Source organism: Nitrobacter sp. 62-23 (genome assembly GCF_001897285.1).
Lineage (GTDB): Bacteria > Pseudomonadota > Alphaproteobacteria > Rhizobiales > Xanthobacteraceae > Nitrobacter.
In genome coordinates, this window is the sequence record NZ_MKSM01000100.1 from 1 (window position 1) to 57,671 (window position 57,671).

Below are 57,671 nucleotides of genomic sequence, written 5' to 3' on the forward strand. Positions count from 1 at the left end.
CCCGCGGCTCTGATCAATTCATTGGCGGAACGGATTTGACGACAGCGCGCCACCGGCCGCCAGTCCTGAACAAGAATGTCAAATCCAAAGCTTCACCAGCAATTTAACAGCGATTCCTCGATTCCGGCATTCGCAGAAATGCCTGCGGAAACAGGTGCAATGCCAGAATCGAACCGCTAGTCCTGCGGCAGATTGAGCCGGATATGAAGCTCGCGCAACTGCTTTGGCGTCACCTCGGACGGTGCACCCATCAGCAGGTCTTCGGCCCGCTGGTTCATCGGAAACAGCGAGATTTCACGCAGGTTGGTGGTGCCGCAGAGCAGCATGACAATGCGATCGACCCCGGCGGCCATGCCGCCATGCGGCGGCGCGCCGTATTGAAACGCACGGTAAATGCCGCCGAACCGCTCGACCACCTCGGCTTCACCGTAGCCTGCGATCTCGAACGCCTTCACCATCGCTTCCGGCCGATGGTTGCGAATGCCGCCGGAAGCGATCTCGTAGCCGTTACAGGTGATGTCGTACTGGAAAGCGTTGATGGTCAGCGGGTCCTGATTGTTCAGCGCCTCCAGCCCGCCCTGTGGCATCGAGAACGGGTTGTGGGAGAAGTCGACCTTCTTCTCCTCTTCGTTGTACTCGTACATCGGAAAGTCGACGACCCAGGCGAGTTCGAACCTGTCCTTATCGATCAGGTTCAGTTCCTCCCCGAGCTTGGTGCGCGCGAGCCCCGCGAACTTCCAGAATTTCGCCGGGTCGCCGGCGACGAAGAACGCGGCATCCCCGGCTTTGAGTCCGAGTTGAGCACGGATGGCCTCGGTGCGCTCGGGCCCAATATTGTTGGCCAACGGGCCTGCCCCCGCGATCGAGCGGTCGTCCGCGATTATTCCGGGATTCCTAGCCTGCCATTCTTCAAGAGCTTTGATGGCCTCAATGATCTTGCCTTGCTTACGCAATTCTTCAACTTTATCGCGAATTAACTTCTGATCCGCGTTGTTGAGGTCCAGTACGCCTTCAACATCCAGCGGAAACATGATGTAGCCGAGTCCCGGCTGGCCCTCGCCCTGCGCCCATGAATTCATGCGGTCACAGAACGCCCGGCTTCCGCCGCCCGGCCCCGGTATCGCCCAGACCTGATTCTTCGAATTCTCCAGCATCCGGGCGAACACCTTGAAGCCAGAGCCGCGGAAGTGCTCGGACACGTCCTGCATGAGAAGCGGATTGCGCAGGTCCGGCTTGTCGCTGCCGTATTTACGGATCGCCTCGGCAAACGGAATCCGCGGCCAGTTCCGGGTCACCGGCTTGCCCTTGGCGAACTCCTCAAACACGCCGGTAATGACCGGCTCAACCGCAGCAAAAACATCGTCCTGTTCGACGAAGCTCATTTCAAGGTCGAGCTGGTAGAACTCCCCCGGCAGGCGGTCGGCGCGCGGGTCCTCGTCGCGGAAGCACGGCGCGATCTGGAAGTAGCGGTCGAAGCCGGACATCATCAAAAGCTGCTTGTACTGCTGCGGAGCCTGCGGCAGCGCGTAGAACTTGCCGGGATGGATGCGGCTCGGCACCAGGAAATCGCGCGCGCCCTCCGGTGACGATGCCGTCAGGATCGGGGTCTGGAACTCGAAGAACCCCTGCTCCTTCATGCGCCTGCGCATCGAATCAACGATGGCGCCGCGGGTCATGATGTTCTGGTGCAGTTTCTCGCGACGAAGGTCGAGGAAGCGGTACTTAAGCCTTATATCTTCTGGATATTCCTGCTCGCCGAATACCGGCAGCGGCAGCTCGCCGGCCGGGCCCAGCACCTCGATCTCGGTGACATAGACCTCAACGTCACCGGTCGGCAGTTCCGGATTCTCGGTGCCGGCCGGGCGGCGGCGCGCCTTGCCGTCGATCCGGACCACCCATTCCGAGCGCAGCTTCTCGGCCTGGGCGAAGGCAGGCGAATCCGGATCGGCCACGCACTGGGTCAGCCCGTAATGGTCGCGCAGGTCGATGAATAACACACCGCCATGGTCGCGAATGCGGTGACACCAGCCGGACAGGCGAACCGTCTGGTCGATGTGGCTGTCGCGGAGCGCGCCGCAGGTATGGGACCGATAGCGATGCATGGAAATCCTGCAAGAATTGCGTCAGAGGCGGGAATCAGAGGCCCAGCCGGATGGAGAGCGTCAGCGGTTTACCCGAGCGGGGGAAGCGCGGCAACCGAATGACGGAACCTGCGACGGCGGCTCGGGATGTCGTTCTTGACCGGAAAAGTTGGAGAAAAACAAGATCGTGCCTGCCGAATGCGGGGCGACAAGGGCAAAAAGACGGGTTATGGAGCGCTCATGGACCTCATCACGACCAGCGCGGGACTGGCATCCGTCTGCGCTCGACTCGCCAGCCACCCTGTCATCACGGTCGATACGGAATTCCTCCGCGAGACCACCTACTATCCGTTGCTTTGCGTGCTCCAGATGGCGAGCCCCGACGAGGCCGTGGTGGTCGACGCGCTTGCCGAGGGAATCGACCTGAAGCCCTTTTTCGAGCTGATGTCGAACGAGCGCGTCCTGAAGGTGTTTCACGCCGCCCGTCAGGACGTCGAAATCGTCTGGCACCAGGCCGGCATCATCCCCCAACCGGTCTTCGACACGCAGGTGGCGGCCATGGTGCTCGGCTATGGCGATTCCATCGCTTATGACGCCCTGGTCGAGCGCGTCACCGGGCATCGGCCGGACAAGACCCATCGCTTCACCGACTGGTCGCGCAGGCCGCTGACCAGGGACCAGCTCGAATACGCGGTGGCGGACGTCACCCATCTCCGTGACGTCTTCGCCGCCCTCGATGCCGACCTCAAGAAGCGAGGCCGCAGCGACTGGGTCAGCGAGGAGATGGAGGTTCTGACCTCGCCGAAAACCTACGACTTCCAGCCCGAGCGCGCATGGGAGCGCCTGAAGACCCGCATTCGCAAGCCCAAGGATCTCGCCGTGCTAATGGAAGTCGCAGCCTGGCGCGAACAGGAAGCCCAGAGCCGGAACGTTCCGCGATCGCGGGTGCTGAAAGACGACGCCGTCGGCGATATCGCAACCCATGCGCCTGCCAGCGCGGAACGGCTGGCCGCACTGCGCTCGCTGCCGAAAGGCTTTGAAAAATCGCAGTGGGGCGCCGACATCGTTGCGGCTGTCCAGCGCGGTCTCGCCCGAGACCCGCGCACGCTCCCGAAGATGGAGAAGCCGCGCAACAACTCCAACGGCGCCGCCACCGTTGAACTCCTCAAGGTTCTCCTTCGGATGACATCCGAGCGCCACGCCGTCGCCAGCAAGGTGATCGCCACCGTGGACGATCTGGAGCGGATCGCGGCGGACGACGAGGCCGATGTCGGCGCGCTGCACGGCTGGCGGCGCGAGCTGTTCGGCGAAGCCGCGCTCGCGCTGAAGCATGGCAAGCTGGCGTTGGCGATCGAAAAGGGGCGCGTGGTGCGCGTGGAGCGGGGCTGAGGTCCCTCTGTCAGATTTGCCGGATGCTCGCGAAATCAAAATGCGAGTTCGGCGGATTTTCTCCGATCCGAATCATATGATCATTCACAAAACGATAGGGCGGCACCGGAAGATTGTACGGCGCCGGCACGCCGCTGAACACGCGCCCTGCAAGATCGTATTTCGAACCGTGACAGGGACAGAAGTAGCCGCCGAGCCAGTCGGTCGCCGGCTCGCTCGCACTTGGATCCGGATAGTAGAGCGGAATGCATCCGAGATGGGTGCAGATACCGACGAATACGCCGTAATTCGGATTAGCCGAGCGGTGCCAATTTTGGGCGTATGTCGGCTGCTGCATCTCGTCGGACTGGGGATCGGCCAGCCGCTCGATCAGCTTCGGACTCTGAAGCGTCTTGAGCGCCGCGGCAGGACGGTTGACCACGAAGATCGGATGATCGCGCCAGCGGACAATCACCTGTTGGCCGGGCTGCATCTTGCTGAGATCGAGTTCGACCGGACCACCGGCTGCGAGCGTCGCCTTGTCCGGCTCCAACTGCGCCACCATCGGTACGATCGTCGCTGCAACTCCAACGGTGCCCATGGCGGCGGTAGCGATATAGAGGAAATCGCGGCGGCTCGGACGAGCGCCTGAAGGTTCTGTTATGCGCACGTAGGGAGAGCTTTCGGTCATGGCTTGCTCCACGAAATACTGGAGCCCCCATGCCGGATAATGCCCCGATGACAGGGCACGCCGGCATCACGATAACCGGCACGATGCGATTTCGAACAACCGCCGCGGTTCACAATGATGGGATCGAGAAAAACGAGCGGGACTCAACGGAGCACGATCGAACCCGAGCGGCCGACAAGGCGCGCCAGTTGCTTGAACCGGCCACCGACGCGATCGGCGACCAGATCGACCAGCCGGTGTTCGAACACAAGTTTCAGCTTGCGACCGCTGCTTCTGAAATGCGTCGCGGGCAACACGCCGGGCCTCGCCGCCGATACCAGATACGCGACACGAAAGGCCGTGCCGAGAATGCGCGCCCTCTCGTCCAGGGCCGGTGTTAGCAGATCGCGCACCATCGGGGGCGGTCGGTTTGCCTCATTCAGGCCGGCATAGCGGTAATACACGGCCAGCGCGACGAAAGTACGCCCCTGATGATCGATGTCGGCGAAATTGCCGTTCATGATCAGATTGAGCGTCTGCTCGCCGCGATAATCCGGATGGATACGCCAGCCGATGTCCGAGAGCAGGCAGGCGGCGTGGCGCAGCCGGCGATCGTCCTCGGTCTCGCGCAGTTTCACGATCCGGACCAGCCGATCGGTCCATCCGATCAGTTCGTCGGCATGAGGCGCCGAGCGCGACATCAGGCCGTTCAAAGTTTGCGCAGCGCAGATCAATCCATCCCCGGACCGCTCGGCGGCGGGCAGCATTGAATAAAGCAGGCCCTCGCGCACGCCGTAGGTTGAAAACGTGACCGTCTTCGGCTTCGCGATCCGGATGATATATTCCAGCACGAGAGCGGCATACGTCAGCAGCGGCTGCCGCGCATCCGCGACCGCCTCGATATCCGCGAGCGTATGCGACGCTGCGAGACGGCGCAGCCGCCGGACGAAATCAAGCGCATCGGCCGCGGGAATGGAATAACCGTGCATGACGCGAAGCGGGTAGCCGCTCTGGATGATGTGAATCCGCGCCAGCGCCCGCCACGTTCCACCGACGGCGTAGAAGGTGCGGCCCTCGCCGGACTTGAGCGGCGCCACGGCGGAAAGTTCTTCTTTCACGATGCGCTCGGCGCTCTTCAACGACGTCTTCGATGCGTCCTGCAATGCAAGACTGCCAAGGGGCAGCGTGACACCACGGTGAACGCGATGGCCGCGCACGTCAGTCAATTCCAGCGAGCCGCCGCCGAGATCCCCGACGATCCCGTTCGGCTTGTGAACGCTGGAAACCACGCCCAGCGCCGCCAGATGCGCCTCCCGCGATCCCGACAGGACTTCGACCGGCACGCGGCAGATGCGTTCCGCCCTGGCGATGAAATCCGCGCCATTCGTGGCGTCGCGGCAGGCGGCGGTTGCGATGGCGTAAACGCGGCTCACCTTCATCACCTTGCATAGCGCGTGAAAGCGCCGCAGCGATGTCAGCGCCTTCTTGATCGCATCGGGCGCGAGAAGGCCGGTGGATTGCACCTCGCGGCCAAGACCGCACAACGCCTTCTCGTTGAAGATCGAGACGAGGCTGCGCTCCAACGCTTCATAAACGACGAGGCGAACGGAGTTGGAGCCGATATCGATAACGGCGACGCTGGAGTCCGGCTTGCGCCGATGCGTCCGCACATGCTCCTTACGGAGGCGGCTGCCGCTCTGCGCGACGCGTGAGACGACGCGGCGAGGACTCCTTGAACGACTTTCCACGGCCGGACAGACTCGGATTCGTCATGAAATAGTTGTGCAGGTTGAAAGGCTCCTCACCCTTCGCAGCCTTCATACGCGTTGACGATCCATCCGGCAATAACTGCCAGCTCTGTTCGGTATCCTTCAGGTTCGCGACCATGATCTGCTCGAGAACCTGCTGATGCACCGTCGCATTTTGCAACGGGCACAGGATTTCGACGCGCCGGTCGAGGTTGCGCGGCATCATGTCGGCGGACGAGATATACACAGCCGCTTTCGGTCCGGGCATGGTTTGTCCCATGCCGAAGCAGTAGATCCGGCCATGCTCCAGAAACCTTCCGATCACGGACTTGACGCGAATGTTTTCCGACAAGCCGGGAACTCCGGGCCGGAGACAGCAAATGCCACGCACGACCAGCTCGACCGAAACGCCAGCCTGCGATGCTTCATATAGCGCATCGATGATGTCGGGATCGACCAGCGCATTCATCTTCATCCATATCGCCGCCGGCTTGCCGTGGCGCGCAAAACTGGTTTCGCCGCGAATGTGATCGAGAATGCGGTTGCGCAAGGTCAGCGGCGACACCGCCATCTTCTCGATGTCGCTCGGCTCGGCGTAGCCGGTGATGTAATTGAAGACACGGGCGGCGTCGCGGCCGATGGCCGGGTCCGACGTGAAGTACGACAAGTCGGTGTAGATGCGCGCCGTCAACGGGTGGTAGTTGCCGGTCCCGGTGTGAACGTAGGTCGTGAGACCTCCGCCCTCCCGTCGTACCACCATCGACAGCTTGGCGTGCGTCTTCAGTTCGATAAAGCCGTAAACCACCTGCACGCCGGCGCGTTCGAGATCCCGCGCCCAGCGGATGTTGGCTTCTTCATCAAACCGCGCCTTGAGTTCGACGAGCGCCGTAACCGACTTGCCCGCCTCCGCCGCCTCCGCCAAGGCCCGCACGATCGGCGAGTTGTTTGAAGTGCGATAGAGCGTCTGCTTGATCGCGACGACGTCGGGATCGCGCGCGGCCTGCTGCAGGAACTGCACCACGACGTCGAACGATTCATAGGGATGATGAACGATCAGGTCCTTCTGCCGGATCGCGGCGAACACATCGCCGCCGTGATCACGCACGCGCTCGGGATGGCGTGGCACATAGGGCACGAATTCGAGGTCGGGACGGTCGAGCCGTGTCAGTTGCGACAGCTCGTTCATGGCCAGGACGCCATCCACCAGCAACACTTCGTCGTCCGTGGCCGACAGCGCCCGCTGCACGAATGCACGCAGCTCGGCCGGCATCGCCGCTTCGATTTCAAGGCGGATGACGGAGCCGCGACGGCGACGTTTCAAGGCGGTTTCGAACAGGCGAACCAGATCTTCCGCCTCTTCCTCGATCTCCAGTTCGGAGTCCCGGATGATGCGGAACGCGCCCTGCCCCTTGACGGTGTAGCCGGGGAACAGCCGGTTGATGAACAGGCTGGTGGCGCCTTCAAGCGTGATCAGCCTGACGGGGTCGTCCTTGGCCGCCGGCGGCAGCCGCAGAAACCTGTCGATCTTGCCGGGCATGCGGATCAGCGCATTCATCGGCTTGCCGTCAGAGGTGCGCGCGAGCTGTAGCGCGATGGTGAAGCCGAGACTCGGAATGAACGGAAACGGGTGCGCCGGATCGATGGCGAGCGGCGTCAGCAAGGGAAAGATATTATGGAGGAAGTGATCCGCGATCCACGCCCGTTCGGCCTTGGTGACGTCCTTGCCGTCGATCAGGACAATGCCAACTTCGGTCAGCACATTGCGCAGGTCGCGCCAGATCGCCTGTTGGTCGTTTGCGAGATTGGAGACGGTCTGGTTGATGAGCGCCAGTTGTTCCGACGGCGTCAACCCGTCCGGACTGCGTTCCGTGATGCCTTCCCGCACCTGCGCCTTGATGCCGGCGACGCGGACCATAAAGAACTCGTCAAGGTTATTGGCGGAAATCGACAGGAAGCGAACGCGCTCGAGCGCGGGATGGCCGGGATTGACCGACTCCTCAAGCACCCGGCGATTGAAATGCAGCCAGGACAGCTCCCGATTGATGAACCGCTCCGGACTGGTCCGGATCGCGGAGCCCTGCTCCGGTTCTAATTTTTTACCTTCAACAACAATAGCTTGAACGGAATCCATGGGAGTATTGGGTCCATATCTCGTCGCGTCGCTGGCCGGCGGCGCAAACAGCAGCGAACCATGGGTCAGCTCGATGACGTTTCAATGACATTGACGTTCCGGAGGGCCGGCGCGTCAAGATCGGCCGAAGGAGATTGCGCGGCCGGACCTCCGCTTCTCAGTCCCGCCCGCGCAGCAATTCGGCGGCGAGCGCGCGCGTCACCGGCCGGCCCTGCCGCAATGATTCCGCATCGAGCTGGTCGACGGCGTGACGGACCGCGGCGAACGACCGCTCGGTCCGCGTGGCGATGAAGTTGACGACGGTCTCGTCGATGTTCATCTGGCGGTCGGCGCAGAACTTCACGATCAGCGCCCGAAGCAAGTGATCGTCGGGCGGCAGCAGCGTGACCGCGGGCACGGCGCGAAGCCGAGACCGCAGGTCACGCAACCCGATCTCGATTGCGGGCGGAGGCAGCCGCGCCGTCAACAGGACGAAGGCGCCGTCCTCGCGGGCGAGATTCATCAGGTGAAACAGCGCCGGCTCGTCGAAGGCAGGCGGGTTGATATCCTCGACGACGAGCGCGCCCGTCGTAAGCGTCCCCGGAACCGCCGCCGCGTTCAGGCCGTGCGCGGTTATCGAGCGAGCGCCCGCCCGCTCCGCCCAGATCGCAGCGAGGTGGCTCTTGCCGCACCCTTCGGGGCCGGCAAGCAGCATGATCCGGTTCGGCCACTCCGGCCAGCTCTCAACCAGCGACAGCGCCGCCGCGTTCGCCGATCCTTCAAGAAAATCGTCCCGCGAAAGGCTTTCAGCGTGAGGCAGCGCGAATGCGAGCTGACGGGGTCGGGGACGGCCTGCCACGCATCTCCTCCATGCCAGATCCAACGCACCATCGAGCGATTTTCATTTCTGCTCGATGGTACTCATGTGGCGTCCCCACTCCACGAGATAGAGGGAGACCGAAACCAGGGTCAAGATCGCAATGGCGGTCATCAGAACGCCCTCATAGGGCGAGGAATCGAACCCGAACCCCAGCGCGGCAAGCACCAGCGCGGCGAACGCGACCTGTGCTCCCGTGTTGAGCTTGGAGACCATCAGCGGCTTCATGGGTATCGGCTTGTTGAACAGCCAGGACACGATCACGGCGCCGACGATCATGATATCGCGCGAAACGACAAGGATCACGAGCCAGCGGGGAACGGCGCCCAGGATGCCGAGTGTCACGAAGATCGAGACCAGCAGCGCCTTATCGGCCAGAGGATCCAGGAGTGCGCCCAGTTCGCTCGCCATGTTGAAGCGCTTGGCGAGGAATCCGTCCACCGCATCGCTCACACCGGCGACTACAAAGATCGCGAAAGCGATTTCCATCTGATTGGAGGCGATAGCCCAGATAATGATCGGCACCAGCAGGATACGACCGAGTGTAATAATATTCGGAATACTCACGCGACGCTTCCCGCCCTCCGGCCCGTTTTTCGCGCCAACCGGCGCGGGATTGAGGATTCCGCGGCCCGGAACAGCCTCTTGTCTACATAGTATATTCCTTGCGGGCTTTGCGAGCCATTGCGCAGGTCCGAAATCCCACGTAACCAGCCGGAAAGTTCTGGACGCAATCGCATGACCGACCGCAAAAACGGCCTGACCTATGCCGCAGCAGGCGTCGATATCGATGCCGGCAACCGGCTGGTCGACCTCATCAAGCCGATGGTGCGCGCGACCGCTCGCGCGGGCGCGGACGCTGAAATCGGCGGCTTCGGCGGACTGTTCGATCTCAAGGCGGCCGGATTCACGGACCCGATTCTGGTCGCCGCCAATGACGGCGTGGGAACGAAGGTCAAGCTTGCGATTGAAACCGGGGTACACGACACCATCGGAATCGATCTCGTCGCCATGTCCGTCAACGATCTCGTCGTGCAAGGCGCAGAGCCCCTGTTCTTCCTCGACTATTTTGCCTGTGGCAAACTCGACCCGGAGGCTGCGGCCGCGGTGGTGGCCGGCATCGCGGAGGGGTGCCGAGAGGCCGGTTGCGCGCTGATCGGCGGTGAGACGGCGGAAATGCCGGGCCTCTACAACGACGGAGACTACGATCTGGCGGGCTTCGCGGTCGGTGCGGCTGAACGTGGCACCCTGCTGCCGCGCCCCGATATCGCCGCCGGCGACGCCGTGATCGGCCTCGCGTCGTCCGGCCTGCATTCCAACGGATATTCGCTGGTCCGGAAAATTCTGGAGATTTCGGGCCTCGGTCTCGCGGCTCCCGCGCCGTTTGCGCCGGTCACGACGCTCGGCGGTGCTTTGCTCACGCCGACCCGGCTCTACGTCAAATCCTGCCTGCGCGCGATCCGCGAAACCGGTGCGGTAAAGGGACTTGCCCACATCACCGGCGGCGGCTTTACCGACAACATCCCCCGCGTATTGCCCAAGCATCTCGGCGTGCGCATCGACCTCGCCCAGATGACGGTGCTACCGGTCTTCAAATGGCTGGCGCAACAGGGCGGCATCGCCGAGCTTGAGCTGCTGCGAACCTTCAATTGTGGCGTCGGAATGATCGCGATCGTGCGGCGCGAGGCGGTCGACGAGGTCGCGGACGTGCTGACGCAGGCCGGCGAACGCGTCGCACTGCTCGGTGAGGTGACCGTTGCCAGCGACGACAGCCGCGTCGCTTACGACAACCACCTCGATCTTGTGATCTGAGACCATCCGGCAGGATGAAAGCATGAAACGCCGTGTCGCAATCCTGATTTCCGGGCGCGGGTCAAACATGACCGCGCTGGTGGAGGCCGCGAAAGCCAAGGACTTTCCGGCTGAGATCGCCCTCGTTATTTCCAACAAGACCTCAGCAGAGGGCCTCGCCAGAGCGCAGGCGGCCGCCATTCCAACGCTCGTCATTGAGAGCAAACCGTTCGGCCAGGACCGCGCGGCGTTCGAAGCCAAACTGCAATCGGTGCTGGACGACAACCGCATCGATCTCATTTGTCTCGGTGGTTTCATGCGGCTGTTCACGGCCGATTTCGTCCGGCGTTGGCAGGAACGAATGCTCAATATCCATCCGTCGCTGCTTCCGTCATTTCGCGGCCTCGATCCTCACGGCCAGGCGCTGCGCGCCGGCGTGAAGATTTCCGGCGCGACTGTCCACTTCGTCATTCCGGAGACCGACGCCGGTCCCATTATCATCCAGGGCGCGGTCGCGATACGCGACGACGATACGGTGGAGATGCTGGCCGCGCGCGTACTGGAGATCGAGCACCGCATCTACCCGGATGCGCTACGGCTTGTCGCAAGCGGCGGCACGCGACTGGAGGGCGACATCTGCAAGACGTCGGCCAACGCCAGTCCGGACGACAGCCTGATCTCGCCGTCGGTAATTTGACCGGGTTCGGTCCGGAAAAGGACGAGTCCCCGGGTCGCGCGTTGGAGGCACGCCGCAGCGACCTGCCCCAGCCGCGGTAATGGAATTATGAGACCTTCAGATTTTCAGCCGAGGTCTTGCCGCGATTTTCGACCAGATCGTATTCGATCACCTGATCCTCATTGAGGGTGCTGAGACCAGCCCGCTCCACGGCTGAGATGTGAACGAAGACGTCCTTGTCGCCGGTCGTCGGCTTGATGAATCCGTACCCCTTGGTCGGGTTGAACCATTTGACAGTGCCCTTCTGCATCGTCTGCCTCCCCTGTCTAGGCATAAAAAAGACGCGGCCGCGCATCGCGCACCACGCTACAAACGGCCCCCTCCTGATCTCTGCTGAACCTTCGAATTCGCGAAACGCACAGACGAACGGACCAAGATCCGATTGCACCCGGATTGCAACACGAAAATTACCTCTTAGCAAGTCACCACCGATGATCATAAAACTAGCCGAGGCAGTGATTTCGAAACGGGGCGACCGCACCTGGCTCAGGATACGGCGCGTCAACGGCTCATCGGGGTACGACACGGCGGAGGCATCTGCCTCGCTTTGCCGGGCGGCATCCGGCTATCCACATGCTTGGTCGGCGGGTGAAATGCGCGCGAAGCTCTAGGACATGCCCCGGAAAAGTGGGGACCGGTTCGCGTGAAGAAAACGCGTCAAATCAAAATCATCGAGCCCCGCTTCTGATTCCATCAGAAGCGGAAAGGCTCTAGAAATGCTCGGCGGAGACATGCATCCGCCTACGCCAGAGCGAGCCTGCGATCAGCACGATGATCGCTCCCAATACGGCACAAACAATCTCCGCTCCGGCGCCGCCATCAACGGCAAATTGCGGCGCAAGGCCGAACCGTGCCAGCATCGCATCCAGAAACGCACCGGCGCCGGCGTCGAACAGCGTGTGCAGTCGCGGCGCGACCGCCGGATCGGTCGCGATAACGTCTCCCGCAATCCAACCCAGCAAAGCCGCTCCGGCCCACACCAGAAAAGGCAGGCGATTGAGCAACAGCATGATCAGCGCGGCGCCAGCCACGATCAGCGGCACGCTGATCGCCAGTCCGATGATCAACAGCGGCAAGCTGCCATTCGCGGCCGCCGCAACCGCGATCACATTGTCGAGACTCATCACGATGTCCGCGACGACCACGACCTGAACGGCGGCCCACAGATGCCCGGCCGCCGCAACCCCCTCCTCGTCCTCCTTCTCCGGCACCAGCAACTTGGCGGCAATCACGAGCAGCGCGATGCCCCCCGCCAGCTTGAGGTAGGGCAATTCCATCAGGGTTGCGACAATCCCCGTAAAGACAATGCGGAGAATGACTGCGGCGGCGGCTCCGAGAACCATGCCCCAAAGCCGCTGCGGCGGCGCCAGCCCACGACAGGCAAGCGCAATGACCAGCGCGTTGTCGCCGGACAACAGCACGTTGATCCAGATGATCTTGCCGACGGCAAGCCAGAACGCCGAATGATGCGACTCGCTTCGAAATTCGGCGAAGACCGATGTGATCGTCGCCAGATCGAAGATGTGCAGCAGTGAATCCAATGGCGCCCTTTACCTCACTGTCTAGCCGACGATCTCATTGCTTGAGAAAAACTGGGCGATTTCGACCGCAGCGGTTTCGGTCGCGTCCGATCCGTGAACGGAATTTTCGCCGACCGACTTCGCATGAAGCTTGCGGATCGTGCCGTCGGCGGCCTTGGACGGATCGGTCGCCCCCATGATCTCGCGATACTTGAGGACGGCATTGTCCCCTTCCAGTACCTGCACGACGACGGGAGCGGAAATCATGAAATCGACCAACTCTCCGAAAAAAGGGCGCGCCTTGTGCACGGCATAGAACGTCTCGGCCTGCTCGCGGGTCATGCGGATGCGCTTCTGGGCCACGATCCGCAGGCCTGCCTTTTCGATCAGGGCGTTGATCGCACCGGTCAGGTTTCGCGCGGTTGCATCCGGTTTGAGAATGGAAAAGGTGCGTTCAGTCGCCATGTCGAGATCCTTGATTGAGCGGCCGTGGGAATTGCGGCGCTTATATCGGCGCGCATCATTGACGGCAAGCGCGCTCGGCACGCCAACGCCAGGTCGGCAATGCAGAGAAACAACCTGCGGGATCGCACTCCATTGAATCCGGTGATTTCGGCGGGCAACGCGTTTTTCCCAGCGCATGCGATGGCGAAGCTGCTATAAGCCCTCGACCTTGCTATTACGACGAACGAACAGGCCTCGATAGATGAGTGGATTCAAGGAACCGAGCTTCGCCGACCGCCAAAAGGCTGCGCTTGAGGCCCGGAAAAATATTCTCGACAAGTTTCGCGCCAAGCCCGGTCCTGACGATCCCGCCGTCAAGCAAAGGCAGGCTGAACGCGAAGCCCATGCGGCTGCCCGCGAGACGGCGCGGCAGGCCCGCGAGGCCGAGAAGGCGGCGCGAAAAGTCCGCGAGGCGGAGGCCGCTGCGGCCGCCGCCGCACAGATCGCTCTGGAGAAGGAAGAAGCCGCAGCCGCCCAGGCCGCGCTCGAAGCCGAGCGCAAGGCGGCGCGCGATGCCCGCTATGCCGCCAGAAAAGGACGAAAGAAGTAGCCGGCGAGACGTCGGACGTTTGCACCATTTCTTTGCCGGATGCAGATGCGAAGAAGCGCCTGAGGCGAACCGGCCGGATGCGGCGTCTCGTCACGAACAGGGCTTGCCAAAAGTCGCCAAGACGGAAATCCGGTCAGCGAAATATATCAAGCGGCCGGCTCGATCTCGGCGAGTTCGACGCCCTCCTGCACGATGTCGCCGACCTTGCACCTGATCGCTTTCAGTATCCCCGGGTAGGGCGCGCGCAGCGTCTGCTCCATCTTCATCACCTCAAGCGTGAGAATGGGGGCGCCCTTCTCCAGCACCGCGCCTTCCACCGCGAGCAACGCGACCACGATGCCGGGCAGCGGCGCAATGATGCGGTCCTCATTGGTTTGCTCCTCGTCGTCACCGCCGAAGGGATCGACCCAGCGCAATTCGAACCGGCCGTTGCGCGTCCGCACATACACGTCGCGGCCATCGACGACAGAGACGACGCGGCTGCGCATTCCATCGAGCGAGAGCGTCAGATCTCCCGTCTCGTCCGGCTCAAACCCGAATGCAAGGTTCGTGTCTCCGACGCGCAATTGCGACGGCCCGTTGCCGTAGACAAGCGTGACTTCGTGCTCGCTCTGCCCGTGACGAAACATGAATTTCCGCTGACGGCGACCAACCGGCATCCAGCCCGCGGTTCGCCAGGGTGACGCCGCATCCTTCCGAGACGCTTCGCTTTCCGCCTGCATGATGCCAGCAACCGCGGCGGCAAGTTCGATCTCGCCCGGCGCGGGCGGCATTACAGCCAACTCTTTAAGATGTCGTTCGATAAATCCGGTATCGATCATGTTGGCGCGCACCTCGGGGTGCGTCACCAGCGCGGACAGGAACGGAATGTTGGTGACGACACCGCGGACGTCGATCCCATCCAGGGCGCGCGCGAGCCGGCCGATCGCAGCATCGCGGGTTTCCGCCCAGGCGATCACCTTGGCAAGCATGGCGTCGTAGTGTGGCGACACCGTATCACCTTTGCGGTAGCCGGAATCGATGCGCAAGCCGTCGATCTCCGGCGGCGTGCGCCAGGTGGTGATGCGGCCGACCGATGGCATGAAGTTCTTGTTCGGATTCTCGGCGTAGACGCGCGCCTCGATGGCATGGCCCTTCATGACGATCTGGTCCTGCGTTCGCGGCAGGTTTTCGCCAGACGCGACGCGGAGCTGCCATTCGACCAGGTCGATGCCGGTGATGAATTCGGTCACGGGATGCTCGACCTGCAAGCGCGTGTTCATCTCGATGAAGAACACCTCCTTGCCGTCGGACACGAACTCGACCGTGCCGACGCCGACATAGTTCACCGCGCCGGCCGCCTTGCGCGCCGCTTCGTATAGCTTCTCGCGCTGCGCCGCGTTCAGGGTTGGCGAAGGCGCTTCCTCGATCACCTTCTGGTGCCGTCGCTGCAAGGTGCATTCGCGCTCGAACAGCGACAGCAGATTGCCGTGCGCATCCCCGATCACCTGCACCTCGATGTGGCGCGGATTCTCGACGTACTTCTCGATCAGCATCCGCTCGTCGCCGAACGCCGCTTGCGCCTCGCGCCGCGCGCTGACGATCGCCGGCGCGAATTCCGTCGCCGATTGTACGATCCGCATGCCGCGGCCGCCGCCGCCGGCGGATGCCTTCACCAGAACCGGATAGCCGATGCGGTCCGCCGCGCCTTGCAGCGTGGCATCGTCCTGCGCCTCGCCGTGATAACCGGGCACCAGCGGCACCCCCGCCTTCTCCATCAACGCCTTGGCACCCGACTTCGAGCCCATGGCGGTCATCATCGCGGCGGTCGGGCCGACGAATACGATATCCGCATCGGCACAGGCTTGCGCGAAGGCAGCATTTTCCGACAAGAATCCATAGCCGGGATGAATGCCTTCCGCGCCGGTCCGGCGGGCAGCGGCGATCACCTTGCCGATATTGAGATAGCTGTCGCGGGCAGGCGCAGGTCCAAGCAGCACAGCCTCGTCGGCCATGGCGACATGCAGCGCCTCGCGGTCGGCCTCGGAATAAACGGCGACCGTGCGCAGCCCCATGGCGCGGGCGGAACGGATGACGCGGCAGGCGATCTCGCCGCGATTGGCGATCAGGAGCGTGTTGAAGCGGCGATAGCTTGGGCTATGCGCCATCGTCACATCCTGAACAGGCCGAACGTCGTCGGCTCAACGACTGCGTTCGCGGCCGCCGACAATCCGAGCGCCAGCACCAGACGCGTATCCACCGGGTCGATCACGCCGTCGTCCCACAGCCGCGCGGTGGCGTAATAGGGATTGCCCTGGCTTTCGTATTGCGCGCGGATCGGCGCCTGGAATTCACGCTCCTCCTCGTCCGACCACGTGCCGCCTTTGGCTTCGATATTCTCCCGCCGTAGCGTGCTGAGAACGATGGAGGCCTGCTCGCCGCCCATCACGGAAATCCGCGCGTTCGGCCACATCCACAGAAATCGCGGCGAGAACGCCCGGCCGCACATGCCGTAATTGCCCGCGCCATAAGAGCCGCCGATCACCACGGTGAATTTCGGCACGGCGGCGGTCGCGACCGCCGTGACAAGTTTGGCGCCGTCGCGCGCGATGCCGCCGGCTTCGTATTTCTTGCCGACCATGAAACCGGTGATGTTCTGGAGGAACACCAGCGGAATGTCGCGCTGACAGCACAGTTCGATGAAGTGCGTACCCTTCAGCGAGCTTTCGCTGAACAGAATGCCATTGTTGGCGACGATGCCGACCGGATAGCCCCAGATGTGAGCGAAGCCGCACACCAGCGTCTGGCCATAGAGTTTCTTGAACTCGTCGAATTCAGATCCGTCGACAATGCGCGCGATGATGTCGCGCACGTCGAACGGTTTGCGGCCGTCCGCCGGCACCACGCCGTAAATTTCCTCTCTCGCAAACAGCGGCTCTCGCGGTTCGCGCATGTTGAGCGGCGCGCGATGCGGCGGCTTCAAGGTCGAGACGATGCGGCGCGCGATCCCGATCGCATGGGCATCGTTCTGTGCATAGTGATCGGTGACGCCGGACTGCCGCGAATGCACGTCCGCGCCGCCGAGTTCTTCCGCTGTGACGACCTCGCCGGTCGCGGCCTTCACCAGCGGCGGCCCGCCGAGAAAGATCGTGCCTTGATCACGGACGATGATGCTCTCGTCCGACATCGCCGGCACATAGGCTCCGCCCGCGGTGCAGGACCCCATCACGATGGCAATCTGCGCAATGCCCTGCGCCGACATGTTGGCCTGGTTGTAGAAGATGCGGCCGAAATGGCGCTCGTCGGGAAAGATCTCGTCCTGCTGCGGCAGGAAAGCGCCGCCGGAATCCACCATGTAGATGCAGGGCAGATTGTTCTGCCGCGCGATATCCTGCGCCCGCAGATGCTTCTTCACGGTCATCGGATAATAGGTGCCGCCCTTGATGGTGGCATCGTTGGCGACGATCACGCATTCGCGGCCCGAGACGCGGCCGACGCCGGTGATGATGCTCGCCGAATGCACATCGCCGCCGTACATGCCATTCGCCGCCAACGGCGACAGTTCGAGAAACGCGGTGCCGGGATCGAGCAGCCGATCGACGCGGTCGCGGGCCAGCATCTTGCCGCGCGAGGCATGGCGGGCGCGTGCCGCCTCGCCGCCTCCGCCCGCGGCGACCGCGAGCTTGTCGCGCAACTCCGCGACGAGAGCCTTCATCGCATCGACGTTGCGCGCAAAATCGGACGACGTGGGATCGATACCGGAACGAAGCGCCATGGCGGCCCAGGATGGTGGCAGGCGTTGAAGCTCTCGCCTGGAGCATGTTTCTTTTAGACGGAATCAGCAACCCGTCGTGCCCGGCTTTATGACGGGCGTCCACGTCTTTGGAATTTCAACGAAAAAATATGGATGGCCGGGACCATAGGCGAGCGAGGCGAAGCCGTTCTTCAAACGGCTATGGCCGAGCAGCAACGACGCCGTTCCTCCAGCGGCCATGCCGGGCCATCCATGCCCGGCCATGGCGATTATAGGCGACGCGACCCGCGCTAATGCGTCCAGGGCTCGATGCGGCGAAATGCGAAATTATCGGCGTAGGCGGCCTTTCTTTCCGCCTTCGGCTTTGGCACGATCACCTGATAGGGAATGCCCTCGCGCTCGCAATAGGCGATGGCGTCCTCCTTTGTATCGAAGCGAAGCGTAATTTGCTGCTTCATGTCGCCGGAGCTGGTCCAGCCCATCAGGGGCTCGATAACCCGCGCCTGCTCAGGCTCATAGTCGAGCTGCCATTCCCTGGTCTGGGCGACCCCCGATTGCATCGCGTTTTTGGCGGGCTTGAAGATACGTGCTGTCATGAATCGCTGCAACCTGCTGCCGTGCTCTCCGGTAAAGGCCGGCGGACACTCTCTCAAGTATATTCATTATGCAGCGGCGTGACAATCTCGTCCTTCGCGGGGCGCGACAGGACAGCGCATCCCGGCGGTCCCCAGGACTGCCTGATCGCGGGAGGCCGTCCAACGAGCGGCTTCCGTTTTCATGGCAATCGAAAAAGCCTGCGCATGAGGCGTTTCCGAGCCGAACACGCCCTCGCCCTGATGGCGGGCGATAGTCACTTGAAAACGCCACGGATCAGAATCGTGGTTCTGATTTCAGCAGGACCGAAAGACTCTGGCGGGGCTAACGTTTCGAACTAGTGGTCCGTTTCTAACATTTGCATCCCCGTGCGGCGGGCGTTCTTGCAAATGTTAGAAATGGAGGACCACTAGCAAATATAAGTTTCTAGTAGCGCTTTGGATTTGACCTTCGCTTCTCGCATTCGCTGTAAAACGGTCGCGAATGTCAAATCCACTCTGCTAGTGCGTCATGCCGACGTGAACTTCGGTGCCAAGCGCGTTTTCCGCGACCCCGAGGGTTTCGCAGATCGCCTTCAGGCGCGCGGGCTTCGGAAACTGAATGCCGCGCATGTAGAGCGAGATGTCGCAGCGACGGAAATCATGAGCGCCACGGTAGCGCTTCGATGCTTCCCGGGCGAATTGCGCTTCCGTCCAATGTTTATCAGCAACAAGTTTCGCAAGGCGCTTCCCGAACTCAACTCGATTTGCATCAGACATCATTTTTTCTCTTCCTGACTTCCCCATATCGCACGCACCCGCGATCGGACCATGGAGGCACGTCCGAGAAGCAGATCCGCGACGCAGCTCGCCGAAACACCGGCGGGTTTTCTTCCGTCAAGGGGAGATGTATCTCTTACTATACATCGCTTCGTTTACTTCTACCGTTAGCGGTGGAGCACCCCTGCGTATCTTGCATAGCGACTTCCGCGCAGGGCGCGCATAGCGTTATCGAAGAGCTTAATCGCCCGCTGATCGTCGGTATCGTGTAAAAACCCCGCCGGACAGACGGGTTTTCTTCTTATGATCGGCGAAAAGTTTTATACGGCCACGCATTACAGCATTGCTGCCCTGTGCTGCGAGCTTGGCTCGCGGCCAGCGCGGCTGTCCTACTCGACAGGATTGCGGGGCCTTTGTTCGGACAGATACGCCGTTTGGGGACGACGACGACCCGGGGCGATATCGGGGCGTTCAGACAATCCGAAAAATCAGGGCGATCGATTCGAGCGCACGCCCCTGGTGGCGACGAACGTGCAATGTTCTCAGCGCAGCCTCTTACGCTAGCCGATAAACTCGGTGCCCTCGCCCGCCAGAAGTTCTTTCAGCTGGCTGCGCATCAGTTCCGCCCTGTCATATCGCAGGGCCGCGACGGTGACCTTGTCGACCGATACAACGATCTGGTTGCCCGCGTTCACGCATGAAATCCGGCTGTACATATCGTCCACGCCCGCAAGCGCGTTCTCCAGCGCGGCCTCCAATCTCTCAATTTCGACCCGGCCCAATGTGAGCGGGGATCCGCCGTCGATCGTCAGATCGACCGCCGCGGCGCTATCTCCTCCGGGTCGAGCAACAAGCGTCCAACTGCTCATTGCGCCGTCCTCTCCGGCCAAATCTCAACGTGTTCGTCCAATGCGGACATCGACCTCGCCCTCTCCGGATTCCACCAGCGCCTCGGGAGCCCGGGGTCGGCCGGAGTCATCCACCTGACTTAGCGTCTTCATGGTCGCAATTGATGAACAATGTCGAACCACAAGTTCGGCTCAGCCTCGGCGATCGTTTAATCCTCCCGCGCTTCGTTGTCGACCGCCATCAGCCGACGCGAACGATCACATGATAACGTTAAGGCAAAGGCGCCGATTATCACAAAATGCCGTGGAGATACTTGCTATATCGTTCTTTATCTTCGGATTGAACTATTGTCCGGCTCTCCCGACGTAGAAATGTGAAAAGTAACTTCACACTGGGTGCGATTTATCATTTCAAGCGCCACAGCTTCATACTTGTAATTTAATGGAATTTGAGGAGGTTTCCATGAACAAGACTCCCTTGGCTATTTTATTCGCGTTCGCGATCGGCGTGATTGCAAGCCCGGCCGGGGCGGCCCCCGTGGGGGAAGTGATAGCAGCGTGCGATAACATGCATAACGCGGGACAAACCTGTAACTATGGAATAAAGGGAAACGCTCTGGTCGGCTGCACCACCTCGACCGTGTTTGTTTGCCCGGCTGATGGTAGCCGGCAGTGCACGGGCTCCAAAAATACAAGCGGCAAGTGCAACGAAAACGGCACGGCTGCACGCCGGATTCCCAGCGCAAAAACGCGAAACCTGAGGGGAGAAGACCTTCTGCAGAACATGCGGATGCGATAGCTGCGGGGTTCACGTCCAGCCTGCTATCGCCGCACGTCTGCGGCGATAGCAGGAGATGATATCGGCTCCACGGGGGGTCTCCCAGGCTCGATCCGGGGCCACTATCTTGCGCAACCAACGCTCGTCGGCATGTTTCCGCCCCCCTGCTCCCGGCCGCAACCGTGAACTCCGATATTCCCTTTCCGCCTTCCGCGATCTAGAGTTCCGCAAGAGGATCGCGCCGTGCGCTTTCACGGCAGGCCGATCTTTCATTCGCTGTTGGAGGCACGATAACCATGCCCCTATTGATGTTTGGCGCGATCATTGGCTGCGGCCTGCTCTTTTATGCGAGCTATCGCTACGTGCGATCACACCCGCCGCGCAAAGAGGAAGAGGCGCCCAAAGAGATCGCGAGAGACGACTGATCGACCGCGCAGAGTATCCCGGTCGAAAAAACCATGCGCTTCAGACCGGGCGAAAGCGATAATCTACGGACTCCATTTGAAGGTTTTCGGCAGACGAAACAGACCTGGTTTGCAGGGTTCATAGACCAGAACATTCAGTATTCATTCGTCAGGCTCCGCGCCGCACGGATCCGCCCGCTGCCGACCACAGCACTGTTCGACGCCGCCCCTGCAAAGACAAAAAACCGCCCATTTGAGTCTGGATACATGCGCCGGGATGCGTATGGGGCGACGGATGCGTCAGCTTGCGGACTCGCGGCCGTGCCGTCCCCATCTCAATTGGGGAGATAGCGGGTGAGCGAAAGCGATCAGACCGACGTTATCGAGGCAGTTGTGGCTCCCGGCGACGCGCCGGACGTTTCCGATGAGCGGGATGCCGGCGAGGCACATGAACCGGAAACAACAGACCAGCCCGAACTTGAGGTGGCGGAGGACATGCCGCCAGAGTCGCCCATCGCGGCCGACCTTTCCGCGGCCGATCCTTCATCCGATGTCGCTCAGGACGACGCTTACACGAAGTTCGGGCCCGGCCCGCTCGTCGCCGTCCGCTTCAAGTGGACGGCGCGCCGCCACGACAACGGTGACTATTTCGTACACGAAACGATCGGAGAAAGCTCTTACCCGCTCGTCACGGGGCCAATGACCCGAGAAGCCGCAATCGAGTTTGTCGACGACCGCGAGCGCGACGCCCGCCGGCGGTTCGAAGAACTGCGCAGCGAGATGGCCGGCGGAGAAATCGGCCGGCGCGCCGACGAGTAACCCGTCCCCCAGCCACACCTGACTGACGCAATAACCACTCTCCGAATGGGAGGCTTTTCGTCGCCATCGGGAATGCGCGCCTCCTTTGGACGGCGCGGGGTCATGACTCGGTCGCAGGAGTGATGTGGGTCACATTCCGGAGAACCCGGCGCGGATAGGGTCGGCCTCGACAATCCGAACCGGACTGGAGGTCCCATGAAAAAGCTCGCCATCGCCGCCGCGTTGCTGCTCACCGCCTCGACCGCTCAGGCGGGTCAAAACTATTCATTCGAGATCGGCGGCCGCACCGTGCGAATCCACGCGCCGCGCGGCTGCGATTCCCCCTCGTGCATCTCGATCTCGATTCCGGGCTTTTACGACTCCGGGCGCAGGGATTTTGTCGACGACGCCTCCGACGTCCGGGATACGGCCCGATCAGGCGCGCCGGCGACCCCTGCCCGCGCCGCGCCGGCCACGCCTTCCGCAACCGCTACCCCGGCGGCTGCTCCCGCTGTCGCAACGCCAGCGCCCATGCAACAGGCCGCGACGCCGACCGCAGCTCCTGCTTCGACCGGCGCCATTATGCCGACAGCCAAGCCCGACACGACGATGTCACCAACCCGAGAGCCGGCCAACACCAGCGTCGTCGCCACCGCCGCGCCAGTCGCGGAGCCGGTTCAGCCGCCCCTCCCCCCGGCCGCCGAACCGGTCGGACCGCTCGGCGTATGGCTGACCGAGAAAAAGGAAGGGCAGGTCCGGATTGAAGAGTGCGGGACAAACCTCTGTGGATATTCGGTGGATTCCCACACCGGCCGGAACAAGGAAAAGGTTTTGATCAACATGAAGCCCACCGGCTCCAGGTGGAGCGGAAAGATCTACGATCCGAAAAGCGGCAGCACCTATAGCTCCACCTTGGCGATGAAGGGCAAGGACGGCCTGCGGGTCCAGGGCTGCGCATTCGGCGGAATGTTCTGCGGCGGTCAGACCTGGACGCGGTTGAATTGATCGGTCAGGCAATAAAGTCATCGACGATGAGAGCCCTGCCCGCGTTGGCAAGGCTCTTTTCTTTTCGTCAGCCGCCAATTTTGCCCGCGTATTGCGCGTCGGTGACGTGTTCCATCCAGGTGGCGGCGCTTCCGTCGAGGGCCTCATGCACGGCGATGTGGGTCATGGCGGCGTTCGGCGCCGCTCCGTGCCAATGCTTTTCTCCCGGCGGAATCCATACGGTATCGCCGACACGGATCTCGCGGATCGGCTCACCCTCGGTTTGCACCAGCCCGACACCCGATACGACGTACAGGGTTTGGCCGAGCGGATGCGTATGCCATGCGGTGCGCGCGCCGGGATCGAACGCGACGCTTACAGCCATGACGCGCGAGGGCGCATTCGCGGCAGCGATGATTGGCTCGACCATGACCGTGCCTGAAAAATACTCCTTGGGCCCCGGTTTCGCCGGTCGCGAGCCTGCCTGATGGATATCCATTTTGACCTCCTGAGTTGCCGCATGAGCTACGACGGCGCACCGCATTCGTTCCTGCCGCGAGGAGCCTCGCACGTTTCCGCCGATTACAACATCCTGTGAGCTTGCCATCAATAATTCATTGGAATTGCGTACGCTATTCCTGCGATGTCACCCTGGACTAAACCATTGATCGGTCATGACCGCGCCCTTGTCCCCGCCACGTCTTTTGCCAAGCGGCGATGCCGCCATCACGGTGGAATTCGGCCGCAATATCGACGATGTGGCGAACCGTCGCGTGCTCGCGCTCGATCGCGCGCTTGCGGATGCGCCGATCGAGGGTGTCACGGAAGCCGTGCCGACCTACCGGTCGTTGCTCGTCCACTACGATCCGGTTCGGATCGGTTTCGATGAACTCGGCGAACGCCTGACGACGCTTGCCCGGTTGCCTGTGCCGCCGGCAACCGGAAGCCGCCGATGGCGTATCCCAGTTGCCTACGGCGGCGAACACGGCATCGATCTCGAAGACGTCGCCAGGACGTTGAACACCACGCCGAACGACATCGTCGCGCGTCATATCGCCGGCGACTATCGTGTCGCCATGATCGGATTCACGCCGGGCTTTTCCTATCTCAGCGGCCTTGACGATTCACTCCAAATGCCACGGAGGCAGAACCCGCGCCTGCTCACACCCGCCGGCTCAATTTCGATCGGCGGTCTTCAGACCGGCATCCAGTGTCTTGCCGGCCCCAGCGGCTGGCATCTGATCGGCCGGACCGCCGTGCGCACTTACCAGCTTCACCGCGATCCGGTTTTTCTGCTCGAACCCGGAGACGCCGTTACGTTTTATGCGATAGACGGCAGGCAGTTCGTTGAACAGGATCGCGCCGCCGCGCGCGGCGAGTTCGTCGCTGAACTGGTGACGCCATGAGCAAGCTCCTCGTCACCGCCGTTGGGCCTGCGACATCGGTACAGGACGGCGGGCGCTACGGCGCACAGCGCTATGGCCTGACGCCGGGCGGCGCGATGGATCGTCTCGCTCTGGCTGTGGCCAATTGCCTCGTCGGCAATCCGCTCTTTGCGGCTGTGATCGAAGTCGGGCCGCTCAGTGCCGGTTTTGTTGCCCGCGAAGGCAAGGTGCGCGTTGCGCTGTCCGGCGCAGAAAGACACGTCGAGGTCGCGGGCCATCCGCTGCCGTTCAATCAATCCTGCACGCTCAATGACGGCGACACCCTGACGCTCGCCGCCGCGCGCGGCGGCACCTTCAGCTATCTCGCCATAGAGGGCGGAGTAAAGGGCGAGCCGACGTTCGGCAGCCTCGCAGTCAATGCGCGTGCGGGCCTCGGCTCTCCCTTTCCGCGGCCGTTGCAGGTGGGCGATGCTCTCGATGTCGATGCGGCAAAACCAGCCGCCGAGCGGCGGGTCCAGCTTCCCGCTCTCTCCGGCGATCCGATCCGTGTGGTGATGGGGCCGCAGGACAACGAATTCGGAGAGGCGAAGGGTCTGTTTCTCGAAAGCGAGTGGAAGGTTTCAGCAACGAGCGATCGCATGGGCTATCGCCTTGAAGGTCCGGCCATCACGCATCTGCACGGCTACAACATCGTTTCCGACGGCACCGTGAATGGCAGCATTCAGGTTCCCGGCAACGGACAGCCGATCGTGCTGATGCCGGATCGCGGCACCAGCGGCGGCTATCCGAAAATCGCGACCGTCATCTCGGCCGATCTCGGCCGCCTCGCGCAAATCCCCGTCGGCCGCGGCTTCCGCTTCCGGGCAGTCACTGTTGCGGAGGCGCAGGCCGAAGCGCGCGCGATGGCGGAGTTCCTGCGAACACTGCCGGACCGGGTGCGCGAGGTGCGAGATCCCGACATCACCGACGCGCTGCAGAACGCCAATATCGCAGGCTCCGCGGTGAATGCACTCGACAGCGAAACGTGACAAGCTGGGCCACCCGCTAAAGTGCAGCAATGCGCTCTTTCCATCGGAACAGAAAACTCATGACGATCGACCTCAACTGTGATCTCGGCGAAGGCTTCGGCGTCTGGCCGATGGGGAACGATGCCGCAATGCTCGAGCTTGCGACGTCCGTCAACGTCGCCTGCGGGTTTCACGCCGGAGACGCAGACACGATGAAGAAGACGGTCGATCTCGCCAAGGCGCGCGGCGTCAGCATCGGCGCGCATCCGGGGTATCGTGACCTGCACGGCTTCGGGCGGCGGCCCATCGTCGGCCTCACGTCGTCGGAAATCGAGAACCTCGTCGCCTACCAGATCGGCGCATTGCAGGCGATCGCGACCATGGCCGGGCACCGGGTCACGCATGTGAAGGCGCACGGCGCGCTTTCCAACGTCGCCTGCGAGGACGACATGACCGCGCGCGCGATCGCCTCGGCGATCAGGGCGGTCGACCCCGATCTCGTCTTCATGGTGCTCGCGAATTCCCGCCTCGTTGCCGCTGGCGAAGCCTTCGGCCTGCCAATGGTGCATGAGGTCTTCGCCGATCGCGCTTACGAGGATGACGGATCGCTGGTGCCGCGGAGCAAGCCCGGCGCCGTCCTTCACGACGCCGAAGCCGTCGCCGAACGCGCCGTGAAAATGATTCAGTCCGGAGAGGTGATCTCGATCAGCGGCAAGGCGATCAGGATGCGGATGGATACCGTCTGCATCCACGGCGACACGCCGGGCGCGGTCGATATCGCGCGGGTTCTGTGCAAGGCGCTCAGGGACAATGACATCGCGATTGCGCCGTTCAAGACGGCGAAATAACCCGCTTCGACTAGAACGGGTGGATCGACAGCGAACCAAATACAACGGCGGCAATCAGCGCCAGCGAGCCATATAACGCAAAGGTCTGGACGCGCACCATCATGCGTTCGGTCACGCTGCGAGCGCTCACGTTAACGCGAATCTCGTCCGATGGTTGGTACATCTTCGGTCTCCGGCCCAATACGCGCTACAATGAACGACGCCTCCCGCCGGCTGCAAGATCGGTGAGGAAATAACGATGGGATTGCTCAAAACCGCTGATTTCCGGACGGAAATTCTCTCACAAGCGCTCCTGCGAAAAATTCTGTTCGCGATATTTCGCCCGGCAACAGCTACTGCGGCTTGAGGATCGCGGCTCCCGTCGTCAGCCGGCCTTCGAGGTCGGCATGCGCTTTCGCTGCGTCTTTCAAGGCGTAGGCGCGGTTGATCGGAACGTGGAGCGTTCCGTTGATGACGGCGGCGAACAGCGTATCGGCGCCTTCAAGCAACTCTCTGCGCGTCGCCACATAGTCGTTCAGTTTCGGCCGCGTCGCGAACAGCGACCCGTGATTGTTGAGTTCGGTCAGCGCGAACGGCGGCACCGGCCCGGAGGCGTTGCCGAAGCTGACGAACAGGCCGCGCGGCCGCAGGCAGGACAGCGAGCCTGGAAACGTGGTCTTGCCGACGCCGTCATAGACCACGTCGCATAACTCGTTGCGGCTGATCTGCTTCACGCGCGCGACGAAATCCTCTTCCTTGTAAAGGATGACGTGATCGCAGCCGTTGGCCCGCGCGAGATCCGCCTTGGCTTGCGATCCGACCGTGCCGATGACGTTCGCGCCGAGCGCCTTCGCCCACTGACACGCCAGCAGACCGATCCCGCCGGCTGCCGCGTGGATCAGCACGCGATGACCGTGCTCGACCTTGAAGGTCTTGTGCAGGAGATACCACACCGTCAGGCCCTTGAGCATGAGCACCGCGCCCTGCTCGTAGGTGATGTGGTCCGGCAGCTTCACCAGCCTGTCGGCCGGAATGTTTCGCTCGGTCGCGTAACCGCCGAGATTGAAATAGTAAGCGACGCGGTCGCCGGGATGGAAGTCGGTGACACCAGGCCCGACCGCCACGACTTCACCGGCGGCCTCGTTGCCGACGACGAACGGTTTGGCCGGCGCCTTGTAGAGGCCGGTGCGATAATAGACGTCGATGAAGTTCAGCCCGACGGCATGTTGCAGGATGCGAACTTCGCCCTGCCCCGGCGCGGCGACATCCACGGTCTCGTAAACCAGCGCCTCGGGACCGCCCACATGATGAACGCGCACCGCCTTGGCCATCGCTCCTCTCCTGCCGCCCCTGCGCTATGGAGAGCGAAAGGCATTGAGCCTGCGTTGTCAACACAACCGCTGAAAAAACTCAGCGGCCAGCCCTGGAGCGGTTGCGCCTGGCGAGCACGTTGAACAGTTCGACCGCCGCCGAGAACGCCATCGCAAAGTAGATATAAGCGCGCGGGATATGGAAATGGAATCCGTCTGCGACGAGCGCGACCCCGATCAGAACAAGAAACGTCAGAGCCAGCATCTTGGTCGTCGGATGCTCGGCGACGAACCGCGCTACCGGTCCCGACGATACATACATGACGAAACATGCGATGATGACGGCGGCGATCATGATCTCGAGATCCTTGGCCATGCCGATCGCCGTGATGATGGAATCGAGCGAAAATACCAGATCGATGACGATGATCTGCACGATGATCCAGAAAAACGCGCTCGATTTCGAAACTTTCCCTTCCTCCGGTTCGCGCGCTTCAACCTCGCCGTGAATCTCGTGCGTCGCCTTGGCGATCAGGAACAGGCCGCCGCCGATCAGGATCACGTCGCGCCAGGAAAACGCGAATTCCTTCACCGTGAAAACCGGCGTTGTCAGGCCGATCAGCCAGACCAGAATGCTCAGCAGAAGGATGCGGAAAATCAGCGCCAGCGCCAGTCCGATCTGGCGCGCCCGCTTCGCTTGCGGTGGCGGGATACGCGACACGATCACCGACAGGAAAATGACGTTGTCGATGCCCAGCACGATCTCAAGGACCGTCAGCGTCAACAGCGCGGCCCATGCTTCCGGGCTGGTCAGCAGTTCGATCATCGGTTTTCTGGCCTCAGGACACGGATCACGGCATCGCCGCAGACAACGTAAAGCGCAATGGCGCAGAGCACGGCGGTGACCGGCGTCGCCACATTGAAATTCTTCGCGATGGTCATGATCGCCAGCACAGTCCATACGGCGATCAGCGACAGATTGAGACCGCGCAACCGCTTCACCCGCACAGGGTGCAACACCTTGACGGGCACGAATGTCAAAACGATGAGCGATGCGATGGCCAGCGTTGATATCACCGGGGATGGATGCAGCAGGAACAGGTAGAATGCGGCTGCATTCCACAGCGCCGGAAAGCCGCGAAAGTGATTGTCATCCGTCTTCATCCGGCGGTCGGCGAAATAAAGCGCACCGCTGATGACGATACCCACGCCCAGCAACGGCGCTGCGATCGGCAGCAGCAGCCCGCTCGCAACAACGGCATAGGCGGGAACGAACACGTAGGTCACAAAATCGACCACGAGGTCCAGCACCTCGCCCGACCAGTTCGGCTGCGCGGCCTCGACGTTCAGCCGCCGCGCGATCGGTCCGTCCAGGCCATCGATCACGAGCGCGAGACCAAGCCAGGCGAACATCGCCGCCCAGTGCTCCCGCACCGCCTCAAGCAGCGCCAACAGCGCGATGCCGCTGCCCGCCGCCGTAAAAACATGAACGCAGAACGCAGCGGCTCGCGACGTTCGGGGTCCGGGTGGCGGGTCCTGCCGGCTCGACTGGCTCATTGGCCATCTTGCTATCAGGAATCGTACCGGTTTGCATAACGATCGTTGCGGCGTTACGCCGCTCAAACGAGCGGGAACATGATCAGTCGCTGACAATGTTCGCCGGCGGGCTTGAAAATGCGGCTGCGAATGTTGATTGTCTGCATATGAACGAGAGTGCGAAACCGGGTACTATTTACGACGTCGCCGTGGTCGGCGGCGGGCCCGCCGGCCTGGCGGCGGCGATCGCGCTATCCGATGCCGGCGCCCGCACGGTGCTGGTCGCCCGCCACATCGCCTACGGGGATAACCGGACAACTGCGCTGCTTGGCGGCTCCGTCGATCTGCTGCGGCAGCTTGACGTATGGCCCCGCTGCGAGGCCGATGCGGCGGCTCTCCGCGTCATGCGGCTCGTCGACGATACCGGACGCCTTATCCGTGCTCCCGAGGTGCGGTTTTCATCCGACGAAATCGGACTTGATGCCTTCGGCTACAATATCGAAAACCGCGCGCTGATGGCCGCCATGGAAGCGCGAGCCGCGGAAGCCGGCAACCTCACGCGGATCGACGGCGAGGCGGAGCATGTGGCGCCGGGCGATGCCGCGGTCACCATCACGACGCGGCAGGGAGAGACATTGACCGCCCATCTCGTCGTCGGAGCCGACGGACGTCAGTCGCTTTGCCGCGAAGCCGCCGGCATCAACGTGACGCGCCGCGCGCTCGATCAGGCTGCATTGACGTTCAATGTGGCCCATGCCCGGCCGCACAAAAATACCTCGACCGAATTTCACACGCCGCACGGCCCCTGCGTTTTTGTGCCGTTGCCGGGAGACCGCTCCAGCGTCGTATGGGTCGCCTCCCCGCAGGAGGCCGCACGCCTCAAGGGGCTCAGCGACGACGACCTGGCCGAAACCGCCGAAAGGCAATTACATTCGATCCTGGGACGGCTCCGCGTCGAACCGGGCCGGAATCTGTTTCCGCTCGCGATCGAGCGGCCGGCGCGCTTTGCAAGCAACCGCGTCGTGCTGGTCGGCGAAGCCGCCCATGTTCTGCCGCCGATCGGCGCGCAAGGCCTGAACATGGGCCTGCGCGATGCTGCTGACATCGCGGACGTTGTCCGCGGCGCTCTCGCATCGGGCGAGGATCCCGGCTCACCTCGCACCCTCGCGCGTTTCGAAACGGCGCGGCGCAGCGACGTGCTGAGTCGGACATGGGCGATCGACTTCGCCAACCGGTCGCTGCTGAGCGAGTTCCTGCCAATTCAGACCGCGCGCGCGCTCGGACTGCACCTGATCAGCGGGATTGGCCCGCTCCGGCGTCTTGCCATGCGCGAGGGCCTCGCCCCGTCATGGCGGAAACCTCCCCACACGGAAACGCGATCCAGCCGGTCTTGAACCGCGGCCGATCGTCCCGGAGGATTGGCGACCCGGCGCGGTCCGGTCCGCTGACCCGAACCGAGGCTTGATTGATCAGCTTGCCTCTAGCTTCGGCCGCAATCCTGGTCTATTCGACGAGAATGGGAAAAGCGCGCACCGCCAGGTTCCAGATCGGCCAGATTGTTCGCCACCGGATTTTTTCGTTCCGCGGCGTGATTTTCGACATCGATCCGGTCTTTAACAATACCGAGGAATGGTGGCTCTCGATCCCGGAAAATGTCCGGCCGCACAAGGACCAGCCGTTCTACCATCTGCTCGCCGAAAACGCGGATTCCGAATACGTGGCTTACGTGTCCGAGGAGAACCTTGTGCCTGACGACTCCGGTGAGCCAATCCGGCATTCGCAGGTGGCCGAGATTTTCATCAAGGACAAATCCGGCGGCTATCGCCCGCGTAACCCGTCGCTCAACTGAAGCTATAGCGTTTTCAAGCGAAGTGGCTACCGGTTCGCGTCAAGAAAACGCGTCAAATCAAAAACACGGAGCTCCGCTTCCATCAGACGCGGAAGGGCTCTAAGCTTTTCATCCGTTACGGATCGACAAAAAAGGCGCTCCATCGAGCGCCTTTTCCGGTTGCCTTCTTGAAGAGTTAGAGTCTGTTTCAACTACGCTGAATCAGACTCGTCGTTTATCTTTTTGTTTGAGCATGATCTTTTTCCGAAAACCGGCTTCCGCTTTTCGGGATCATGCTCATTGCTTGGCGGCAGGGGCTGAGCCCGCATTCTGCTGGGTGGCTTCGAGCTTCGCGCGCGCTTCGGCAGCCCGTTTTTGCAGCTCCTCCTGCAACTTCTTCTGGGTCTCCTCGAAGACCTTCGGATCGGTCGGCGGACCGTCATAGGCCTTGGCGAATTCAGCCAGCGGCAGCGGCAGCGTCAGCGGCGCGCCGTTGGAATTGATCGCCTGGACGATCAGGTTCTGCCCCTTCTTGAGATGCGCGAGCATTTCCGGCGTCAGTTCGTAATCGGACATGCAGCCATTGGCGAAGCAGATCACGTAAGGGCTCTGCTGCGGCGGATTACTGTCGATGATGATGCGCGTGCCGTGGACGAGCTGCATGCCGAGCGGCAGCGTAACGCGAAGGATCTTCTTCGGCTCGCCTTCGGGCTCGATAATGACCGCTGCAATCACCGGCTGGCCGGATTCGATCCGACCGTCCTTGCCGGTGAAGCAGACCTGCTTGGCCTTCGCGTCCTGACCCTTCAGGCAGAATTTGGTCCATGGCGCATAGATCAGTTGGACCTGTTGTTCGGCCGGGGCTGCGGCCGGAGCAGCCTGGGCTGCCTTTGGCGGAGCGGCCGTCTTGCCTTTGGCGGCGGGAGCAGTCTGGGCGAGCGCGTCAGGTACAAAAGGTACAGCCGCCAGCGTCACCGCGGCCAACAGGGCGAGAGCCCGTTCGCGCGGCCGGGCCGTCGCAGCCAAGAGACGAAAATTCATTGCGGAAAACCCTTTCTGAACGATGGCGCCCGAACGCTGCGACGCAGGCACCGACACCTCGACCGTTGGCGGCTGTCTCTTAGCGAAATGAGGCGGTTACGTGACAGATGGCCCTATCACGTTCAATTGCCCGCGTTCAATACAGTGACGGTCGAAAACAGCAATGGTAACAGATGTTTTTGGTCTTTTCCGCGCCCGGCAACGGCTGTGGTAAGATTCGGCTGTGCGCCAGGCCGAATCAAACCGCAGCCTACGACTGAAACCGACGTCGCGCCGCCGTGACCTGATCTGGCTTTGCCTCAGCTTCATGGTCGCCTCTGGCGTCCTGGGATGGTCCGAGAGCGTTCCGGCAAGTCCAAGCTACGCCATCGCGATGCACGGCAAACCGGCGTTGCCGGCCGATTTCAACCACATGCCCTACGCCAATCCGGACGCACCCAGGGGCGGCCGGCTGGTGCAGGGCATTTCGGGCAGCTTCGACAGCCTCAACCCCTTCATCGTCAAAGGCGTCGCCGTCCAGCAAATACGCGGATTCGTGGTCGAGAGCCTGATGGCGAGAGGCAACGACGAGCCCTTCACGCTTTACGGCCTCCTGGCGGACAGCATCGATACGGACGAGGCCCGAACCTACGCCACCTTCCACCTCAACCCGCTGGCGCGTTTTTCCGACGGGCGGCCCGTGCTTGCCGAAGACGTGCTGTTTTCCTGGCAACTCCTGCGCGACAGAGGACGCCCCAATCATCGCCAGTATTATTCGAAGGTGGCGAAGGCCGAGGCGCTCGACGAGCGCACGGTGCGGTTCGATTTCGGCGGAACTGGAGATCGCGAACTGCCGCTGATTCTCGGCCTGATGCCGATCTTGCCGAAACACGCGATCGACGCCGCGACGTTCGAGCAGACCTCGATGACAGCGCCTCTGGGTTCCGGGCCGTATCGCGTCACCGCGGTGAAGCCCGGAGCGAGTGTCACCCTGACGCACAATCCGGACTATTGGGGACGCGCCCTTCCGGTCAATCGCGGCTTGTGGAACTTCGACGCGATCAGGCTCGACTTCTATCGCGACGCCAATAGTCAGTTCGAAGCTTTCAAGCGCGGGCTGTACGATTTCCGCGTCGAGACCGAACCGCTGCGCTGGCATGACGGCTACGATTTTCCCGCCGCCCGCAACGGTCACCTCATTCGCGAAGCCATCAAGACCGGCCTGCCCGCGCCGTCGGAATATCTGGTCTTCAATACGCGACGCCCAATGTTTTCGGATATCCGCGTCCGCGAAGCGCTGACGCTGCTGTTCGATTTCGAGTGGATCAACCGCAACTATTTCTTCGGGCTCTACAGCCGCGCCGGCGGCTTCTTCGCGGGATCGGAACTGTCAGCCTATGCGCGCCCCGCCGACGAACAGGAACGTTCGCTGCTGAAGCCGTTCGGGTCGGCCGTGCGGCAGGATATTCTCGACGGCAGCTATCGTCTGCCGGTGACGGACGGTTCGGGTCGCGACCGCACGGCGCTGCGTGCCGCCCTCGCGCTGCTGTCGCAAGCCGGTTACGAGCTTGACGGGTCGGTTTTGCGTCACCGCCCGACGGGGGTGCCCCTCGCCTTCGAGATTCTGGTGACGACGCGCGACCAGGAACGAATCGCCCTCACCTATGCGCGCGATCTCAAGCGGGCCGGGATCGAGGTGACCGTGCGCTCGGTCGATGCGGTCCAGTTCGACCAGCGGCGGCTCGCTTTCGATTTCGACATGATCCAGAACCGCTGGGATCAATCGCTGTCGCCGGGCAATGAGCAGTCCTTCTACTGGGGCAGCGAGGCTGCCGACATCCAGGGAACGCGAAACTACATGGGCGTGAAGAATCCGGCGGTCGACGCCATGATCGCCGCCCTGCTCGAGGCGAAAAGCCGGCCCGACTTCGTGGATGCGGTTCGCGCGCTCGACCGGGCCCTGATGTCCGGCTTCTACGTAATTCCGGTCTACAACGTTCAAGAGCAATGGATTGCACGCTGGAATCGGATAGAACGACCGGAAGCGACCGCGTTGACCGGATACCTCCCCGAAACATGGTGGCAAAGGCCGCCGAAGCCGAGCCAGTGACGCCGTGCTCCAGAACAACATATCGCCCACGCTGGACGAACTGTTCGGCCGCATCCTCGCCCGGCAGCCGGATCAACCGGCGCTGATCGACCCGCCCGACAAGTTGCGGGTGACTGGACAGCCGCCGCGGCGCCTGACCTTCGCGCAGGCCGACCGGGCCGTCTCGGCGCTGGCGGGCCATTTTATCGAAGCCGGCCTGCCGCCCAATTCGGTGATCGCGGTTCAACTGCCCAACACCGTCGAACTGGCACTGACCGTGCTCGCCGCTTTTCGTGCCGGCCTGATCGTCGCGCTGCTGCCCCAGCTTTGGCGACAGGCCGAACTGACCGTGGCGCTCAACCGCACCGGCGCGCGCGCGATCGTTGCCATGGGTCGTATCGACGGCGTCGATCATGCCGATCTCGCGATGAACGCGGCTGCCGAAGCCTTCTCCATACGCCATGTCTGCGGCTTCGGCAGCGATCTGCCGGAAGGCATGATTCCGCTGGATGTGGTTGCCAGCGACTTGAACGCTGACAGCTTTCGGCTCGCGGTCCAGGATTCGCGTCGTCCCGCGGTGGTGACATTCGAAGCCTCGGGCTCGGGCTTCCTCGCCGTGCCGCGAACCCATGTCAACCTGATCGCCGCCGGCCTCGCAATATTCCTCGAGAGCGGATTGCCTCAGGGAGCCACCATCCTCTCGGCCCTCGCGCCGTCGTCATTCGCCGGGCTGGCCTCCTCGTTCGTGATGTGGCTGCTCAGCGGCGGCACGCTGGCGATGCATCATCCCTTCGACGAAACCATGATGATGCAGCAGATCGAGACCGAACGTTGCGAAACGCTGATTGCGCCAGCCCCGCTGGCATTGCGGATGGCGGAAGCCGACGTTCTGTCATCGGCGCAAAGCCTGCGTCACGTCGTCGGCCTGTGGCGGACTCCGGAGCAGGTTGGCTCAAGCGCGCTCTGGCCTCAAAACGGAATCCGGATGACGGATGTTTATCTGTTCGGCGAAGCCGGCCTTTTCGGTATCCGGCGCGCCGACGACGGATCGGCCGCTCCGGTTATGCCTGGGCCTTATCGAGCCCCGCCCGAAGTCCCCGCGTCATCGACGGCCGGCGAGATCATTTTGACCCCCAAGGGGACGCTTGGGCTAAGGGGTCCCATGGTGCCGGTTGCGGCTTACGCCGTCACGGACCGGCCGGTCGATCCCCTAGCCGCGCTCGCTCCGCCGGACTATGTCGATACCGGCTATGCCGCGCGGATCGATCGGGCCACGGGCGGAATCGCCATAACGGCCCCGCCCTCCGGCGTTCTCGCCGTCGGCGGCTACCGGTTTCTTGCCGATGACCTGCAGGAATGGGCGCGGCGGCTCGGTTCGAATGCGATGCTGACGGCTCTTCCCGACCGCCTGAGCGGCCATCGCCTCGCCGGACGCACCGACGACAATGCACGCGCCCGCGAGGCGCTTGCCGAACTCGGGTTGAACCCCCTGATGGTGGAGGCCTTTCGCGATCGATCGGTTCCGGGCTGATCGAAATCAGTTCCATCCATTGACGCGGCATTAAGGACGGCAAACTAGGCTCGGGCGCGCCGGCGCGTGTTCGAGTTTGGTAAGAATGTCCCATCAAGGCCCGCTCATCGTTGTTTCCTCCGGGAGCCGCCAGCCGCTCGCTACCTCCCTGTCCTGCCTAAACATCCTTCCCGTTGTTGAGACCGATTGGCTAGAGGTTTCGAGCGCGGTTGCCAGGCTTCATCCAGCGGCGGTGTTCGTCGCCACGACAGAAGGCTGCGGCACGGCTTTCGATGATCTGGCGACCCAGGTTGCTGCAATGCAGCCCTACGTTCCGCTGATCGTCGCCGATTCCATCATGCCATGGCCGCACAACGCACTGCCGTACTCGTCCGCAAGCGGCGGGCTCGACCGGCTTGGCGCGCGTCTCAACGCCGCGCTTCGCGTGCGAACCTTGCACGCGACCGTGCTGCGGCGGCTCGCAAGCAATCCGGCTGCACCGATACGCCAGCCGGACGATGACCCGATCCATGACGCGACCGTTCTCCTGATCGGGCGCGGCGCCACCTACCCCGCGCTATCTGTTGTTTTTGGCGAACAAGTCGGCGTGGTCGGCGCGCTCAGCATCGAGGCGGCTGCGAAGCATCTCAACGCGCGCAGCCTGGACGGCATCGTTATCGGAGAAGGGTTCACCGGGCGCGTCGTCGAGGCGCTTCTCACCGTGATGGCGGAAGACGCCCGCTTTCGCAATCTGCCGATTGCCGTCACCGCCGGCAATCTCGCGGCGGCCTTTGATCTTCCCAACCTCGAACGGATGTCAGGAGAACCGGCTCATATCGCAAGCACATTCCTGCCGCTGGTTCGGCAACACGCCTTCGAGGCGCGCCTCTGTCGCACGCTGAAATCGCTCGATGCGGGTGGCCTGCTGGATCCACGAACCGGCCTGCTCACCGTGGATGCTTTTCATCGCGAACTCGACACGGCGATCGTTCAGACAAAATCCGACGGAGGGCGGCTGTCAGTTGCGCGGTTCTCGCTCGATCAAAAGCTGGATCGCCAGCTCTTGGATGCGGCGCGTATTCTCAGCCGGCTGATGCGGCGGATGGATTTCGGCACGCTCGAAGATGACGGGTCGATCATCGTGGTTTTCTCGGACGCTGATCCACGTAACGCCCACATGATCGCACGGCGGCTTTCGAGCGTGATGAAGCATACGGCGCACAGCAGCAAACGAGCCCTGCGGCTCGATCCTCATGTCGCCTTGACCGCGTCCCAGCCCCACGACTCCGCACAATCGCTTCTCGCCCGATTGAACGACGCGGCGCATCGCGCAGCGTCGTAATAGCGTCACGCCGCTTTGCGGTCTGCCGCGAGATTGGCGAGTTGGCGCATGATTTCGGTGGTGCCTGTCAGGCGTTCCTCCGGAGTTTCCCAGTTCTGGAAGAACACCACCTTCATATCGGGACGAACCCTCGCCGCCTGCCCGTGCTGGCGGATGAAATAGACCAGCCGATCGGGTTGCGCGAACTTGTTGTCGCGGAAGGAAATCACGGCCCCCTTCGGCCCGGTGTCCACCTTCTCGACATTGGCGCGACGGCAATAGGCCTTGATCGCGGCGACCTTGAACAGGTAGCGGACTTCATCCGGCAGCGGGCCGAACCGGTCACGCAATTCTGCTGCGAAATTGTCGATCTCGTCATCGGTGTCGAGGTCGGCCAGCCGGCGATACAGCGACAGCCTCACCGCGAGATCGGCGACGTAGTCTTCCGGAATCAGGACCGGCATGCCGATGGTGATCTGCGGCGACCACCGCTCGTCGTCGGCAGATTCCGTCATACCGGTTTTCAGGTTCTGGATCGCCTCTTCCAACATCGATTGGTAGAGTTCGAACCCGACTTCCTTGATGTGGCCCGATTGCTCCTCGCCAAGCAGGTTTCCGGCCCCGCGAATGTCGAGGTCGTGCGATGCAAGCTGGAAGCCTGCTCCGAGCGTTTCAAGCGATTGCAGAACCTTGAGGCGGCGTTCGGCCTGCGCCGTGATCTTGTGCGTCGAGGGCAGCGTGAACAGCGCGTAGGCGCGCAGCTTCGAACGGCCGACGCGACCGCGCAACTGGTAAAGTTGCGCCAGTCCGAACATGTCAGCGCGATGCACGATCAAAGTATTGGCGGACGGAATGTCGAGACCCGACTCCACGATGGTGGTGGAGAGCAGCACATCATACTTGCCGTCGTAAAAGGCCGACATGATGTCCTCGATCACCGTCGGCGGCATCTGCCCGTGGGCGACGGCGACCTTCATCTCCGGCACGTGCTTGTCGAGGAACTCCTTGACCTCGGCCAGATCGTCGATGCGCGGCACCACATAGAAAGCCTGGCCGCCGCGATAGCGTTCGCGCAGCAGCGCCTCGCGGATCATCAAGGGATCGTGCGGCGCCACGAAGGTTCGCACCGCGAGCCGATCGACCGGCGGCGAAGCAATGATCGAGAGATCGCGCACGCCGGTCAGCGCCAGTTGCAGGGTGCGCGGAATCGGGGTCGCGCTCAGCGTCAGCACGTGGACCTGCGCGCGCAACTGCTTCAGCCGCTCCTTGTGGCTGACGCCGAAGTGCTGTTCCTCGTCCACGACGAGAAGTCCGAGATCCCTGAACTTGATCGACTTGCCGAGCAGCGCGTGGGTGCCCACGACGATATCGACCGAGCCATCGGCAAGTCCCTTCTTGACCTGCGTCAGCTCCTTCGGCGACACCAGCCGCGACGCCTGCGCGACGTTTACCGGAAAACCGCGGAACCGCTCGGTGAATGTTTTGGCATGCTGGCGCGCCAGCAACGTCGTCGGCACCACGACGGCGACCTGCTTGCCATCCAGCGCGACGGCGAAGGCCGCCCGCAACGCCACCTCGGTCTTGCCGAAACCGACGTCGCCGCATACCAGCCGATCCATCGGCCGGCCACTTTCCAGGTCTTTCAGCGACGCTTCGATCGCACTGAGTTGATCCTCGGTTTCCTCGTAGGGGAAGCGCGCGCAGAACTCATCATAAAGACCGGATTGCACCGGCAGCTTCGGCGCTTCATGCAATTGCCGCGCCGCTGCAACCTTGATCAACTCGCCGGCAATCTCCCGAATGCGATTTTTCAGCTTGGCCTTGCGGGCCTGCCAGCCACCACCGCCGAGACGATCAAGTTCGACATTGGCCTGATCGGACCCGTAGCGCGACAACAGTTCGATGTTCTCGACCGGCAGGAACAGCTTGGTCTCGTTGGCGTAGCGCAGTTCAAGGCAATCATGCGGTGCGCCGCTCACCTCGAGCGTCTGCAAACCGGTAAAACGCCCGATGCCGTGCTCGACGTGGACGACGAGATCGCCGGCCGCGAGGCTGGTCGCTTCCGAGATGAAATTTTCAAGCTTGCGGCTCGCCTTGCGCGGTCGCACCAGACGATCGCCAAGAATGTCCTGTTCGCTGATAACGGCAACGGTCTCGGTCTCGAACCCCGACTCCATGCCGACGACCGCGAGCATCACTTCATTGCGCGGCGTGGCCTGAACCGTGCGCCACACATTGACGCTCGTCAGGTTGAGCAGCTTGTGGTCCCGCAGCATGCTCGCCATGCGATCGCGCGAACCCTCGCTCCACAACGCAACGACGACTTTCTTCCGCGCGGCCTGCAACGCCTGAATGTGGGATACGACGGATTCGAAAACGTTGACGGTGGCGTCCGCCCGCTCGGGCGCGAAATTCCGCCCCTGCCGCGCGCCGGCATCGATGACATCGACGGCCTCGTCGGGCACCGCAAAAGGCGTCAGCCGCACCAGCACGTTTTCACTGATGCGCTTCGTCCATTCGTCCGGCGTCAGATAAAGCCGGTCGGGCGGAAGCGGCTTGTAGATCGCACCGCCGCCGGAATGCTCGACGGCCTCGCGCCGCGCCTCGTAGTAGTCCGCGATCTGCTTGAAACGCTCGTTCGCTGCGTCCTCGCCCTGCGGCTCAACGGCGATGGTCGCGCCATCGAGATAATCGAATAGCGTGTCCATGCGTTCGTGAAACAACGGCAGCCAGTGCTCCATGCCGGGATACCGCCGTCCCTCGCTGACGGCCTCGTACAGCAGGTCGTCCGGTGCGGGCGCCCCGAACGCGGCCACATATCCCATCCGGAAGCGCCGGATGGTTTCGGTGACGAACTGGAATTCTGAAATCGGGACCAAATCGAGCGAACGCACATCGAGCAGCGTGCGCTGGGTTTCAGCGTCGAACGAGCGGATCGACTCCAGGGAGTCGCCGAAGAAATCGAACCGGACGGGCTGGTCGAGACTGGACGGAAACAGATCGAGGATGCCGCCACGCACGGCGTATTCGCCGGGCTCGCGAACCGTCGAGGAGCGGTTGTAGCCGTTGTGCTCCAGCCATGCGACGATCGAGTCCATCGGCACCACGTGGCCCGGCGCGACCGACAGGGCCTGAGACGCGACGATCTCGCGCGCGGGCACGCGTTGCACAATGGCGTTGACGGTCGTGAGCAGGATCAGAGGCGCCTCGCTGCCGGCCAGACGGGACAGCCGCGCCAGCGTCGTGAGCCGCTGGGCAAGGACGCCGCCGTGCGGCGAGACCCGATCGTAGGGCTGGCAGTCCCATGCCGGAAACTGCATCACTGAAATATCGGGCGCGAAGAATTCCAGCGCGCGCGCCAGTTGCTGCATGCGCGGACCATCGCGGCAGACAACGGCGAGGCTCACGGCCGAAGCCTGCCGTCCTGCCTTGGCCTTGATGGCGCGAGCGAGATCGGAGGCGACAAGCCCCTCCGCGCCTTCCGCGACGTTGGCAAGCGTCAGCGGGCGGCCGGGCGAGAGCGAGTCCGCGGGTGATCGTGCAGTCGTCTTCATGCGTCCGGCCCTGGTGGAGAAAACGACCTGATGCGATCGAACAGAGCCGTGCGGTATTGGGGAGCCAGTGGAGCGCCGCCGCTCAACGCGGCGTACAGGTCGGGGTCCGGGACCTCGATCAGGCTCTCGAAATCGATCAACTCCGCATCGGTGAGCGAGCCGATTTCCGCATCGGCAAATCGGCCGAGGATCAGGTCCATCTCGCGCATGCCGCGATGCCAGCAGCGGAACAAGAGCCGTTTGCGGCGGTCGTCAAGGCCGCCGCTCGATCGTGTCGATCCCGTCATCAATCCCATCCGAACGCCGAAAGCCCGGACGAGCCGGGCCGGCATCATATAGCGCTGGCGAATGGGGATGTCAGCACCCGTTCGCGCATTGCATAATCCGAAAATTGCATTCAAGGATTCCAGCGTACCGGACCCACCTCGCCATCCGTCGAGTCGCGCGATGCGCCCTGCACTGCTCAATCCTCTCTTTGCATCGGTGACCAGCCTGCCGGGCGTGGGCCCGAAGCAGGACAAGCTGTTCCGGTATCTGCTGGGGCGTGACCAAACCCCGCGCCTGATCGATCTGCTGCTTCACCTGCCCGCAAGCGTCATCGATCGCAGGGCGCGACCCAAAATCCGCGATGCCGTTCCCGGCACCGTGGTGACGCTGGAAGTGACAGTCGACCGGCATCGCCCCGCGCCGCCCGGACGCTCGCGCGCACCTCATCTGGTCTACGCCGGGGACGAGACCGGAAACGTCGTGCTGACCTACTTCCGCGCCCAACCGGGCTACGTCGAAAAGCTGCTTCCCGTTGGAGCCCGGCGCTACGTGTCAGGCACCGCTCAGATGTTCGACGGCACCTTGCAGATCGTTCATCCCGACCGCGTTGTCGATGAAGCGGGACTGGCAAAGCTCTCCGGCATCGACCCGGTCTATCCTCTCACCGAGGGCCTAGCGCTGGGTACGTTGCGGCGCGCGATCGCGATGGCCCTGCAAAAGCTCCCTGCGCTGCCGGAATGGATCAGCCCGGAGATCCTGCGCCGCTGCAACTTCCCGCCGATGGCGGAAGCGCTGCATCGGGTTCACGTTCCCTCGGAATTGACCGATATCCTGCCGGAAGGTCCGTTCTGGTCACGCCTCGCCTTCGACGAGTTGCTTGCGGGCCAGCTTGCGCTTGCGCTGGTGCGGGCGCGGCTTCGACGGCCGGCCGGAAGCCGGCACGCCGGCGACGGGCGCCTGCGCAGCAGGATCATCGACGCGCTGCCCTATGCCCTGACCGCATCCCAACAGCAGGCGGCCGCCGCGATCAGCGACGACCTGCGGCAACCGGTGCGGATGCTGCGGCTGCTTCAGGGCGATGTCGGCTCGGGCAAGACAGTCGTCGCCCTGCTCGCCGCCGCCGCGGTGGCCGAAGCCGGCAAGCAGACCGCGCTGATGGCGCCGACCGAGATCCTCGCGCGCCAGCATATCAAGACCATCGCGCCGCTGGCCGAACAGGCGGGCTTGCGCGTCGCGATCCTGACCGGGCGCGAGAAAGGCAAGGAGCGGCGCGAGATTACTGCGCGCCTTGCCGACGGCGACATCGACCTGCTCGTCGGCACCCACGCGCTGATTCAGGACGATGTCGCGTTCAAGGCGTTGGCGCTTGCGGTCGTCGACGAACAGCATCGTTTCGGCGTGCGCGAGCGCCTTGCCTTGACCGCCAAGGGCGAGGCCGTGGATGTGCTGGTTTTGAGCGCGACACCGATTCCGCGCACGCTGGTTCTGACCTATTTCGGCGACATGGACGTCTCCGAACTGCGCGAGAAGCCCGCCGGCCGGCAGCCGATCGATACCCGCGCCATCCCCGACAGCCGGCTGGACGAGGTGATCGACGCGGTCGGCCGTGCCGTGAAGGCCGGAAAGCTGGTTTACTGGATATGCCCGCTGGTCGAGGAATCCGAAACCGTGAACCTCACCGATGCCGAACAACGATTTGACAGCCTTAAAACGCGCTTCGGCGGCAAGGTCGGTCTCGTCCATGGCAAGATGCGCGGGTCTGAGAAAGACCGCGTGATGGCGCAGTTCGCGGCGGCCGAAATCAATCTGCTGGTCGCGACAACGGTGGTCGAGGTCGGCGTTGACGTTCCGGCGGCGACCATCATGGTCATCGAGAACGCCGAGCGTTTCGGCCTTGCGCAACTCCACCAGCTCCGAGGACGGATCGGCCGCGGCTCCGAGTCTTCAACCTGCCTGCTGCTCTACCGCGAGCCATTGGGCGAGATGTCCGATGCACGGCTGCGGGTGATCCGGGAAACCACCGATGGCTTCCGCATCGCCGAAGAAGATCTGAAGCTGCGCGGTGAAGGCGACGTGCTCGGCACTCGCCAAAGCGGCCTGCCCGGCTATCGCATTGCGCGCTCCGATGTTCACGCGCAGCTCATCGCGCAGGCCCGCGACGAAGCCCTGCGCATCATGAAGCAGAACCCGAAGCTGTCCGGCGCGCAGGGTGAAGCCTTGCGATGCCTGCTGTATCTGTTCGAGCGCGACGAGGCCCTGCCCCTGATCGGTGCAGGCTGAACGTCAGTCGACCTTTGCAGTCTCGGGAGTAAGGGCGGAATCATTCGCCGCGCGGGTCGCATTGGCCGCGTCCGCAAGAGCCGCGAGCTTCTTCTGCTGATCGGAGTTCGGTTGAACGACGCCCGCAGACATGATGAGGGTTGCCGCCTCCTCCGTGCTCATGTCGACCTCGACCACCTTGCTCTTCGGTACGTAAAAGAAGAATCCTGTGGTCGGGTTGGGCGCACAGGGCAGGAAGACCGAAATGTGCTCCTCCTGACCCGGAAGTCGCGCGGCGACATTCGCGCTCGGGACCTGCGAAATAAGGACGATCGACCACATCCCGGGCGACGGAAATTCGACCAGGCCGACCTTGCGCAGGCTCGATCCGGATCCGGAAAAAAGCGTCTCGAAAACCTGCTTGAGTCCGCGGTAGATCGCCCGCACCACCGGCATCCGGCCGAGAATCTTTTCGCCAAAATCGACAAGCGTCCGGCCGATCAGATTGGCCGTGAGGAAGCCGAGCATCGTCAGCGCGAATACCGCGACGATCAAACCCGATCCCGGCACTCCGAAAGGCAGGTACGTTTCCGGCCGATACGTAATGGGGACGAACGGCCGCACCAGATTGTCGACCCAGTTCACGAACCACCAGGTCAAATAAAGCGTTATCGCGACCGGGCCTGCGACAATCAGACCGGTCAGAAAGTAATTCCGGAATCGCGCGATGACGCCGCGGGGCACCTCCTGGGGAGGGTCGCCTGGGGCGCCGCTCGAAGAATTGTCACGGGTCATCGTGGTTCCAGATCAAGGGGTCCAAAAGGGCAGTATCTGCTCATATAGGCATTCCAGCAGACTTTGCATGCGGCGCGTTGGACCGCGGCGCTCCCCAGTCTTATTCGACTGTGACGGATTTTGCCAGATTGCGTGGCTGGTCGACGTCGGTGCCCATGACGACAGCGGTATGGTAGGCCAGCAACTGCACCGGAACCGCATAGATCAGAGGTGCAAACATCGCTGCCATGTCGGGCAGGATAATCGTCACCAGCGACTTGACGGCCGCCTCGGCGGCCCCCTTTGCGTCGGTCATGAGAATGATGTTGCCGCCGCGCGCCGCCACCTCCTGCATGTTGGACACGGTCTTTTCGAAAACGCGATCGTAGGGAGCGATCACCACCACCGGCATGTTCTCGTCGATCAGCGCGATCGGTCCATGCTTGAGTTCGCCGGCGGCGTAGCCTTCCGCATGGATATAGGAAATCTCCTTGAGCTTGAGCGCGCCCTCCAGGGCAAGAGGATAGCTGGTGCCTCGTCCGAGATACAGAACATCCCTCGTTTTGGCGATGTCGCGCGCGAGCTTCTCGATCTGCGGTTCGGTGGCCAGCGCTTCCGACATCAGCCGCGGAACCTCGATCAGGCCGTGCACGAGCCTGGCCTCGTCTTCCCCAGATAACTCGCCCCGCGCCTTGCCTGCGGCGATCGCGAGCGCCGCAAGCACCATCAACTGGCAGGTGAAAGCCTTGGTCGAAGCGACGCCGATCTCCGGCCCCGCCAGGGTCTGCAACATCCTCTCGCTCTCGCGCGCGATCGTCGACGTCGTGACGTTGACGACCGAGAGCGTGTGCAATCCCTGCTCCTTCGCGTAACGAAGCGCCGCGAGCGTGTCGGCGGTCTCGCCGGATTGCGAAATGAAGATGGCGAGATCGCCCTTGCCGAGCGGAGCCTCACGGTAGCGAAATTCCGATGCGATATCGATGTCGACGGACAGCCGGGCCAGACGCTCAAGCCAGTATTTGCCGATGTAACCGGCGTAGTTTGCGGTCCCGCAAGCCACGATCGAGACCCGCCTGATCTCACGAAAATCGAACGGGAGATCGGTCGGAAGCAACACGCGCTCCGTCGCCATGTCGACATAACGGGCAAGCGTATGCCCGACGACTTCGGGCTGTTCGTGGATTTCCTTGGCCATGAAGTGACGAAAGTTGGCCTTGTCCACCAGGGAGGTCGAGGCGCTGTGCTTGACGCGCTCGCGCTGAACGACGGCGTTCCGGTGGTCGTAGACGGTTGCACCCTGGCGGGTCAAAATCGCCCAGTCGCCGTCTTCGAGATAGCTGATCGTATCGGTGAACGGCCCGAGCGCGATGGCGTCCGATCCCAGATACATTTCGCCCTCGCCATAGCCGATAGCCAGCGGCGGTCCGTTACGCGCGCCGATCAGAATGTTATCATCGCACGCGAAAATAAAGCCGAGGGCGAAGGCGCCGCGAAGCCGCGACAGCGTGGCTTTGACCGCTTCGACAGGATCGAGGCCAGCGGCGAGATAGCCGTCGACGAGATGCAGGACCGTTTCGGTATCGGTTTCGGTCTGGAAGACCGCTCCTTTTTTTTGAAGCTCGTCGCGAAGCTCGCGGAAATTTTCGATGATGCCGTTGTGGACGACCGCCACGCGCTCGGTCGCATGCGGGTGAGCGTTGTTCTCGGTCGGCTTGCCGTGCGTTGCCCAGCGCGTATGTCCGATCCCGACGTGTCCCGCCAGCGGGTCAGCCCGCAGGCGCGCTTCCAGATTCCGCAGCTTGCCCTCGGCGCGACGGCGCGCCAGAAGCGTTCCCTCCAGTGTCGCGATGCCGGCGGAATCGTAACCGCGGTATTCGAGGCGCTTCAACGAATCGATCAACTGATCCGCGACGGGACCGCATCCCAGAATTCCGACAATGCCGCACATGCGGATCAATTTCTCCAATCGCAGAAAAAACTACAAAAACTGTCCGTGTCCTCTTAACGAATACCCCGGAGCGCAAGGAAACAATAATTATTGCCGATTGCGACAGGGTTAAATCGATCCGATCGCAAATCGTCGCGCCGGCCTTCAGCATTCATCCCGCGAGTTTCTTCACCGCGATCGGGACTCGCGCCGCGATGGCGATCCGCCGCCGGTTAACCACCCGTCAACCTTTGACGACCGCGCCCGCGTTCGACGATCGGTGGTAAAGCTCCGCGCCGCAGGTTCCCGGTGTCCCCAGTGCTGAGGATCGCTTTGACCGGCGATCGATGCAATTTTAGTGATTCCCGCAACGAGAGCCCAAGCCCTTTCTGGCACTGTGTGCGCAAGAAACAAAAAAAGTGAGGCGCGCATGAGTGAAGCCGAGTTTGAACGGATGCTGAACGCGGTGAGCGCCGCGATTGCTCCGCGCATCGAAGAGGCCGTGCCGAAGGACTCGCCGGAATTCGACGACCTCCATTTCGACGACCTGCATTTCGGCGAGCCGCCAAAGGCCGCCAATGACAACGCCGCCAATGACAACGCTGTCACCTGGCCGTTTTTCCCTTTCCCGGATGGATGGAACGGCGCCTGCTGAATGATGCGGCAAGCCGCATGAAGGCTCGCGAACCGGTTTTGCATTTCATCAAATAATCAACCTAAGCCATTGATTATGTTGATGGAGGCCACGTCCGGAATTGAACCGGAGTACACGGTTTTGCAGACCGTTGCGTAACCACTCCGCCACGTGGCCCCTTGAATCCGGATCAATATAGAGCATCAGCTAGTTAGGCAACCTTGCTCAGACTGGTTCAATGTAAATTCTGAAATTGCGTTTCTGAAGCGGCCGTTCAGACCCGCTTGCGGCGGCGGTAATCCCTCTTCGGTTTCGGCCGGGGCGCAAGTTCGGGCGTCGTCGCCTGGACTTCGCGATATTTCGCCAGCATCCGCTCGAAACTCGCGAGCAAAGTCGTCTCGATGTCCGGGCGATTTTCCAAACCAGCAAGCATCATCGCTGCCGCCTCGATCGTGGCGAGTCCATCCCGGCGAGGCTCCTTGCGAAGCTTGCCGTAGCGCGAAGGCTGGCGCGGTCCCAGAATGATGCGCTGGCATTTGAGCATCCACGCGTTGCGCCACCACAGCGCCTTGGCCTGGCTCCAGGTGCCGTCCAGCAGCACCAAGCCCTCGATATCGGCGAGAATACCGCGTTGATCCTCTTCCATCTCGCCCTTGCGATCGATCGCCACGATGGCGCGGTTGGCGCCGAAAGAATCGGCCTTGGCCGAACCGAGATAAAGCACCGCCCAGCGGGAGGGGTCATCCACCGGCCGGCCGAGCGCCTTCGACAGGCTCGGCCACGACAACCCGATTTTCAGGACGGCATCCCGGAAATGGAGCGCCGTCAGCCGGGCGGTGCCGAGCGCCCTGTCCTGCTCTTGCGGATGCTGCAGTATCAAGAGCGACGTCCTGTTGCGGACCGGCTCGACACTGTCGCAAATGCAGAGCGCCAACGGCTTGCGACACCGCGGACAATCCTCGACTGTCTCTGGACTTTTGTCGGCGGCAGCTTGCGCGGCGTTTTTGGACATGGCCCGCTATACGACGCACTCGTTCCTCCGGCAAGGAAGCCGGTCGCTTTTCGCCTATTCGGCCGGCGCGACAGCCGGAGCCACCTCGCCTCGCCGCCGCAACCGGTCGATCAGGAGATAGATTACGGGCGTCGTATAAAGCGTCAGGATCTGCGAAACGAGCAGTCCGCCAATGATGGTGATGCCGAGCGGACGGCGCAGTTCCGTTCCCGGCCCTGTCGCGAGCACCAGCGGCACCGCGGCGAAAATTGCGGCCATGGTGGTCATGAGAATGGGCCGGAAGCGCACACTGCATGCCTCGAAGATGGCGTCCGCGGACGACAGACCGCGATGGCGTTCGGCATCAAGCGCAAAGTCGACGATCATGATGCCGTTTTTCTTGACGATGCCGATGAGAAGAATGATTCCGACGAATGCGATGATCGTCAACGATGTGTTGGTGATCTGCAACGCCAGCAGCGCACCAAGGCCCGCGGAAGGCAACGTCGAGATGATGGTGAGCGGGTGCGCGAGGCTTTCGTAAAGCACGCCAAGAACAATATAGACCGCGACGAATGCGCCCAGGATCAGCAGCGGCTGCCGTCCCGACGTCTTGCGGAAATCGGCGGCGTTGCCCTGGAAACTTCCGCGGATGCCCTCGGGCATGTGCAATTCATCGACCGCGCGTTGAATATTGGCCGTCGCATCGTCCAGCTCCACTCCCGGCAGCGTATTGAAGGATACTGTCGTCGATGGGAACGACTGGGAATGATAGACGGCTAGCGGAGAGAGATCGCGCCGATATTGGACGACGGCCGATAGCGGTATCTGCACTCCATTGGCTCCCGCAACGAAGATGCGTTCAAGGTTGGACGGGTCCTGCTGAAATTGCGGATTGATTTCGAGAATGACCTGATACTGATTGCGCTGGGTGTAGACCGTCGAAATCTGCCGCTGCGAAAAGGCGTTGTTGAGCGCGTTATCGATGTCCTGAACCTTGACGCCAAGGCTGGACGCCTTCTGCCGGTCGATCGACAAGGTCAGTTGCAGGCCGCCCGACTCGCGGTCGCTGGAAACGTCCGTGATGCCTTCCACCGTCTCCATGCGCTTGGCGACAACAGGGGCCCACTTCTGCAGCAAGTCGAGATCGGTGCTGGTGAGCGTGTACTGGTAGTTGGAATCGCTCTGGCGGCCGCCGCTGCGAATGTCCTGCGCGGCGAACATGAAGAGCTTGATGCCCGGCACATTCTCGAGATTTCGGCGCATCCGGTCGATAACCTGCTGGGTCGGCAGCCCACCCCGTTCGGCCGGCGGCTTCAGCGTGATAAACATGAACCCGCGATTTGCGCCTCCATGCATGCCGCCGCCGATCGAGGAGCCGATCCCCTTCACCGCAGGATCCGCCATCACGATGTCCATGACGCGCTGTTGAAGCCCGAGCATGGACTGAAAGGAAACGTCGGCCGACGCGCGCGTCGAACCGATCACGAAGCCGCTGTCGTCGATCGGAAAATAGCCCTTCGGCGTCTTGATATACAGCGTTACCGTCAAAGCGATCGTCGCAAAAAACACCAGCAGCGTCAGGATGGGAAAATTGAGCACGACGCGCAGCGTCCGCGCGTAGAACGCCACGATCCGCGACAGCAGACCTTCGACCAGCCGATCGAAGCGGGTCGCATCGGGCGACATTCCATGTTTGATGTAGTGCGCGCAGATCATCGGCGTCACCGTCAAAGACACGATGGTCGACACCACGATCGCAAATGTGAGGGTCAGCGAGAACTCCCGCAGCAAACGGCCGACCACGCCGTCCATGAAGATGAGCGGCGTGAACGCGGCGACCAGCGACAGGCTGATCGACAACACCGTAAAGCCGATCTGCCGTGCTCCTTCGAGCGCCGCCTGGTAAGGGGGCAACCCCTGCTCGAGGTTGCGATACATGTTCTCGATCATGACGATGGCATCATCGACCACGAAGCCGACTGAAATGGCCAGCGCCATCAGCGACAGATTGTCGATGGAGAAGCCCGCCAGCCACATCCCGGCGCATGTCCCCGCCAAAGCCAGTGGAACCGACACACCGGCCGCGACGGTCGGCGTCATGCGGCGGAGAAACCCATAAACCACCACCATCACCAGAAAAACCGTCGCCAGCAGCGTCCACTGCATGTCGTCGACGCTTGCCCGGATCGAGCCGGTCCGGTCAACGATGGTCGATATCTCGACGCCGGCCGGAATCCACTGCTTGAGTCCCGGGAGCATCGCCTTCACGCGATCGACCGTGTCGATGACGTTGGCGTCGCCCTGCTTGGTGATCTGGATCAGCACCGCCGGCTGCTTGTTGAACCACGCCATCGAGCGGCTGTTGCGCGTGGCGTCCTTGACGTCGGCCACGTCCGACAGCCGGACAAAATTCCCTCCCGAGCTTTTGATGACGATGTCGCGAAATTCGGCCGCCGTTCGCATCTGCCGGTTGGTCGACAGCGTCTCGCTCAGGCGGCCGCCATTGAATATGCCGACCGGCCCGAGCGGATTGGCGTTCACGATCGCGGTCCGGACATCGTCGGTGGCGATGCCCGCATTCGAGAGCGCCACGGGGTTGAGCGCGATGCGGACGGCCGGCTGGTCCGCGCCGCTCACCGAAACCTCGCCGACGCCCGGAACCTGCGAGATGCGCTGCACGATCACGGTATCGGCGACATCGTAGATCGCGCTGGTCGACATCGTCTTTGAGGTCAGGGCCAGGACAAAGACCGGCGCCGCGGCGGGATTGGCCTTGCGGAATGTCGGCAGCGTCGGCAGGTCGCTCGGCAAATCCGCAAGCGATGCGTTGATCGCCGCCTGTACGTCACGCGCGGCGTGGTCGATGTTCCGTCCGATCGCGAACTGCAACTGGATGCTGGTGGAGCCAAGCGTGCTCGAGGACGTGATTTGGTCGATGCCCGCGATCTCGCCGAGCCGGCGCTCCAGCGGCGCGGCGACGGTGGCCGCCATGACCGAGGGGTCCGCCCCCGGCCGGCTGGCCGACACCCTGATCATCGGGAAGTCGACGTTCGGCACCGAGGCCACCGGAAGAAACCCGTAAGCAACCAAGCCGATCAGAAACAGTCCGATCGCCAGGAGCGTGGTGCCGACCGGCCTTCGGATGAATGGCTCGGAAATCGAGACCACTATTGCATTCCTTCGCTCACGCCGGGGATCGTCGGCGGCTGCGGTCCGCCGGTTGGCACGGCCTGCTCGATGCGCTTGTTCAGACGGTCCAGCGCCAGATAGATCACGGGCGTGGTGTAAAGCGTGAGCAACTGGCTGAGCAGCAAACCTCCGATGATCGAGATGCCGAGGGGGAACCTCAGCTCGGAGCCGGTGCCGCTTCCGATCGCCAGCGGCAACGCGCCGAACAGCGCAGCCAGCGTGGTCATCATGATCGGTCTGAACCGGAGCAGACATGCCTGCACGATCGCGTCGGTCGCCGACAGGCCCTGACGGCGCTCAGCCTCGAGCGCGAAATCGATCATCATGATCGCGTTCTTCTTCACGATGCCCATCAGAAGAATGATGCCGATCAAGCCGATGACGGACAGATCCTGCCCGAACAGCATCAGCGCGAGGATGGCGCCGACACCAGCCGAGGGCAGCGTCGAAAGAATCGTGATCGGATGAATGTAGCTCTCGTACAAGACGCCCAGCACGATGTAGATCGTGACCAGCGCGGCCAGGATCAGCCAGGGCTGCCCGGCGAGCGACTTCGAGAACTCCGCCGCGTCGCCGGAGAACACGCCGACGATACTTGTCGGCATGCCGATCCGGTGCTCGATAGTCTTGACCCGCTCCACGGCATCGCCAAGCGATTCTCCCGGAGCAAGGTTGAAACTGAGCGACGCCGCCGGAAACTGGGCCCGATGCGAGATCACCAGCGGCGCGGTGGTTCGGGTCAACGTCGCGACCGCCGACAGCGGCACCTGCGCGCCGGCAAGACCCGGCAGATAGAGCTTCGACAGGATCGAGGGGTCGCGCTGATACTGCGGCAGGGCCTCCAGCACCACGCGATACTGGTTTGCCTGCCCGTAAATGGTCGATATCTGCCGCTGCGCGAACGCGTCGTTCAACGTATCATTGACGCCCTGGAGGCTGACGCCGAGCTGGCCCGCGCGCGCGCGATCGATGTCAAGCGCGGCTCGCAGACCGCTCTCCTGCGCTTCCGACGAGACATCCTGAAACAGCGGATCACGACGAAGTTCGGTAACGAGCTTGCCGGCCCACTCGGCAACCTGGGCGGCATCGGTCCCCGTCAGGGTGTACTGGTATTGCGAGCGGCTCGACTGCGTGCTGATCTGGACGTCCTGCACCGGTTGAAAATAAACCGTCATCCCCGGGATCGAGGCTACGCGCTCCTTCAGGCGCGCAACGACGACAGCAACATCGTCGCGGCGCTCGCTCCGCGGCCTCAGCGTCATCACCAGGCGCCCGACATTCGTCGTGGGATTCACGGAACCGGCGCCGATGACGGATACGACTCCCGTCACATCAGGATCTTCCTTGATTGCATTGGCCGCCTCGGTCTGGCGACTTTGCATTTCGGCGAACGACACGTACGGTCCGGCCTCTGTGACCGCCGTGATGGAGGCCGTATCCTGGAGCGGCAGAAATCCCTTCGGCGCGACGACGTAAAGGACCAACGTCGCGGCGATGGTTGCGAAGGTAACAAACAGTGTCGCACGCTGGCGCCCAAGCACCCACAGCAAGCTCCGGCGGTAGAACTCGACCATCCGATCGGTAAAGCGGCTGGCCCAGGCCAATCCCGGAACCGCGCGCTTGTCTTCGGAACGCTTCAGAAGACGCGAGCACATCATCGGCGTCAAAGTCAGCGATACGACGGCGGATGTAACGACCGCGATGGTCAGCGTCAGGGCAAATTCGCGGAACATCCTCCCGACCAGTCCGGACATGAACAAAAGCGGGATGAACACCGCGATCAGCGAGACCGTCAGCGAGATCACGGTGAAGCCGATCTCCCTCGCGCCCCGCAGTGAGGCTTCCATGACGCTCTCGCCGTTTTCAATATGGCGGACGATGTTCTCGATCATGACGATCGCATCATCGACCACGAATCCGGTGCCGATCGTCAGCGCCATCAGCGACAGGTTGTCGAGGCTGAACCCGGCGAAATACATGATGCCGAAGCTGGTGATCAGCGACAACGGGAGCGCCACGCCCGCGATCAACGTTGCGCGCAGCGAACGCAGGAAAAGCAGCACGACAAGCGTGACCAGCACGGCGCTGAGGATCAGCGTGAATTGCACATCGTGAACGGAAGCGCGGATGGTCACGGTGCGGTCACTGACGACCGTCAGTTTGACGCCGGCCGGAATCGTGCGCTGGAGGTTCGGAATTGCCTCGCGGATCTGCCGGACGACCTCGATCACATTGGCGCCGGGCTGACGCTGGATGTCGATGATGACGGCCGGCGTTCCGTTATACCAGCCGCCGGTGCGGTCGTTTTCCAGTCCATCCACGATCCGGGCGACATCGCCGATCGTGACCGGAGACCCGTTGCGATAGGCGATAATGATGGGCTTGTACGCGTCCGCCGCCGTGATCTGGTCGTTGGCGGCAATGGTATAGGCCTGCTGCGCGCCGTCCAGCGATCCCTTCGGTCCTGAAACATTGGCGCCGGCAATCGCGGTCCGCAGGTCTTCCATTGAAATGCCATAAGCGGCCAGCCGCGCGAGGTCGGCTTGCACTCGCACCGCCGGCTTCAGACCTCCGAGCACGGAAACGCGGCCCACCCCGGAAATCTGGCTGAGGCGCTGGGTCAGGACCGTATCGGCAATATCGCTCATGGCACGCAGCGAGACGGTGTCGGACGTCAGCGCGAGCGTCATGACCGGCGCGGCGGCCGGATTAACCTTGGCGTAAGTCGGCGGATAGGGAAGGTTCTTCGGCAAAATCCCGGCTGCGGCGTTGATCGCCGCCTGCACGTCCTGCGTCGCGCCATCGATATCGCGGTTGAGATCGAATTGCAGGGAAATCTGACTGACGCCGAACGAACTTGTCGATGTCATCGACGACAGCGAGGGAATCTGTCCGAGTTGTCGTTCCAGCGGCGCGGTCAGCAGCGACGCAACCACGTCGGGACTGGCGCCTGGCAGCCGGGTGCTCACCTGCACCGTCGGGAAGTCGACCTGCGGCAGCGCCGAGACCGGCAGCGCCCAGTAGCCGAGCGCGCCTCCGATCAGCAGCGCGATCCCGAGCAGGGAGGTTGCGATCGGACGACGAATAAACGGTTCAGAGACGCCCATGTCTGTCAACTCGCCTGTCAACCCGCTACCGCGGGCTCGATGCTCGGCACCCTGTCTTGCGGATCACGGGCGAGCCTTTGCGTTGCCGCCCGACCGCCCGTTCTGTTGCGCCCCGCCACCCGGCTGCCTTTGACCTCCCTCGCCCCGATTGCCGCGTTGCTCGCCATTGCCGCCGTCTTGACGATTACCGCGTCTGCCTTGCCGTTTCTGCGGCGCCAGATCAGCCGTCGGCGGTTGGCTGTTCTCGCTCACGCTCACCTTCGCGCCGTCGGACAGATTGGCAAATCCCGTGGTGACCACCCGATCCGTAGGATCAATGCCCTTGGCGATCACCGCATCCTGTTCGTTCTGCTGCGTCACCGTCACCGGCTTCGCGGTTACGGTATCATCGCTTCCGATCACATAGGCGAAGGTTCCGAGCGGACCGCGCTGCACCGCCGACGTCGGTATCACCGTCGCCTGCGACAGCGTTTCCACCTTGAGGCGGACGTTCACGAACTGGCCCGGCCAGAGCTGGAAGTTTCCATTCGGAAACTCGGCCTTCAGCTTCAACGTGCCGGTTGTCGGATCGACCTGATTGTCGATGCCGACCAGCCTGCCGGTATCGGCAACCGTCGTTCCGTCGTTTCCGAAGACATCGACTTCGAGAACTCCCTTCGCCACTGCCGCATTCACACGCGTAATCTGCTGCTGCGGAAGGCTGAACTGCACGGCGATAGGTTGAAGCTGCGTTATAATGACAAGTCCGGTCGCGTCGGACGCATGGATGATGTTGCCCTGATCGACCTGCCGCAGGCCCGCCCGGCCCGAAATCGGCGCGATAATCTTGGTGTAGCCGAGCATCGCCTGGGCATTGTCGATCGCGGCCTGATCGGCCTTGATGAGCGCCTCCTGCTGCGCAACGACCGCGCTCTGCGTATCGGCCTGCTGCTTCGATCCGGCATTGGAGGCGGCCAGTTGCTGGTAGCGCTTGAGGTCGAGACGCATGTTGGCAAGCTGCGCTTCATCCTGCGCTTTCTTCGCGACCTGCTGATCGTATTGTGCCTGATAGATCACGGGATCGATCTCGCCCAGCACGTCGCCTTTCCGGACGTCCTGCCCTTCGGTGAAATTGACGGCTATCAGCTTGCCATCGACCTGCGAGCGCACGGTGACCGTGTTCAGGGCGCGGACGGCCCCGACGCCATCGAGGTAGACCGGCACGTCCTGGATGCGCGGCGTCGCGGCAAGCACCGGAACCGCAAGATCGGGCCGCATCCTTCCCTCGCGCTTGCTCTGCATAAAGGCGTTCCAGCCGAGATAGGCGAGCCCTCCGGCGATCAGAAGCGCGATCACGATCCACATCGCGCGCCCACGGCCGCGGCCCGACGCGTTGCCGGGCGCTTCGCCGCCCGCCGTTTTCACGCTTTCGTCCAGACCCGGCTTAAAGAGCATTGCCTGCCCTCTCCATTCGTGGTTCCCAGCCTCCGCCCAGGGCCTGATAAAGGCTCACGATGGCCAGCAGTCGCGCAAGCTGCGCCTGCGACAATGCATCCTCCGCCTGGAACAGCGTCAACTGCGTGTTCAGCACCGTGACGATATCGGCGGTGCCGGCCCGAAGCTGCTGTTCGGACAGTTCGAACGCTCTGCGCGAGGCGGCCAGAACCTCTCGCTGAAGGCGCAGCTTCTCCGTGGTCTGGCGGATCGCGATCAATGCGTTATCGACGTCGGCGAACGCCGAAACCACCGTCTTGCGATACGTCTGCAGCAGTTCGTCCTGCTTCGCCCTTGTGTATTCGAAATTACCGAGAATCCGGCCCCCGTCGAAGATCGGCTGCGTCAGTCCGCCGGCCAGACTGAAGAAAGCCGCATGGGGCTGAAACAGCGCGACAAGGGCCGAACTCTGATAACCACCCTGCCCCGTCAACTGAATGGTCGGAAAAAACTGCGCCCGCGCGCTACCCACATTGGCGGTTGCCGATGCGAGTTGAGCCTCCTGGCGGCGAATGTCGGGACGCTGCGTCAACAATTCCGACGGCAGTCCCGGAGTGACCCGCGGTACAGCGATCCGGTTGAGGGAACCGCCCTTGACCTTCACGCTTTCCGGCGGGCGGGCCACCAGCGTCGCAAGGGCGTTGATGTTCTGTCCCAGGGTCTCGCGAAGCGGCGGAACGGCGGCGCGCTGGTTCGCCAGCACGCTTTCCTGTTGCGCGACGTCGAGATCGCTTCCGGTGCCGGCATTCAACCGCTGCTTGATCGCATCGAGGACTCGCGCGGCGCTGGCGATGTTGCGTTCGGCGGTGCGAATGCGGTCCTGCGAAGCAAGAACCTGAAAATAGGCATTCGCGACGCTGGTGAGCGTCGTCAGCGCAACCACGTCGCGATCAAACCGGTTCGCATTCGCGGTTTCCTCCGCGGCCAGAGTGGCATTGCGGTTTTTGCCCCAGAAATCGACCTCATAGCTGGCGGCGCTCAGCGTGGACGAATAGTTCACCACCTCCCGGCCACCGATGCTGAGGCCGCTGGAACTCGATCCCGATGTGCGGGAATAGGTTTCCTGAGCGCCGATGCTGACGCTCGGAAGCAGCGCTGCTCCCGCGATCCGGGCTTGCTGGTCGGCCTGAATGATGCGCGCCGTCGCCGCGGCAATATCCAGGTTGACGGTCTGGGCTTCCTCCATCAGGTCGGTCAGTTCGGAAGAGCGAAAACCGCGCCACCAGTCGAGAGTGGGCGAAGCATCGGCCGTGGCTGGCCGGCCGGCGTTGTATGTGGCCGGAATGTCCAGCGCCGGATCGGGAAGATCCCCGGTCAGGATGCAGCCGGCCGAGGTTGCAATCGCCGCCAACCCCGCAAGGAGCATGACGGGACGCCAAATCCAGCTCGCAGCCGATTGGGGATCGATCAAGACCTTCGAGCCACTCACGCCGACCCCCAAAAGGGAGCCAGAAGCGACGACCAGGTATTCATACGAGGGCGGAGCACCCACGTACCAACCTTTTTCGATAAAAAAAACGACCCAGCCACCGGTAGTCACGCTTTCTTTTGGAACCATCCTATTCTAGCGGGCCGATGAGTGGACGGACAGTCCCGCCCGGCCAAGAACATTAGATACGTTCCAGCGCCTTCACGAGACGGCAGATGACCTGTTTCATCAAAAAACCCTGTTTTGAAAGGCTTTCTGGATGTTCGGGTCGCGCGCTGGTCCGGCAATCTTACCAAGATTTCATGCGGCGTTCTGCTCCGGACGACCTGCCGCGCCGGATTTAGTCGCCACAAAGCGGGCGAATCGAAGCGCGCGTGTATTGCGCCGGGCAGTTCGTGGAAGGCGTAGGCGGCGCCTTGACGGTTCTTCCCGACAAGGCGGACCGCGCCGCACATCCCCGTCGTGCGATCGGCCGCCTTCGTTCCCTTGTACCGCCCTCGGCTCTCAACTAGGGTTGCCGTATTCCTCCAACGGACTGACAAGATTAAGAATCTCATGAGAATCAAGAACGACGTCGTCGAAGCGATCGGCAATACGCCGCTTATCAAGTTGAAGCACGCATCGGAAACGACGGGATGCACCATCCTCGGCAAGGCCGAGTTCATGAACCCGGGCCAGTCGGTCAAGGATCGCGCCGGCAAACAGATGATCCTGGAAGCCGAAAAGCGGGGCGATCTCAAGCCCGGCGGCCTCGTGGTCGAGGGCACTGCCGGTAATACCGGCATCGGCCTCGCCGTGGTCGCCAGCGCGCGCGGCTATCGCACCATGATCGTGATCCCGGAGACGCAGAGCCGGGAAAAGAAGGACATGCTGCGGCTGTGCGGAGCCGAACTGGTCGAGGTCCCGGCGCTCCCTTACAGCAATCCGAACAATTACCAGCACATCGCAAAGCGGCTCGCGGACGACCTGCGCAAGTCCGAGCCCAACGGGGTGCTGTTTGCCGACCAATGGAATAACCTCGACAATCCCAAGGCTCACTACGTTTCGACGGGCCCCGAAATCTGGGAGCAGACTGGCGGCAAGGTCGATGGCTTCATCTGTTCAATCGGAACCGGCGGCACGCTGGCCGGGACCGGTGCTTTCCTGCGGGAGAAAAAGAACGACATCGTCATCGGCGTCGCTGACCCCCGCGGGGCCGCCATGTATGAACTGTTCAAGAACGGCGTGGCCAAGGCAACTCCGGGCGGATCGATCACCGAGGGAATCGGGCTTGGACGGGTGACGCCGGTGATCGCCAATGCCAAGGTCGACGAGGCTTACCTCATTCCCGACGAGGAAGCGGTGCCGGTGATCTACGATCTGCTTGAACACGAGGGGCT

47 protein-coding genes and 1 tRNA gene (1 of these 48 running past the window's edge) are annotated in these 57,671 nt (G+C 62.6%); 18 read left to right on the forward strand and 30 right to left on the reverse strand.

Annotated features, from left to right (window positions below):
• Nucleotides 1-176: 176 nt before the first annotated feature.
• On the reverse strand, nt 177-2,102 hold the full coding sequence (gene aspS / locus BGO16_RS10115) for an aspartate--tRNA ligase (RefSeq protein ID WP_292618562.1): 1,926 nt from the start codon (nt 2,100-2,102) through the stop codon (nt 177-179).
• A 219-nt stretch (nt 2,103-2,321) separates the two neighbouring features.
• Between aspS and rnd the strand changes: the two genes are divergently transcribed.
• Complete coding sequence (gene rnd / locus BGO16_RS10120; protein ID WP_292618563.1) at nt 2,322-3,470, forward strand: ribonuclease D; 1,149 nt, start codon at nt 2,322-2,324, stop codon at nt 3,468-3,470.
• Nucleotides 3,471-3,480: 10 nt separating this feature from the next.
• On the opposite strand, the gene petA is transcribed toward rnd, so the two are convergent.
• The 5 genes from petA to BGO16_RS10145 form a co-directional block, all read right to left on the reverse strand.
• Nucleotides 3,481-4,140, reverse strand: a complete 660-nt coding sequence (gene petA / locus BGO16_RS10125; protein ID WP_292618564.1) for a ubiquinol-cytochrome c reductase iron-sulfur subunit — start codon at nt 4,138-4,140, stop codon at nt 3,481-3,483.
• Nucleotides 4,141-4,283: 143 nt separating this feature from the next.
• Nucleotides 4,284-5,789 carry an exopolyphosphatase gene (gene ppx, locus BGO16_RS10130; protein WP_292618565.1) on the reverse strand — a complete coding sequence of 502 codons (1,506 nt, stop codon included), beginning with the start codon at nt 5,787-5,789 and terminating at the stop codon, nt 4,284-4,286.
• A 7-nt stretch (nt 5,790-5,796) separates the two neighbouring features.
• A complete protein-coding gene (locus BGO16_RS10135; protein WP_292618566.1) occupies nt 5,797-7,998 on the reverse strand; it encodes an RNA degradosome polyphosphate kinase in 2,202 nt (733 codons plus the stop codon).
• 157 nt (nt 7,999-8,155) lie between these two features.
• Nucleotides 8,156-8,836, reverse strand: a complete 681-nt coding sequence (locus BGO16_RS10140; protein WP_292618567.1) for a DnaA/Hda family protein — start codon at nt 8,834-8,836, stop codon at nt 8,156-8,158.
• Between the two features lie 42 nt (nt 8,837-8,878).
• Nucleotides 8,879-9,421, reverse strand: coding sequence for a CDP-alcohol phosphatidyltransferase family protein (locus BGO16_RS10145; RefSeq protein ID WP_292611611.1), 543 nt, complete (start codon nt 9,419-9,421; stop codon nt 8,879-8,881).
• Nucleotides 9,422-9,592: 171 nt separating this feature from the next.
• Between BGO16_RS10145 and purM the strand changes: the two genes are divergently transcribed.
• Together purM and purN are read left to right on the forward strand one after the other, a co-directional pair.
• A complete protein-coding gene (gene purM / locus BGO16_RS10150; RefSeq protein ID WP_292618569.1) occupies nt 9,593-10,666 on the forward strand; it encodes a phosphoribosylformylglycinamidine cyclo-ligase in 1,074 nt (357 codons plus the stop codon).
• A 22-nt stretch (nt 10,667-10,688) separates the two neighbouring features.
• The gene (gene purN / locus BGO16_RS10155) at nt 10,689-11,342 is read left to right on the forward strand and encodes a phosphoribosylglycinamide formyltransferase (protein ID WP_292618570.1); all 654 of its coding nucleotides are present in this window, start codon (nt 10,689-10,691) and stop codon (nt 11,340-11,342) included.
• A gap of 85 nt (nt 11,343-11,427) precedes the next feature.
• Here purN and BGO16_RS10160 read toward each other — a convergent pair whose 3' ends face one another.
• The 3 genes from BGO16_RS10160 to ndk all read right to left on the reverse strand — a co-directional run bounded on the left by BGO16_RS10160 (nt 11,428) and on the right by ndk (nt 13,366).
• Nucleotides 11,428-11,631 (reverse strand): cold-shock protein, encoded by a 204-nt coding sequence (locus BGO16_RS10160; RefSeq protein WP_292618571.1) that lies wholly within the window; start codon nt 11,629-11,631, stop codon nt 11,428-11,430.
• A 460-nt stretch (nt 11,632-12,091) separates the two neighbouring features.
• Nucleotides 12,092-12,922 (reverse strand): YjbE family putative metal transport protein, encoded by an 831-nt coding sequence (locus BGO16_RS10165; protein WP_292618572.1) that lies wholly within the window; start codon nt 12,920-12,922, stop codon nt 12,092-12,094.
• A 21-nt stretch (nt 12,923-12,943) separates the two neighbouring features.
• On the reverse strand, nt 12,944-13,366 hold the full coding sequence (gene ndk, locus BGO16_RS10170; protein WP_292618573.1) for a nucleoside-diphosphate kinase: 423 nt from the start codon (nt 13,364-13,366) through the stop codon (nt 12,944-12,946).
• Between the two features lie 241 nt (nt 13,367-13,607).
• Here ndk and BGO16_RS10175 point away from each other — a divergent pair, with 241 nt between their 5' ends.
• Nucleotides 13,608-13,955 carry a DUF6481 family protein gene (locus BGO16_RS10175; RefSeq protein WP_292618574.1) on the forward strand — a complete coding sequence of 116 codons (348 nt, stop codon included), beginning with the start codon at nt 13,608-13,610 and terminating at the stop codon, nt 13,953-13,955.
• 146 nt (nt 13,956-14,101) lie between these two features.
• Here BGO16_RS10175 and BGO16_RS10180 read toward each other — a convergent pair whose 3' ends face one another.
• The 5 genes from BGO16_RS10180 to BGO16_RS10200 form a co-directional block, all read right to left on the reverse strand.
• Nucleotides 14,102-16,102 (reverse strand): acetyl/propionyl/methylcrotonyl-CoA carboxylase subunit alpha, encoded by a 2,001-nt coding sequence (locus BGO16_RS10180; RefSeq protein ID WP_292618575.1) that lies wholly within the window; start codon nt 16,100-16,102, stop codon nt 14,102-14,104.
• Between the two features lie 2 nt (nt 16,103-16,104).
• A complete protein-coding gene (locus BGO16_RS10185; RefSeq protein WP_292618576.1) occupies nt 16,105-17,709 on the reverse strand; it encodes a carboxyl transferase domain-containing protein in 1,605 nt (534 codons plus the stop codon).
• 269 nt (nt 17,710-17,978) lie between these two features.
• Nucleotides 17,979-18,284, reverse strand: a complete 306-nt coding sequence (locus BGO16_RS10190; protein ID WP_292618577.1) for an ETC complex I subunit — start codon at nt 18,282-18,284, stop codon at nt 17,979-17,981.
• Nucleotides 18,285-18,782: 498 nt separating this feature from the next.
• A complete protein-coding gene (locus BGO16_RS10195; protein ID WP_292618578.1) occupies nt 18,783-19,067 on the reverse strand; it encodes a helix-turn-helix transcriptional regulator in 285 nt (94 codons plus the stop codon).
• A gap of 533 nt (nt 19,068-19,600) precedes the next feature.
• Nucleotides 19,601-19,909: a hypothetical protein gene (locus tag BGO16_RS10200; RefSeq protein ID WP_292618579.1), complete on the reverse strand. Its 309-nt coding sequence runs from the start codon at nt 19,907-19,909 to the stop codon at nt 19,601-19,603.
• A gap of 442 nt (nt 19,910-20,351) precedes the next feature.
• Between BGO16_RS10200 and BGO16_RS10205 the strand changes: the two genes are divergently transcribed.
• From BGO16_RS10205 to BGO16_RS10215, 3 genes are all read left to right on the forward strand, one after another.
• Nucleotides 20,352-20,687, forward strand: a complete 336-nt coding sequence (locus tag BGO16_RS10205) for a hypothetical protein (RefSeq protein ID WP_292618580.1) — start codon at nt 20,352-20,354, stop codon at nt 20,685-20,687.
• Between the two features lie 737 nt (nt 20,688-21,424).
• The gene (locus tag BGO16_RS10210; RefSeq protein ID WP_292618581.1) at nt 21,425-21,889 is read left to right on the forward strand and encodes a hypothetical protein; all 465 of its coding nucleotides are present in this window, start codon (nt 21,425-21,427) and stop codon (nt 21,887-21,889) included.
• 195 nt (nt 21,890-22,084) lie between these two features.
• Nucleotides 22,085-22,873, forward strand: a complete 789-nt coding sequence (locus BGO16_RS10215) for a DUF2147 domain-containing protein (RefSeq protein ID WP_292618582.1) — start codon at nt 22,085-22,087, stop codon at nt 22,871-22,873.
• 67 nt (nt 22,874-22,940) lie between these two features.
• Here BGO16_RS10215 and BGO16_RS10220 read toward each other — a convergent pair whose 3' ends face one another.
• On the reverse strand, nt 22,941-23,351 hold the full coding sequence (locus tag BGO16_RS10220) for a cupin domain-containing protein (RefSeq protein WP_292618583.1): 411 nt from the start codon (nt 23,349-23,351) through the stop codon (nt 22,941-22,943).
• 175 nt (nt 23,352-23,526) lie between these two features.
• Here BGO16_RS10220 and pxpB point away from each other — a divergent pair, with 175 nt between their 5' ends.
• The 3 genes from pxpB to BGO16_RS10235 are packed head-to-tail and all read left to right on the forward strand — an operon-like array spanning nt 23,527 to nt 26,092.
• Nucleotides 23,527-24,258, forward strand: coding sequence for a 5-oxoprolinase subunit PxpB (pxpB, locus tag BGO16_RS10225; protein ID WP_292618584.1), 732 nt, complete (start codon nt 23,527-23,529; stop codon nt 24,256-24,258).
• Nucleotides 24,255-25,265, forward strand: coding sequence for a biotin-dependent carboxyltransferase family protein (locus tag BGO16_RS10230; RefSeq protein ID WP_292618585.1), 1,011 nt, complete (start codon nt 24,255-24,257; stop codon nt 25,263-25,265). The genes pxpB and BGO16_RS10230 overlap by 4 nt, the downstream gene beginning before the upstream one ends.
• Before the next feature lie 59 nt (nt 25,266-25,324).
• The gene (locus tag BGO16_RS10235; protein WP_292618586.1) at nt 25,325-26,092 is read left to right on the forward strand and encodes a 5-oxoprolinase subunit PxpA; all 768 of its coding nucleotides are present in this window, start codon (nt 25,325-25,327) and stop codon (nt 26,090-26,092) included.
• A 10-nt stretch (nt 26,093-26,102) separates the two neighbouring features.
• Here the strand turns inward: BGO16_RS10235 and BGO16_RS10240 are convergent, their stop codons facing one another.
• The 4 genes from BGO16_RS10240 to pcsA all read right to left on the reverse strand — a co-directional run bounded on the left by BGO16_RS10240 (nt 26,103) and on the right by pcsA (nt 28,938).
• Nucleotides 26,103-26,255, reverse strand: a complete 153-nt coding sequence (locus BGO16_RS10240) for a hypothetical protein (RefSeq protein ID WP_292618587.1) — start codon at nt 26,253-26,255, stop codon at nt 26,103-26,105.
• A 169-nt stretch (nt 26,256-26,424) separates the two neighbouring features.
• A complete protein-coding gene (locus tag BGO16_RS10245) occupies nt 26,425-27,402 on the reverse strand; it encodes a quinone oxidoreductase (RefSeq protein WP_292618588.1) in 978 nt (325 codons plus the stop codon).
• Between the two features lie 79 nt (nt 27,403-27,481).
• Nucleotides 27,482-28,207 carry a TerC family protein gene (locus BGO16_RS10250; protein ID WP_292618589.1) on the reverse strand — a complete coding sequence of 242 codons (726 nt, stop codon included), beginning with the start codon at nt 28,205-28,207 and terminating at the stop codon, nt 27,482-27,484.
• Complete coding sequence (gene pcsA, locus BGO16_RS10255) at nt 28,204-28,938, reverse strand: phosphatidylcholine synthase (RefSeq protein WP_292618590.1); 735 nt, start codon at nt 28,936-28,938, stop codon at nt 28,204-28,206. Before pcsA ends, BGO16_RS10250 begins: the two co-directional genes overlap by 4 nt.
• A 146-nt stretch (nt 28,939-29,084) precedes the next feature.
• Between pcsA and BGO16_RS10260 the strand changes: the two genes are divergently transcribed.
• On the forward strand, nt 29,085-30,311 hold the full coding sequence (locus tag BGO16_RS10260; RefSeq protein WP_292618591.1) for a UbiH/UbiF family hydroxylase: 1,227 nt from the start codon (nt 29,085-29,087) through the stop codon (nt 30,309-30,311).
• 122 nt (nt 30,312-30,433) lie between these two features.
• Nucleotides 30,434-30,766, forward strand: coding sequence for a heat shock protein HspQ (hspQ, locus tag BGO16_RS10265; RefSeq protein WP_292618592.1), 333 nt, complete (start codon nt 30,434-30,436; stop codon nt 30,764-30,766).
• A gap of 276 nt (nt 30,767-31,042) precedes the next feature.
• Here hspQ and BGO16_RS10270 read toward each other — a convergent pair whose 3' ends face one another.
• On the reverse strand, nt 31,043-31,786 hold the full coding sequence (locus tag BGO16_RS10270; RefSeq protein WP_292618594.1) for an invasion associated locus B family protein: 744 nt from the start codon (nt 31,784-31,786) through the stop codon (nt 31,043-31,045).
• Nucleotides 31,787-32,093: 307 nt separating this feature from the next.
• Here BGO16_RS10270 and BGO16_RS10275 point away from each other — a divergent pair, with 307 nt between their 5' ends.
• The 3 genes from BGO16_RS10275 (at nt 32,094) to BGO16_RS10285 (ending at nt 36,706) form a co-directional block, all read left to right on the forward strand.
• Nucleotides 32,094-33,875, forward strand: a complete 1,782-nt coding sequence (locus BGO16_RS10275) for an extracellular solute-binding protein (protein ID WP_292618625.1) — start codon at nt 32,094-32,096, stop codon at nt 33,873-33,875.
• Between the two features lie 4 nt (nt 33,876-33,879).
• Nucleotides 33,880-35,385, forward strand: coding sequence for a class I adenylate-forming enzyme family protein (locus BGO16_RS10280; protein ID WP_292618595.1), 1,506 nt, complete (start codon nt 33,880-33,882; stop codon nt 35,383-35,385).
• An 85-nt stretch (nt 35,386-35,470) separates the two neighbouring features.
• Nucleotides 35,471-36,706 (forward strand): GGDEF domain-containing protein, encoded by a 1,236-nt coding sequence (locus tag BGO16_RS10285; RefSeq protein WP_292618596.1) that lies wholly within the window; start codon nt 35,471-35,473, stop codon nt 36,704-36,706.
• A 5-nt stretch (nt 36,707-36,711) separates the two neighbouring features.
• Here BGO16_RS10285 and mfd read toward each other — a convergent pair whose 3' ends face one another.
• Complete coding sequence (gene mfd / locus BGO16_RS10290; RefSeq protein ID WP_292618597.1) at nt 36,712-40,239, reverse strand: transcription-repair coupling factor; 3,528 nt, start codon at nt 40,237-40,239, stop codon at nt 36,712-36,714.
• Nucleotides 40,236-40,526, reverse strand: a complete 291-nt coding sequence (locus BGO16_RS10295; RefSeq protein ID WP_292618598.1) for a succinate dehydrogenase assembly factor 2 — start codon at nt 40,524-40,526, stop codon at nt 40,236-40,238. The genes mfd and BGO16_RS10295 overlap by 4 nt, the downstream gene beginning before the upstream one ends.
• Before the next feature lie 160 nt (nt 40,527-40,686).
• Here BGO16_RS10295 and recG point away from each other — a divergent pair, with 160 nt between their 5' ends.
• On the forward strand, nt 40,687-42,786 hold the full coding sequence (gene recG, locus BGO16_RS10300; protein WP_292618599.1) for an ATP-dependent DNA helicase RecG: 2,100 nt from the start codon (nt 40,687-40,689) through the stop codon (nt 42,784-42,786).
• Between the two features lie 3 nt (nt 42,787-42,789).
• Here recG and BGO16_RS10305 read toward each other — a convergent pair whose 3' ends face one another.
• A complete protein-coding gene (locus tag BGO16_RS10305) occupies nt 42,790-43,560 on the reverse strand; it encodes a DUF502 domain-containing protein (RefSeq protein ID WP_292618600.1) in 771 nt (256 codons plus the stop codon).
• Between the two features lie 100 nt (nt 43,561-43,660).
• Nucleotides 43,661-45,487: a glutamine--fructose-6-phosphate transaminase (isomerizing) gene (gene glmS / locus BGO16_RS10310; protein WP_292618601.1), complete on the reverse strand. Its 1,827-nt coding sequence runs from the start codon at nt 45,485-45,487 to the stop codon at nt 43,661-43,663.
• A gap of 409 nt (nt 45,488-45,896) precedes the next feature.
• On the opposite strand from glmS, the gene BGO16_RS10315 reads away from it, so the two are divergent.
• A complete protein-coding gene (locus tag BGO16_RS10315) occupies nt 45,897-46,121 on the forward strand; it encodes a hypothetical protein (protein WP_292618602.1) in 225 nt (74 codons plus the stop codon).
• 82 nt (nt 46,122-46,203) lie between these two features.
• On the opposite strand, the gene BGO16_RS10320 is transcribed toward BGO16_RS10315, so the two are convergent.
• The 6 genes from BGO16_RS10320 to BGO16_RS10345 form a co-directional block, all read right to left on the reverse strand.
• Nucleotides 46,204-46,277 (reverse strand) — tRNA-Cys (locus BGO16_RS10320).
• A 97-nt stretch (nt 46,278-46,374) separates the two neighbouring features.
• A complete protein-coding gene (locus BGO16_RS10325; RefSeq protein WP_292618603.1) occupies nt 46,375-47,112 on the reverse strand; it encodes a tRNA-uridine aminocarboxypropyltransferase in 738 nt (245 codons plus the stop codon).
• 54 nt (nt 47,113-47,166) lie between these two features.
• Nucleotides 47,167-50,262: an efflux RND transporter permease subunit gene (locus BGO16_RS10330; RefSeq protein ID WP_292618604.1), complete on the reverse strand. Its 3,096-nt coding sequence runs from the start codon at nt 50,260-50,262 to the stop codon at nt 47,167-47,169.
• Nucleotides 50,262-53,390: a multidrug efflux RND transporter permease subunit gene (locus tag BGO16_RS10335; protein WP_292618605.1), complete on the reverse strand. Its 3,129-nt coding sequence runs from the start codon at nt 53,388-53,390 to the stop codon at nt 50,262-50,264. Before BGO16_RS10335 ends, BGO16_RS10330 begins: the two co-directional genes overlap by 1 nt.
• Nucleotides 53,391-53,453: 63 nt before the next feature.
• Complete coding sequence (locus BGO16_RS10340; RefSeq protein WP_292618606.1) at nt 53,454-54,824, reverse strand: efflux RND transporter periplasmic adaptor subunit; 1,371 nt, start codon at nt 54,822-54,824, stop codon at nt 53,454-53,456.
• Nucleotides 54,814-56,229, reverse strand: a complete 1,416-nt coding sequence (locus tag BGO16_RS10345; protein WP_292618626.1) for an efflux transporter outer membrane subunit — start codon at nt 56,227-56,229, stop codon at nt 54,814-54,816. Before BGO16_RS10345 ends, BGO16_RS10340 begins: the two co-directional genes overlap by 11 nt.
• A gap of 618 nt (nt 56,230-56,847) precedes the next feature.
• Here BGO16_RS10345 and BGO16_RS10350 point away from each other — a divergent pair.
• A protein-coding gene (locus tag BGO16_RS10350) for a cysteine synthase A (RefSeq protein ID WP_292618607.1) crosses the window boundary here: on the forward strand, nt 56,848-57,671 show its 5' portion. The gene runs 217 nt beyond the window's last position; the window shows 824 of its 1,041 coding nt (coding positions 1-824); its start codon is at nt 56,848-56,850; its stop codon lies off the right edge, out of view.

What these genes read in the sequence shown, in the direction of transcription:
- BGO16_RS10190 (WP_292618577.1), bottom strand. Translation starts at nt 18,284, where the DNA reads ATGACAGCACGTATCTTCAAGCCCGCCAAAAACGCGATGCAATCGGGG.
- BGO16_RS10345 (WP_292618626.1), bottom strand. Translation starts at nt 56,229, where the DNA reads ATGCTCCTTGCGGGGTTGGCGGCGATTGCAACCTCGGCCGGCTGCATC.
- BGO16_RS10195 (WP_292618578.1), bottom strand. Translation starts at nt 19,067, where the DNA reads ATGGGGAAGTCAGGAAGAGAAAAAATGATGTCTGATGCAAATCGAGTT.
- purM (WP_292618569.1), top strand. Translation starts at nt 9,593, where the DNA reads ATGACCGACCGCAAAAACGGCCTGACCTATGCCGCAGCAGGCGTCGAT.
- BGO16_RS10135 (WP_292618566.1), bottom strand. Translation starts at nt 7,998, where the DNA reads ATGGATTCCGTTCAAGCTATTGTTGTTGAAGGTAAAAAATTAGAACCG.
- pcsA (WP_292618590.1), bottom strand. Translation starts at nt 28,938, where the DNA reads ATGAGCCAGTCGAGCCGGCAGGACCCGCCACCCGGACCCCGAACGTCG.
- BGO16_RS10175 (WP_292618574.1), top strand. Translation starts at nt 13,608, where the DNA reads ATGAGTGGATTCAAGGAACCGAGCTTCGCCGACCGCCAAAAGGCTGCG.
- BGO16_RS10245 (WP_292618588.1), bottom strand. Translation starts at nt 27,402, where the DNA reads ATGGCCAAGGCGGTGCGCGTTCATCATGTGGGCGGTCCCGAGGCGCTG.
- glmS (WP_292618601.1), bottom strand. Translation starts at nt 45,487, where the DNA reads ATGTGCGGCATTGTCGGAATTCTGGGATGCGGTCCCGTCGCGGATCAG.
- BGO16_RS10185 (WP_292618576.1), bottom strand. Translation starts at nt 17,709, where the DNA reads ATGGCGCTTCGTTCCGGTATCGATCCCACGTCGTCCGATTTTGCGCGC.
- aspS (WP_292618562.1), bottom strand. Translation starts at nt 2,102, where the DNA reads ATGCATCGCTATCGGTCCCATACCTGCGGCGCGCTCCGCGACAGCCAC.
- BGO16_RS10275 (WP_292618625.1), top strand. Translation starts at nt 32,094, where the DNA reads ATGGTCGCCTCTGGCGTCCTGGGATGGTCCGAGAGCGTTCCGGCAAGT.
- BGO16_RS10285 (WP_292618596.1), top strand. Translation starts at nt 35,471, where the DNA reads ATGTCCCATCAAGGCCCGCTCATCGTTGTTTCCTCCGGGAGCCGCCAG.
- BGO16_RS10260 (WP_292618591.1), top strand. Translation starts at nt 29,085, where the DNA reads ATGAACGAGAGTGCGAAACCGGGTACTATTTACGACGTCGCCGTGGTC.
- BGO16_RS10200 (WP_292618579.1), bottom strand. Translation starts at nt 19,909, where the DNA reads ATGAGCAGTTGGACGCTTGTTGCTCGACCCGGAGGAGATAGCGCCGCG.
- BGO16_RS10180 (WP_292618575.1), bottom strand. Translation starts at nt 16,102, where the DNA reads ATGGCGCATAGCCCAAGCTATCGCCGCTTCAACACGCTCCTGATCGCC.
- BGO16_RS10340 (WP_292618606.1), bottom strand. Translation starts at nt 54,824, where the DNA reads ATGCTCTTTAAGCCGGGTCTGGACGAAAGCGTGAAAACGGCGGGCGGC.
- BGO16_RS10205 (WP_292618580.1), top strand. Translation starts at nt 20,352, where the DNA reads ATGAACAAGACTCCCTTGGCTATTTTATTCGCGTTCGCGATCGGCGTG.
- BGO16_RS10250 (WP_292618589.1), bottom strand. Translation starts at nt 28,207, where the DNA reads ATGATCGAACTGCTGACCAGCCCGGAAGCATGGGCCGCGCTGTTGACG.
- ndk (WP_292618573.1), bottom strand. Translation starts at nt 13,366, where the DNA reads ATGGCGACTGAACGCACCTTTTCCATTCTCAAACCGGATGCAACCGCG.
- BGO16_RS10325 (WP_292618603.1), bottom strand. Translation starts at nt 47,112, where the DNA reads ATGTCCAAAAACGCCGCGCAAGCTGCCGCCGACAAAAGTCCAGAGACA.
- hspQ (WP_292618592.1), top strand. Translation starts at nt 30,434, where the DNA reads ATGGGAAAAGCGCGCACCGCCAGGTTCCAGATCGGCCAGATTGTTCGC.
- BGO16_RS10305 (WP_292618600.1), bottom strand. Translation starts at nt 43,560, where the DNA reads ATGACCCGTGACAATTCTTCGAGCGGCGCCCCAGGCGACCCTCCCCAG.
- BGO16_RS10315 (WP_292618602.1), top strand. Translation starts at nt 45,897, where the DNA reads ATGAGTGAAGCCGAGTTTGAACGGATGCTGAACGCGGTGAGCGCCGCG.
- petA (WP_292618564.1), bottom strand. Translation starts at nt 4,140, where the DNA reads ATGACCGAAAGCTCTCCCTACGTGCGCATAACAGAACCTTCAGGCGCT.
- BGO16_RS10295 (WP_292618598.1), bottom strand. Translation starts at nt 40,526, where the DNA reads ATGACGGGATCGACACGATCGAGCGGCGGCCTTGACGACCGCCGCAAA.
- BGO16_RS10160 (WP_292618571.1), bottom strand. Translation starts at nt 11,631, where the DNA reads ATGCAGAAGGGCACTGTCAAATGGTTCAACCCGACCAAGGGGTACGGA.
- BGO16_RS10220 (WP_292618583.1), bottom strand. Translation starts at nt 23,351, where the DNA reads ATGGATATCCATCAGGCAGGCTCGCGACCGGCGAAACCGGGGCCCAAG.
- BGO16_RS10235 (WP_292618586.1), top strand. Translation starts at nt 25,325, where the DNA reads ATGACGATCGACCTCAACTGTGATCTCGGCGAAGGCTTCGGCGTCTGG.
- rnd (WP_292618563.1), top strand. Translation starts at nt 2,322, where the DNA reads ATGGACCTCATCACGACCAGCGCGGGACTGGCATCCGTCTGCGCTCGA.
- BGO16_RS10270 (WP_292618594.1), bottom strand. Translation starts at nt 31,786, where the DNA reads ATGAATTTTCGTCTCTTGGCTGCGACGGCCCGGCCGCGCGAACGGGCT.
- BGO16_RS10335 (WP_292618605.1), bottom strand. Translation starts at nt 53,390, where the DNA reads ATGGGCGTCTCTGAACCGTTTATTCGTCGTCCGATCGCAACCTCCCTG.
- recG (WP_292618599.1), top strand. Translation starts at nt 40,687, where the DNA reads ATGCGCCCTGCACTGCTCAATCCTCTCTTTGCATCGGTGACCAGCCTG.
- BGO16_RS10230 (WP_292618585.1), top strand. Translation starts at nt 24,255, where the DNA reads ATGAGCAAGCTCCTCGTCACCGCCGTTGGGCCTGCGACATCGGTACAG.
- BGO16_RS10240 (WP_292618587.1), bottom strand. Translation starts at nt 26,255, where the DNA reads ATGTACCAACCATCGGACGAGATTCGCGTTAACGTGAGCGCTCGCAGC.
- mfd (WP_292618597.1), bottom strand. Translation starts at nt 40,239, where the DNA reads ATGAAGACGACTGCACGATCACCCGCGGACTCGCTCTCGCCCGGCCGC.
- purN (WP_292618570.1), top strand. Translation starts at nt 10,689, where the DNA reads ATGAAACGCCGTGTCGCAATCCTGATTTCCGGGCGCGGGTCAAACATG.
- BGO16_RS10215 (WP_292618582.1), top strand. Translation starts at nt 22,085, where the DNA reads ATGAAAAAGCTCGCCATCGCCGCCGCGTTGCTGCTCACCGCCTCGACC.
- pxpB (WP_292618584.1), top strand. Translation starts at nt 23,527, where the DNA reads ATGACCGCGCCCTTGTCCCCGCCACGTCTTTTGCCAAGCGGCGATGCC.